Genomic DNA, 47423 nt, shown 5'->3' on the forward strand with positions numbered 1-47423 from the left:
GTAGTTCAGTTGGTTAGAATACCGGCCTGTCACGCCGGGGGTCGCGGGTTCGAGTCCCGTCCGCTCCGCCAACATTACGATAAGCCCTGCTAGTAATAGCAGGGCTTTTTCGTCTCTGCGATTTGAAGAAATTAAGATGAAAGCCTCTGCACTTCTTATGGAAAGAATGCAGAGGCTTTTTTCTTGTCTGAAATTGATACGATATTGAGATTTTCACCTTTAATAAGTTCACTATTCTAGGCTGCTAGCCTTATTTTGCGGACTTAGTGTTCACTTTTTCTCGATTTAGTTAAGCCTATTACCATTAAAGTGCTCCAAGCTTCTTCGATTTACTTCTTTAGGCTACAATAGTTGTTTTCCCCTAAATGATATCCAAATGCCAACCAGCCCACTTTATTCCCTTCAAGACTTTAATACTTTCGCTTTAGCCCATGGCTGTCAGCAATTAGTTCATGCTACGACATCAAATGTGTTGGTTGATACTTGCTGCAAACTTTATCAAGCGCAGCAACCTATGCTTATTTTAGGTGGCGGTAGTAATATTATTTTATGTGAAGATTTTCAAGGGACTGTGGTATTAGTCGAAACTAAAGGGATTGATATTACGGACGATGAGAATTATCACTATCTGAGTGTAGCGGCTGGAGAGAATTGGCATGATCTTGTTAGTTTTTGCTTAAGAAATAGATTCAGTGGTCTAGAAAATCTAGCGTTGATCCCGGGGACTGTTGGCGCTGCTCCGATTCAGAATATTGGTGCATACGGCGTCGAATTAAACGATTTTTGTGATTGGGTTGAGTACGTTGATTTGCGTGATGGCCACTTGGTACGTTTAGCTGCCAATGCTTGTGATTTCGGTTATCGAGACTCTATCTTTAAGAAAGAGTTGTTAGGTAAGGCGGTGATCACCAAGGTTGGTTTTAAGCTACCAAAGCGTTGGGTTCCACGATTAGATTATGGCCCTCTTAGATCGTTTAAAGCTGAACAAGTCACTGCTCAGCAAGTGTTTGATAGCATTTGTGAAACTCGTCGAGAAAAATTACCTGATCCAGCGGAGTTTGGCAATGCGGGGAGCTTCTTTAAAAACCCGATAATCGATAAGGCTGACTTTGATCGGCTTGTCGGCGTATTTCCAGATATCGTCGGCTATCCTCACGGCGATGAACAAGTAAAAGTGGCTGCTGGTTGGCTTATTGATAAATCGGGTTTAAAGGGACGCCAACTTGGTGGTGCTGCTGTGCACCAGAACCAGGCATTAGTGTTAATAAATAAACATAATGCGACCAGTGAAGATGTACTTTCGTTGGCGAGATTGATTGTTGAGAAAATTGAAGCACAATTTGGTATTAGGCTTGATCCTGAACCTCGAATGATCACTGCCAATGGTGAAAGGAGTTTATAGATGGCTGAGCAATGGAGTCGAAAACGCGAGATACTATCTGAATTGGCCGCAGGGTCATTTGTATCTGGAGAGGCTTTGGCCTCTCTTTTAGGGGTTTCTCGTACCGCTGTAAGTAACCATATTGCTGGACTGGAAGAGTATGGCGTTGATATTTACAGTGTCAAAGGCAAGGGCTACCGCTTAAACGGACCTATATCGTTAGTTGATGAAGTGAAGCTAAAGCAACAAATTAGCAATCGTTGCTTTTATTTTGACGAAATCCCCAGTACTAACGCTTTTATTTTAAAACACGCAGAAGACTTAGTTTCGGGCGATATCTGTGTTGCTGAATATCAATCGGCAGGGCGAGGTCGACGTGGTCGTGTTTGGGTTTCGCCTTATGGTTGTCACTTGTATTTCTCTATGTATTGGCAATTTCCGCAAGGAATGGCGCAAGCGATGGGGTTAAGCCTAGTTGTGGCATGCTCGATTGTTACCGTACTTGAAAAGCTTGGCATTAAAGATGTTGGGGTAAAGTGGCCTAACGATATCTACCTTGAAAGTAAAAAACTCGCTGGCGTGTTGATTGAGATGAGTGGTCATACAGATAGTGAGTGCAATTTAGTCATAGGTATCGGCTTGAATATGGCCATGGGTGAGCAACATGCAGCACTGATTGATCAGCCTTGGAGTGATTTAACCGGTCAAGCAAGTCTGCCAGATAAAACGGCTTTGTTAGCTCTGCTGCAGAAGCAATTACAGCAAGATCTTAATCTATTTCAACAGTCTGGACTCACACCGTTTCAAGATCGTTGGCGCGAAGCTGATCTCTTTCAAGGAAAGTCGGTAAAGTTACTGATGGGCCAAGATGAGATTTATGGTGTCTGTATGGGGGTCGATGAGCAAGGGGCTGTTGTCTTAGAAACAGAGTCGGGATTGCAAAGCTATATTGGTGGTGAGATTAGCCTGCGTAAAGCAGACTAATCAGTATTAGCTTTTATACATAGCAGGTTCTCTATTTACGCAATAGGACTTGATCCATCATATGATCAGGTCCTTTTTGTAAGATAAGGTGTGCTCTTTCGCGCGTAGGCAATATATTTAGAGTGAGGTTAGGGCCGTTAATTGAGTCCCAAATGTTTGAAGCTGTCGCGGTTGCTTCAGAGTCATCGAGCTTTGAGTAATGATGGAAGTAAGAATCTTCACTACTGAACGCCCCGGTTCTGAACTGTAAAAAACGGTCGACATACCACTCTTTTAGTAACGCCTCATGGGCATCGACATAGATCGAGAAATCGACAAAGTCAGAAACAAATGGACGCTGGGTATCAACAGGTGAGTCTTGGCCAGTTTGCAAAACATTGAGTCCTTCAATGATTAAAATATCTGGCTGTCTGATCCATTGTTTTTCATCTTGAATGCGGTCATAGGTAATATGTGAGTATATCGGTGCACTGACTGCCGACTCACCAGCCTTAATCGCTGAAATAAACTCAACTAAGGCTTTCATATCGTAACTTTCTGGAAAACCTTTTCGCTGTAATAGGCCACGTCGCTTAAGCTCTGCTAACGGATACAAAAAGCCATCAGTGGTAATTAAATCGACTTTTGGATGCTCAGGCCAATGGCTGAGCAGTGCTTGTAGAATACGGGCTGTAGTGCTCTTACCAACAGCTACGCTGCCTGCGATACTGATAATATAGGGGCGTTTAGGCGGTACATGTCCGAGGAACTCATTTAACGCCAAACCTCTTTGCTGCTTTGCGCCAACATTTAAATTTAATAGACGACTCAGCGGCAGATAAATATCGGTGACTTCAGATAAGGATATTTTTTCATTAATACCACGTAAATCTGCCAAATCATTTTCACTGAGTGTTAATGGCACAGACTCTCTCAGTCCTGCCCACTGTAGGCGCTGAAAAGCGAGATAAAGAGCGTTGTGAATTTGGTTTGGTTGCGACATTGCGAAGTTCTCCGTTCAGGAGGGCACAGTACACTATGAATTTATTATGAACAACTGCAATGAGAACTGCGATGCTGGCTTTAAGTACTAATTTGATTTAATTGCTTCAAAAGTATACTTGAAAGTAGCGTTAAGCATAAAAAAACGCCATTTAACTCACTTTTTTAATAATATTTCACTTTTGCTATTGCACTTAGGCTCACATTTCCATAATATCCGCTACCGAAATGACACGCCGGCATAGCTCAGTTGGTAGAGCAACTGACTTGTAATCAGTAGGTCCCGAGTTCGACTCTTGGTGCCGGCACCATTTCTCTGGAGGGGTTCCCGAGTGGCCAAAGGGATCAGACTGTAAATCTGACGGCTCAGCCTTCGAAGGTTCGAATCCTTCTCCCTCCACCATATTCTAGGTAGTTAGGTAACCTGAAGTAGGTTCCGCGGATGTCGTATAATGGTATTACTCCAGCCTTCCAAGCTGATAACGCGGGTTCGATTCCCGCCATCCGCTCCAAAATCTTGCTGATAATACTTAATCAGTAGAAAGCACTCGGTCTCGAGTGCTTTTTCCCGTTTAAGACTACCTATCAGCTCCTCCCTGCTTCTCACCATTCTGATTATCTTACTAACTTATTCGATGACATTTTAATGCATCGGATTTTTTGCTATATGCAGTTTCATCACCAAAATACTTGGATTGGGGCAATACCATGGCTAAAGAAAAATTTGAACGCGTAAAACCACACGTAAACGTTGGTACCATTGGACACGTTGACCATGGTAAAACTACTCTAACTGCCGCTATCTCTTCTGTGTTAACGAAGACTTACGGTGGTACTGCACGTGATTTCGCACAGATCGATAACGCTCCAGAAGAGCGTGAGCGCGGTATTACAATTAATACTTCTCACATCGAATATGACACTCCATCACGTCACTACGCACACGTAGACTGTCCAGGTCACGCGGATTATGTTAAAAACATGATCACTGGTGCTGCACAGATGGACGGCGCGATTCTAGTAGTTGCTTCTACAGATGGTCCAATGCCACAAACACGTGAGCACATCCTGCTTTCACGTCAGGTTGGCGTTCCATTCATCATCGTATTCATGAACAAGTGTGACATGGTTGATGACGAAGAGCTTCTAGAGCTAGTAGAAATGGAAGTTCGTGAACTTCTATCTGAGTACGACTTCCCAGGTGATGACTTACCAGTTATCCAGGGTTCTGCTCTTAAAGCTCTTGAAGGCGAGCCAGAGTGGGAAGCTAAGATCCTTGAACTAGCTGAAGCTCTAGACACATACATCCCTGAGCCAGAGCGTGCTATCGATGGTGCATTCATTCTTCCAATTGAAGATGTTTTCTCAATCGCTGGTCGTGGTACTGTTGTTACTGGTCGTGTAGAGCGCGGTATCATCAAAGTTGGTGAAGAAGTAGAAATCGTTGGTATCAAAGATACAACTAAGTCTACTTGTACTGGTGTTGAAATGTTCCGTAAGCTTCTTGACGAAGGTCGTGCTGGCGAGAACTGTGGTGTTCTTCTACGTGGTATCAAGCGTGAAGACGTTGAACGTGGTCAAGTATTGGCTGCACCTGGTTCAATCACTCCACATACTACTTTCAAGTCAGAAATCTATGTTCTGTCTAAAGAAGAAGGCGGACGTCACACTCCATTCTTCAAAGGCTACCGTCCACAGTTCTACTTCCGTACAACTGACGTAACCGGTACTATCGAATTGCCAGAAGGCGTAGAGATGGTAATGCCTGGTGACAACGTAGCTATGACAGTAACTCTAATCTGCCCAATCGCGATGGACGAAGGTTTACGCTTCGCAATCCGTGAAGGTGGCCGTACAGTTGGTGCTGGTGTTGTAGCTGAGATCGTTGCTTAATTAGCAATCGTCTTAACTCGATACTGAAAAAGGCAGCTTAGGCTGCCTTTTTTGTTTTATTGTATTTAGGTTTAATTTGTTAGTGAAGCTGGGCTATGTATTCTTGCCAAATAAGTGGAATAAGAATACAATCTATGACCGATTTTTGACTCGTTGAGTATACTTAACTAAGTATGTTGGACAGTCGCCAGTTCGGATAGCGAGTCTGACTGAATTTTTCACTGAGCAAAATGCTATTTATAGTGTCACTTGACTCAGAACGTAGTGAGTAACGGAATTAACCGATGACAACAAATACTGAAAGCCAGGGTAACTCTCTGGATATCGTAAAGTGGGGCCTAGTCGTAATCTTGTTGGCTGCTGCAATTATTGGCAATCAATATTTTAATGAAGCAAGTGTTGTAGTGCGCGCCCTAGGTGTCGTCGTGACTTTTGCTATCGCTGGTTTCATCGCGTTGCAAACAGAAAAAGGCAAGCAAGCTTTAACTTTTGCTCGTGAATCACAGATTGAAGTTCGTAAAGTGGTTTGGCCTACGCGTCAAGAAGCACTCAATACAACTTTCATTGTATTAGCTGCAACAGCCGTTTTAGGTTTAATCCTTTGGGGCCTAGATGCAGTATTGCTTAGAATTGTTAATTTTATTACAGGCGTATAGGCATTAAGTATGACTGAAGCTACTGAAGCTAAAAAAAGATGGTATGTAATTCAAGCGTTTTCCGGTTATGAAGGCCGTGTGTGTAAAACGTTGCTTGAGCATATCAGAATGCACGAAATGGAAGCTTACTTTGGTGAGGTTTTAGTACCGACTGAAGAAGTGGTAGAAATGCGTGCAGGCCAACGTCGTAAAAGCGAACGTAAGTTTTTCCCTGGCTATGTATTAGTTCAGATGGAAATGAATGATGAAAGCTGGCACTTGGTGAAAAGTATCCCTCGTGTAATGGGCTTCATCGGTGGTACGTCTGATCGTCCTGCCCCAATTTCTGATAAAGAAGCTGATGCAATTCTTCAGCGTCTGCAAGAAACTACTGAGTCTCCAACGCATCGCGTTATGTTTGAGCCAGGTGAAGTTGTTCGTGTTACTGACGGACCTTTTGCTGACTTTAACGGTACGGTTGAAGAAGTGGATTATGAGAAGAACCGCGTTAAGGTTTCTGTGATGATCTTCGGTCGTTCAACACCAGTAGAACTTGATTTTAGTCAGATTGAAAAAAGCTGATTAAATAAAGCACAAATACTGTTTGGAAATGGGAGCGAATTTATATATAATTCGCTCCCATATTTTTCGGGGAGCTGTTCAGCATAGTGCTGATAGCGTTTGTACCCAAACTTGAGGAAATGTCTCATGGCAAAGAAAGTTGATGGTTACATCAAACTGCAAGTCGCAGCCGGTGCTGCAAACCCGTCGCCACCAGTAGGCCCAGCATTGGGTCAGAAAGGTGTTAACATCATGGAATTCTGTAAAGCATTCAACGCTCGTACTGAAAAGTTCGAGAAAGGTATGCCAATTCCTGTAGTTATCACTGTTTACTCTGATCGCTCTTTCACTTTCGAAACTAAGACTCCACCTGCGTCTTTCCTACTGCTTAAAGCAGCTGGTCTGAAATCAGGTTCTGGCCGTCCTAACACTGAAAAAGTGGGAACTATCAAGCGTAGCGCTGTCCAGGAAATTGCTGAGACTAAAGCCGCTGATATGACTGGTGCTGATATTGAAGCGATGACTCGCTCAATTGAAGGTACTGCGCGTTCAATGGGTTTGGTAGTAGAGGATTAAGATTATGGCAAAGCTAACTAAACGCGCTCGTCTAATTCGCGAGAAAGTTGAAGCGACTAAAAGCTACGACATCAATGAAGCTGTTGCACTACTTAAAGAACTAGCTACTGCTAAGTTCCTTGAAAGTGTTGACGTTGCGGTTAACCTTGGTGTTGATCCACGTAAATCTGATCAAAACGTTCGTGGCGCTACTGTGCTACCACACGGTACTGGTCGTGACGTACGTGTTGCTGTGTTCACTCAAGGTGCTAACGCTGAAGCTGCTACAGCAGCTGGTGCTGAGCTTGTTGGTATGGACGAGCTTGCTGCACAGATTAAAGCTGGCGAAATGAACTTCGACGTAGTTATCGCATCTCCAGATGCAATGCGCGTTGTTGGTCAGTTAGGTCAAATCTTAGGCCCACGCGGTCTAATGCCTAACCCAAAAACTGGTACTGTAACGCCAAACGTTGCTGAAGCAGTTAAGAACGCAAAAGCGGGTCAAGTACGCTACCGTAACGATAAGAACGGTATCATCCACACTACTATCGGTAAAGTGGACTTTGAACCAGCTCAACTTAAAGAAAACTTAGAAGCACTACTTGGCGCACTTAAAAAAGCCAAGCCAGCTGCAGCTAAAGGCGTTTTCATTAAGAAAGTAAGCATCTCTACCACTATGGGTGCAGGTGTTGCGGTTGACCAGGGTACTCTGGAAGACGCAAAGTAAATTTACAAAGCTCGCGCATTAGTCTATAATGCGCGCACTTTGTAGGGTTGAGGCTGAGAGTTAACCTTTTAGGTTGATTATTAGTCTCCGTCCAAGACCGTAGGTGTTGCTCAAGTAGTTAACTTAATTTCCTGCGTAGACGGTGTCGGACCCCAGATAGATTTTTGTCTGCTGGAATTTTTCGCGCCGTAAGTCGCTAAGTATCTATGATATTTAGCATGGTAATTGCTAGGGAATTTCCCTAGATAGAATCCAGGAGTATACCAATGGCGTTAGGACTCGAAGACAAAAAAGCGATTGTTGCTGAAGTCAACGAAGCTGCCAAAGGTGCTTTATCTGCAGTTGTAGCCGATTCACGTGGCGTAACTGTAGCTAATATGACCGGACTTCGTAAAGCAGCTCGTGAAGCTGGAGTGTACATTCGTGTTGTACGTAACACTCTTGTTAAGCGCGCTGTAGCTGGTACTGATTTTGAGTGCCTAAGCGATACGTTTACTGGTCCTACTTTGATTGCATTCTCTTCTGAGCACCCAGGTGCAGCTGCGCGTCTTCTTAAAGATTTCGCTAAAGCGCAAGAGAATTTTGAAATCAAAGCAGCAGCCTTTGAAGGGGAATTAATCCCTGCAGAAAATATTGATCGTTTAGCAAAACTACCAACTTACGAAGAAGCACTAGCTCAGTTCATGATGACTCTAAAAGAAGCATCTGCTGGCAAGTTCGTTCGTACATTGGCCGCTCTACGCGATCAGAAAGAAGCTGCTTAATTTTAAGCCGCTTTAATTTAAAATTGAATTCAGTACAATTAGGAAACTTTTGTTATGTCTATCACTAAAGACCAAATCTTAGAAGCCCTTGCAGCAATGTCTGTAATGGAAGTTGTTGAACTAATCGAAGCAATGGAAGAGAAGTTCGGCGTATCTGCAGCTGCTGCTGTTGTTTCTGGTGGTGGCGATGCTGCTGCTGCTGAAGAGAAAACAGAATTCGACGTAATTCTTACTTCTCACGGCGACAACAAAGTTGCAGTAATTAAAGCTCTTCGCGCTGCTACAGGTCTTGGCCTGAAAGAAGCTAAAGGCATGGCTGAAGCTGCTCCAGTAGCAGTTAAAGAAGCTATCTCTAAAGAAGAAGCTGATGCTCTTAAAGCTGATCTAGAAGCGGCTGGTGCTGCAGTAGAGATCAAGTAAGTTATACTATAACTTACAACCACCCGAGTAATCGGGCGGAGGCTGGCGGTTTTTTAACCGTCGGCCTTTTTTGCGCTGTAAGCGCAGGCGATTTTTTTTTCACCGTTTATCGCCAGATTTCGCAGTTCCTAGCAGAGATTACTGGTTGGGTTCTTGCTTTCAACGGTGATGGGCAAACGCGCTGTTTCGACATTTTAAGTCGTTTCAGTCTTGGTCACATCTCGCAATCAGAGGAAACCCATGGTTTACTCCTATTCTGAAAAGAAGCGTATTCGCAAAGACTTTGGTAAGCGTCCACGTGTTTTGGATATCCCTTACCTTTTGTCAATCCAGTTGGACTCTTTTAAGAAGTTCACCGATCAAGATCCTACAGGTGAGCGTGGCTTTGAAGCTGCCTTCCGTAGCGTTTTTCCCATCAAGAGCTTTTCTGGTAATTCTGAGCTGCAATATGTCAGTTATAAGCTAGGCGAGCCAGTTTTTGATGTGAAAGAGTGTCAAATTCGCGGTGTTACATACGCAGCTCCATTGCGCGTTAAGTTACGCATGGTTCTGTATGACCGTGAAGCAGCACCTGGCACAGTAAAAGACATTAAAGAACAAGAAGTTTACATGGGTGATATACCCATGATGACTGACAACGGTACCTTTGTAATTAATGGTACTGAGCGTGTAATCGTATCTCAGCTACATCGTAGCCCAGGCGTATTCTTTGATCATGACCGTGGTAAAACCCACTCTTCAGGTAAGGTGCTGTATAACGCACGTATTATTCCTTACCGTGGTTCTTGGTTAGATTTTGAATTCGATCCGAAAGATGCATTGTTTGTTCGTATTGACCGTCGTCGTAAGTTGGCGGCATCGATCATTCTGCGCGCTTTAGATTATTCAACTCAAGATATTCTTGACCTGTTCTTCGATCGCGTAAACTTTAAGATCAAGAAAGATTCACTAGTAATGGATCTTGTTGCTGACCGTCTACGTGGCGAAACTGCAAGTTATGATATTAAAGACGCTGAAGGCACTGTTCTTGTTGAGAAGGGTCGTCGCATTACTGCACGCCATATTCGTCAACTTGAAAAGTCAAATACTACCGAGCTTGAAGTACCAGTTGAGTACATCTCTGGTAAGATTTCTGGTCAAGATTATATCGATCCAGATACAGGCGAAGTATTGGTTTCAGCTAACGCTGAGATCAGCCTAGAAGATCTTGCTAAGTTATCTATGGCTGGCATCAAAGAGATCAGTACACTGTATATCAACGAACTTGATAACGGTGCATACATCTCTGACACGCTACGTATCGATTCAACAACTAACCGCCTAGAAGCGCTAGTTGAAATCTATCGTATGATGCGTCCTGGTGAGCCACCAACCAAAGATGCAGCAGAAGCACTATTTAACAATTTATTCTTCAGTGAAGAACGTTATGATCTATCTAAAGTAGGTCGTATGAAGTTCAACCGTCGTCTAAGCATTGATGACGATGAAGGTACGGGTATTCTTTCTAAAGAAGATATCGTTGCCGTAATGAAGAACATTATTGCTATTCGCAACGGTTTTGACGAAGTCGATGATATCGATCACTTGGGTAACCGTCGTATCCGTAGTGTTGGCGAAATGGCTGAAAACCAGTTCCGTGTTGGTCTTGTTCGTGTTGAACGTGCCGTACGTGAGCGTTTAAGCCTTGGCGATCTAAATGAGCTAATGCCTCAAGATTTGATCAATGCTAAGCCAATCTCTGCAGCTGTTAAAGAATTCTTTGGCTCTTCACAGCTTTCACAGTTTATGGACCAAAACAACCCATTGTCAGAAGTAACGCATAAGCGTCGTATTTCTGCTCTAGGTCCAGGTGGTCTAACTCGTGAACGTGCTGGTTTCGAAGTTCGAGACGTACACCCGACTCACTACGGTCGTCTATGTCCAATCGAAACGCCTGAAGGTCCAAACATTGGTTTGATCAACTCGTTGTCAACCTTTGCGCGTACTAACAACTATGGTTTCCTTGAAACACCTTACCGCAAGGTTATCGATGGTGTGGTTACTGATGAAGTAGATTACTTATCAGCAATCGAAGAAGGCCGTTACGTTATTGCACAGGCTATCGTTCAGTTAGATGAGAACGGTCGTATGATGGATGAGCTTATTGCTTGTCGTCATAAAGGTGATTCTACCTTTATGGGCGCAGCTGACATCCAGTATATGGACGTTTCACCACAACAGATTATTTCTGTTGCGGCATCGCTAATTCCGTTCCTAGAACACGATGATGCTAACCGTGCATTGATGGGTGCGAACATGCAACGTCAGGCCGTTCCAACACTACGTGCTGATAAGCCGTTAGTTGGTACAGGTATTGAGCGTACACTTGCTGTTGACTCTGGCGTGGTTGTTGCTGCTAAACGTGGTGGTTATGTTGACTACGTTGATGCAAGCCGTATCGTTGTTAAAGTTAACGAATCTGAGTTAACTCCAGGCGAAGCGGGCATCGATATTTACAACTTGACTAAATACACGCGTTCTAACCAGAACACATGTATTAACCAACGTCCTTGTTGTTCAGTCGGTGACCCAATTGTTCGTGGCGACGTACTTGCTGATGGCCCATCTACCGATTTAGGTGATTTGGCACTTGGTCAGAACATGCGTATCGCGTTCATGCCTTGGAACGGTTACAACTTCGAAGATTCGATCTTAATCTCTGAGCGTGTAGCTCAGGAAGACCGTTTCACGACTATCCACATTCAAGAGCTTTCGTGTATTGCTCGTGATACTAAGTTGGGTAGCGAAGAGATCACTGCTGATATTCCAAACGTTGGTGAGTCTGCGCTTTCTAAGCTAGATGAATCAGGTATCGTTTATATCGGTGCAGAAGTGAAGGGTGGCGACATCCTAGTTGGTAAAGTAACACCTAAAGGTGAAACTCAGCTGACTCCAGAAGAGAAGCTCCTCCGAGCAATCTTCGGCGAAAAAGCATCTGACGTTAAAGACAGCTCACTACGCGTACCTAATTCTGTTAAAGGTACTATCATCGACGTACAAGTATTTACTCGTGACGGCGTTGAGAAAGACAAGCGTGCTGTAGAAATCGAAGAGATGCATATCGCTCAGGCGAAGAAGGATTTGACTGAAGAGTTCCAAATTCTTGAAGAAGGTGTTCTTGGTCGTGCTCGCAACCTATTACTAGGTGCTGGTTTCGATGAAGCCCATCTTGCAGCAATTCCACGCTCACAATTGTTGGTTCAAACCATCGATGACGAAGCGAAGCAAACTGAGCTAGAACAACTAGCTGAGCAAGCGGAAGAGCTGAAAGCAGATTTCGATAAGAAGTTTGAAATCAAGCGTCGTAAGATCACTCAAGGTGATGACTTAGCGCCTGGCGTACTAAAAATTGTTAAGGTTTACTTAGCCGTTAAACGTACTATCCAGCCTGGTGATAAGATGGCGGGTCGTCATGGTAACAAGGGTGTAATCTCTAAGATTTGTCCTGTTGAAGATATGCCATACGACGAAAAAGGTAACCCAGTTGATATCGTTTTGAATCCACTAGGTGTACCTTCACGTATGAACATCGGTCAGGTACTTGAAGTTCATATGGGCGCAGCAGCAAAAGGCATCGGTAATCGTATTACTGAAATGCTTGAAGAGCAGCGCGAACTGGCAGAACTTCGCGGATACATCAAGCAGGTTTATGAACTAGGTGACGAAGTAATTCAAAAAGTCGACATCGATTCATTTACTGATGATGAAATCTTGCGTCTTGCTAAAAACCTTAAAGGCGGTGTTCCAATTGCTACACCTGCGTTTGATGGCGCCAAAGAGAAAGAGATCAAGCAGATGCTTGAGCTTGCAGGCCTGCCAAAATCTGGTCAGTTAACACTGATTGATGGTCGTACAGGTAACGAATTTGAGCGTAAGGTAACCGTTGGTTACATGTATATGCTTAAGCTTAACCACTTGGTTGACGATAAGATGCACGCCCGTTCTACCGGTTCGTACAGTCTTGTTACTCAGCAACCATTGGGTGGTAAAGCACAGTTCGGTGGTCAGCGTTTCGGTGAGATGGAAGTATGGGCACTTGAAGCTTACGGTGCTGCATATACCCTTCAGGAAATGCTAACTGTTAAGTCGGATGATGTGAACGGTCGTACTCAGATGTATAAGAACATCGTCGACGGTAACCATCAGATGCAACCAGGTATGCCTGAATCTTTCAACGTATTGTTGAAAGAGATCCGTTCACTTGGTATCAACATTGAGTTAGATACTAAGTAAAACAGGTTACCGCCTCTATTTGGCAAAATCGGTGCTCTGTATATGCAGGGCACCTGATTTAACTCCTTCAGGAGAGAAACGTGAAAGATTTATTAAAGTTTCTAAAACAGCAAAGTAAGACTGAGGAATTTGAAGGTATCAAGATCGGCCTAGCGTCGCCTGATCTGATCCGTTCTTGGTCATTTGGTGAAGTTAAGAAGCCAGAAACCATTAACTACCGTACATTCAAGCCTGAGCGTGAAGGTTTGTTCTGTGCGCGTATTTTTGGTCCTGTAAAAGATTATGAATGTTTATGCGGTAAGTATAAGCGTCTTAAGCACCGTGGTGTGATCTGTGAAAAGTGTGGCGTTGAAGTTACACAGACTAAAGTACGTCGTGAACGTATGGGTCACATCGATCTTGCTAGCCCTGTTGCGCACATTTGGTTCTTGAAGTCTCTTCCGTCACGTATCGGTTTGATGCTAGACATGACTCTTCGTGATATCGAACGTGTACTTTACTTCGAATCTTTCGTAGTAATCGAGCCTGGCATGACCAGTCTTGAACGTGGTCAAATGCTAACAGAAGAAAACTATCTGGATGCATTGGAAGAGTACGGCGATGAATTCGACGCCAAGATGGGTGCTGAAGCAGTTCTAGAATTGCTACGTGCTATCGATCTTGAGAAAGAAATTGAAATGATGCGCGAAGAATTGCCATCTATCAATTCTGAAACTCGTCGTAAGAAGGTCACTAAGCGTCTTAAGCTTATTGAGGCATTCTTCACTTCTGGCAACAAGCCTGAGTGGATGATCCTTAAAGTGTTACCGGTTCTGCCACCAGATCTACGTCCTCTAGTTCCACTAGATGGCGGACGTTTTGCTACGTCTGATTTGAACGACCTTTACCGTCGTGTAATCAACCGTAACAACCGTCTAAAGCGTCTGTTAGACCTAGCTGCTCCAGATATCATCGTACGTAACGAAAAGCGTATGTTGCAAGAATCTGTTGATGCGCTATTAGATAACGGCCGTCGTGGTCGTGCTATTACAGGTTCTAACAAGCGTCCGCTTAAATCTTTGGCTGATATGATCAAAGGTAAGCAAGGTCGTTTCCGTCAGAACTTGCTAGGTAAGCGTGTTGACTATTCTGGTCGTTCGGTAATTACCGTAGGTCCAACTTTACGTCTACACCAGTGTGGTCTTCCTAAGAAGATGGCACTTGAGTTATTTAAGCCATTCATCTATGGCAAGCTAGAAGGTCGTGGCCTAGCTACAACTATTAAAGCTGCAAAGAAGATGGTTGAGCGCGAAGTTCCAGAAGTTTGGGACGTACTAGATGACGTGATCCGCGAACACCCAGTGATGCTTAACCGTGCACCAACACTGCACAGACTAGGTATCCAGGCGTTTGAGCCAGTACTAATCGAAGGTAAAGCGATTCAGCTTCACCCATTGGTTTGTGCGGCATACAACGCCGACTTCGACGGTGACCAAATGGCTGTTCACGTGCCACTAACGCTTGAAGCGCAGTTAGAAGCACGTTCACTAATGATGTCGACCAACAACATCTTGTCACCAGCAAACGGTGAGCCGGTGATTACACCATCTCAAGACGTTGTATTGGGTCTTTACTACACGAGCCGTGAGCGAATTAACGGCAAGGGTGAAGGCATGGCATTTGCTGATGTGGCTGAAGTTGAAAAAGCTTACCGCACCGGTGTTGCAGAGCTACACGCTCGCGTTAAGGTACGTATTACCGAGACTGCGACCACTGAAGCTGGCGAAAAAGTGAAGACACGTCGTATCGTAGATACAACGGTTGGTCGTGCATTGCTTTCAACGATCCTGCCTAAAGGTCTTTCTTATGATTTGGTTAACCAAAACATGGGTAAGAAGCAGATCTCTAAGCTATTGAACACTTGTTACCGTCAACTAGGTCTTAAAGATACCGTTATCTTTGCTGACCAATTGATGTATACCGGTTTCCATTATGCAACTGTGTCAGGTGCCTCTGTAGGTATCGACGATATGGTTATTCCTGATGAGAAATACACCTTAGTTGCTGATGCTGAAGCGGAAGTTCTTGAAATTCAAGAGCAGTTCCAATCTGGTCTAGTAACTGCTGGTGAGCGTTACAACAAAGTAATTGATATCTGGGCAAGTGCCAACGAGAAAGTTTCTAAAGCGATGATGGCTAACCTGTCTACAGAGACAGTGATTAACCGTGATGGCGTTGAGGAACAGCAAGAATCGTTTAACAGCATCTATATGATGGCTGACTCGGGCGCTCGTGGTAGTGCTGCACAGATCCGTCAGTTGGCGGGTATGCGTGGTCTGATGGCTAAACCAGATGGTTCAATCATCGAGACTCCAATTACCGCTAACTTCCGTGAAGGTCTAAACGTATCTCAGTACTTTATTTCTACTCACGGTGCGCGTAAAGGTCTTGCGGATACGGCATTGAAGACAGCTAACTCTGGTTACCTAACTCGTCGTCTAGTTGACGTTGCTCAAGATTTAGTTGTAATTGAAGATGACTGTGGCACGTTTGAAGGTCTAACTATGAAACCGCTGATTGAAGGTGGTGATGTAGTTGAGCCGTTACGTGAACGTGTTCTTGGTCGTGTTGTTGCACAAGATGTGTTGAAGCCTGGTACTGAACAAGTACTTGTACCGCGCAACACGCTTCTTGACGAAGCATGGTGTGACATCATCGAAGAGAATTCTATCGATGAAATGATTGTTCGCTCAGTGATTAGCTGTGATACAGACTTCGGCGTTTGTAAGTTCTGTTACGGTCGTGATTTGGCTCGTGGTCATATCATTAACCAAGGCGAAGCGATTGGTGTTGTTGCTGCTCAGTCAATTGGTGAGCCAGGAACACAGCTTACGATGCGTACTTTCCACATCGGTGGTGCGGCATCACGAGCTTCTGCAGAGAACAATGTTCAAGTTAAGAACTCTGGTACGCTTAAGTTACACAACGCTAAGTTTGTAACTAACAGCAACGGCAAATTGGTAATTGTTTCTCGTTCTTCTGAACTTGCAATTATTGATGAGCTTGGCCGTGAGAAAGAACGTTATAAGGTTCCTTACGGTACAGTTCTTGAGAAATTGGAAGATGATGGTGTTGCTGCTGGCGAAATTATCGCTAAGTGGGATCCGCATACTCACCCAATTATCACTGAAGTGGCGGGTAGTATTAAGTTCGTAGATATGATTGAAGGTGTCACTATGACACGTCAAACAGACGAACTAACGGGTCTATCTTCAATCGTAGTGCTTGAAGTTGGTCAACGTCCAACAGCTGGTAAAGAGATGCGTCCGATGATCCGTCTAGTTGCTGCTGATGGTAGCGATTTGATGATCCCCGGTACTGAAGTACCAGCGCAATACTTCTTGCCTGGACAAGCGATTGTTAACCTTGACGATAACGCACCAATTAACGTTGGTGATGCATTAGCACGTATTCCTCAAGAATCTTCAAAGACTCGCGATATTACCGGTGGTCTACCACGCGTTGCGGACTTATTTGAAGCGCGTAAGCCAAAAGAGCCTGCTATTCTTGCTGAAGTATCGGGAACTATCTCGTTCGGTAAAGAAACCAAAGGTAAGCGTCGTCTAGTTATCACCCCAGCTGATGGTGGTGAGCACTATGAAGAGATGATCCCTAAGTGGCGTAACCTTAACGTGTTCGAAGGTGAAAAAGTTGAACGCGGTGAAGTTATTGCTGATGGTGCAGAAGCAGCTCACGACATTCTACGTCTACGTGGTATCCACAATGTGGCTAACTACATCGTGAATGAAGTACAGGACGTTTACCGTCTACAGGGCGTTAAGATCAACGATAAGCACATTGAGGTGATCATTCGCCAGATGCTGCGTAAGTGTGAGATCGTAGACGCTGGTGATAGTGAATTCCTACCGGGTGAACAGGCGGAAGTTTCTCGCGTTAAGATCGCCAACCGCGAACTTGAAGCGCAGGGTAAGCAGCCAGCAACATTCGAGCGTGAACTTCTTGGTATTACCAAGGCGTCACTAGCAACAGAATCGTTCATCTCTGCAGCATCGTTCCAGGAGACCACTCGTGTTCTTACTGAAGCGGCTGTTGGTGGTAAGAGCGATAAGTTACGTGGTCTAAAAGAGAACGTAATTGTTGGTCGTCTAATCCCTGCTGGTACGGGTTACTCATACCACCAGAAGCGTGCTGAAGCTGCAGTTAAACCTGCGGCTTCTGAAGCGCCAGCGATTAGCGCAAGTGAAGCTGAGCAGAATCTTGCTGATCTACTTAATCTAGCTGGTAGCAACGATTAATCGGTGCTGAAAAGTAAATAGATTGTAAAAAAGGCGCGTTTAGCGCCTTTTTTTTACTTTAAATCGGTTAAAAGTTGTCTATTTCTTGACAGATACTCCATACACTTCTAAAATTTCGCGTCCCACACCTGTGGGATATAGATTTTTCACACCTTACTGTTGATTTAGTCAACTGATTCGGAGCTATACATGGCAACTGTAAACCAGTTGGTACGTAAGCCTCGCGCACCGAAAGTCGATAAGACTAACGTTCCTGCGCTAGCTGCGTGTCCACAAAAGCGTGGTGTTTGTACTCGCGTATATACAACAACACCTAAAAAACCTAACTCTGCACTACGTAAAGTAGCTCGTGTGCGTCTAACTAACGGTTTCGAAGTTACTTCGTACATCGGCGGTGAAGGCCACAACCTGCAGGAACACAGCGTAATTCTAATCCGTGGCGGTCGTGTAAAAGACTTACCGGGTGTGCGTTACCACACTGTACGCGGCGCATTAGACTGTGCTGGTGTAAGTGAACGTCGTCAAGGTCGTTCTAAGTACGGTGCTAAGCGTCCTAAGTCTTAACGTTTTCCGTTAAGTAAGGCCAAGCTAGTTTTTATTGAGATTCCAGTTTTGGGGTCCCTGAAGCATACGGAGAAATTGTTATGCCAAGACGTCGCGTTGTAGGACAACGTAAAATCCTACCAGATCCAAAGTTCAAAAGTGAGTTGCTGGCTAAGTTCATCAACGTCATTATGCAGGACGGCAAAAAGTCGACTGCAGAAAAAATTATCTACAAGGCACTAGATACTGCGTCTGAAAAGAAAGGCGAAGATCATTTAGTAATCCTTGAAGCAGCCCTGGACAACGTACGTCCATCAGTCGAGGTTAAATCTCGTCGTGTTGGTGGTTCTACTTACCAGGTACCATGTGAAGTTCGTCCAGTGCGTCGTAACGCACTAGCGATGCGCTGGTTGGTTGAAGCTGCACGTAAGCGTGGTGAAAAATCTATGGCTTTACGTCTAGCAGGTGAAATGTTAGACGCATCTGAAAACAAAGGTACTGCTGTTAAGAAGCGCGAAGACGTGCATCGTATGGCAGAAGCAAACAAAGCGTTTGCTCATTACCGCTGGTAATATCTTGGCGTGGGTTATACCCCACGCCTTACTTGCATTGCTAACACTCAGATTAAGCTAAGAGGGTATAAATCGTGGCTCGTACAACTCCAATTGAGCGCTACCGTAATATCGGTATCTGTGCTCATGTTGATGCTGGTAAAACCACTACAACTGAACGTGTTCTGTTCTACACTGGCTTATCTCATAAGATCGGTGAAGTTCATGATGGCTGTGCCACTATGGATTGGATGGAACAAGAGCAGGAACGTGGTATTACCATCACCTCAGCCGCAACGACTACTTTCTGGCGCGGAATGGATGCGCAGTTCACTGAGCACCGCATAAACATCATCGACACTCCGGGTCACGTTGACTTCACTATTGAAGTAGAGCGTTCTTTGAGAGTACTTGATGGTGCTGTGGTTGTTTTTTGTGGCTCATCAGGGGTAGAACCTCAATCTGAGACTGTTTGGCGACAAGCTGATAAGTATCATGTGCCGCGCTTAGTGTTCGTCAATAAGATGGACCGCGCAGGTGCAAACTTTGATAGCGTAGTCGACCAGATCCGTAATCGCCTTGGTGCGACTTGTGTACCGATTCAAATGAATATTGGTGCGGAAGAGGATTTTAACGGTGTTATCGATTTGATCAAAATGAAAGCGATTAACTGGTCTGAAGAAGATCAGGGAATGACTTTCTCTTATGAAGCTATCCCAGAGCATTTAGCCGAGAAAGCAGCAGAAATGCGCGAGTATTTGGTTGAGAGTGCAGCTGAAGCGACAGAAGAATTGATGGAAAAGTACCTAGAAGATGGGGAACTTTCAGAAGATGAGATCAAAAAGGCACTACGTATACGCACCTTAAACAATGAAATCGTATTGGCAACCTGTGGTTCTGCATTTAAGAACAAGGGTGTACAAGCGGTTCTTGATGCTGTGGTAGATTTTCTGCCATCGCCTGTCGAAGTTCCCGCAATTAAGGGGATTGATGACAATGAAGAAGAGACTTGTCGTCAAGCTGACGATAATGCTCCATTTGCGGCGTTAGCATTTAAGATTGCAACAGACCCATTCGTGGGTACCTTAACCTTTATTCGTGTTTATTCAGGCGTATTGGAGTCAGGTGCTGGCGTTTATAACTCTGTTAAGCAAAAGCGTGAACGTATTGGTCGTATGGTGCAAATGCACGCTAATGATCGTCAAGAGATTAAAGAAGTGCGCGCTGGCGACATCGCAGCTCTTATTGGTCTTAAAGACGTGACTACTGGCGATACATTGTGCGATATCGATCACAAAGTAATTCTAGAGCGCATGGAGTTTCCTGAGCCTGTAATTACTATCGCTGTTGAACCAAGAACCAAGGCAGACCAGGACAAGATGGGGATGGCATTGCAAAAACTTGCAATGGAAGATCCGTCATTCCGTGTTGAGACTGATGAAGAATCGGGACAAACACTGATCTCTGGTATGGGTGAGCTACACTTAGACATCATCGTAGACCGTATGCGTCGCGAGTTCGGTGTTGAATGTAATGTAGGTAAACCACAAGTTGCATATCGTGAGACTATCCGCAAAACAGTGGAAGTCGAAGGTAAATTCGTACGTCAATCTGGTGGTCGAGGTCAATTCGGTCACGTTTGGTTGAAACTAGAGCCTCAAGAAGAAGGTTTTGGTTACGAATTCGTCAACGACATTGTTGGTGGTGTGGTTCCTAAGGAATACATCCCAGCAGTTGATAAGGGTATTCAAGAGCAGATGAAGAGCGGCGTATTAGCTGGCTTCCCTGTTCTCGACATAAAGGTTACTTTGTATGACGGTTCATATCATGATGTGGACTCGAACGAAATGGCCTTTAAAGTCGCTGGTTCAATGGGCTTTAAAAAGGGTGCGCTTGAAGCAGACCCTGCCTTACTTGAACCTTGCATGAAAGTTGAAGTTACAACACCTGAAGATTATATGGGTGATGTGGTCGGAGACTTGAACCGTCGTCGTGGCCTTATTGAAGGTATGGATGATGGCATTGCAGGTGTTAAACTTGTGCATGCAACAGTACCGTTATCTGAAATGTTCGGTTATGCAACCGACTTGCGCTCTGCTAGTCAGGGACGTGCCTCATACTCTATGGAGTTTTTGAAGTACTCTGATGCACCGCAAAATGTTACTAAAGCAATAATAGAGGCCAGAGGCTAAACTGTCTCACTCTATTGTTGATATACTTAATTGCTATTGCTCGGTTTTAAGCCGAGCATTTTCTGAAAAGAAAGGAATATATCGTGGCTAAAGAAAAATTTGAACGCGTAAAACCGCATGTTAACGTTGGTACTATCGGACACGTTGACCATGGTAAAACTACTCTAACTGCTGCTATCTCTTCTGTGTTAACGAAGACTTACGGTGGTACTGCACGTGATTTCGCACAGATCGATAACGCTCCAGAAGAGCGTGAGCGCGGTATTACAATTAATACTTCTCACATCGAATATGATACTCCAGCACGTCACTACGCACACGTAGATTGTCCTGGTCACGCCGATTATGTTAAAAACATGATCACTGGTGCTGCACAGATGGACGGCGCAATCCTAGTAGTTGCTTCTACAGATGGTCCAATGCCACAAACTCGTGAGCACATCCTGCTTTCACGTCAGGTTGGCGTACCATTCATCATCGTATTCATGAACAAGTGTGACATGGTTGATGACGAAGAGCTTCTAGAGCTAGTAGAAATGGAAGTTCGTGAACTTCTAACTGAATATGACTTCCCAGGTGATGACTTACCAGTTATCCAAGGTTCTGCGCTTAAAGCCCTTGAAGGCGAGCCAGAGTGGGAAGCTAAGATCCTTGAGCTTGCAGAAGCACTAGATACTTATATTCCTGAGCCAGAGCGTGCTATCGATGGTGCATTCATTCTTCCAATCGAAGATGTTTTCTCAATCGCTGGTCGTGGTACTGTTGTTACTGGTCGTGTAGAGCGCGGTATCATCAAAGTTGGTGAAGAAGTAGAAATCGTTGGTATCAAAGATACAACTAAGTCTACTTGTACTGGTGTTGAAATGTTCCGTAAGCTTCTTGACGAAGGTCGTGCCGGCGAGAACTGTGGTGTTCTTCTACGTGGTATCAAGCGTGAAGACGTTGAACGTGGTCAAGTATTGGCTGCACCTGGTTCAATCACTCCACACACTACTTTCAAGTCAGAAATCTATGTTCTGTCTAAAGAAGAAGGCGGACGTCACACTCCATTCTTCAAAGGCTACCGTCCACAGTTCTACTTCCGTACAACTGACGTAACCGGTACTATCGAATTGCCAGAAGGCGTAGAGATGGTAATGCCTGGTGACAACGTAGCTATGACAGTAACTCTTATTGCTCCAATCGCGATGGACGAAGGTTTACGCTTCGCAATCCGTGAAGGTGGCCGTACAGTTGGTGCTGGTGTTGTAGCTGAGATCGTTGCTTAATTAGCAATCGTCTTAACTCGATACTGAAAAAGGCAGCTTAGGCTGCCTTTTTTGTTGCCTGAAGAAAAGTGAGGGCAGGGCTAGCATTCCAGATCTGACTGTGTATAATGACGCCACTTTGTTGAAATGAGTCAATTTGACGGTATTTCAAACAACGGGCTTGATCTCAGCGATGAAATCAGTATAATAGCCCCTCGCCTTAACCATTAGGCGATTTAAATTGGTCTGCCTTCGGGTTTGACGTAAAAAAAACAGCGACTCCGATTGTGAGTCGAACGGTTAAATCATCTCACTCTGCTTTTTCTATAAGGAAAATTGCTAGAGGGTGATTTTTTTGTGTACATTTTAGGAGCTCTGGTCAATGCAGAACCAAAGAATCCGTATCCGCTTAAAAGGATTTGATCATCGTTTGATTGATCAGTCTACTGCGGAAATCGTTGAAACTGCTAAGCGTACCGGCGCGCAGGTTCGTGGTCCAATTCCACTACCAACGCGTAAAGAACGTTATACCATTTTGACTTCTCCACACGTTAATAAAGATGCACGTGATCAGTACGAACTACGTACTCACAAGCGTCTTGTTGACATCGTTGAGCCGACTGAAAAGACTGTAGACGCACTTATGCGTTTAGATCTTGCGGCTGGTGTTGACGTTCAGATTAGCTTGGGTTAATTGAGATCCTTAGAAGAGGTTTGAGAGATGGCTATCGGTCTTATCGGTCGTAAAGTAGGTATGACTCGCATCTTCAATGAAGATGGCGCGTCGGTACCTGTAACAGTAATTGAAATTGCTGCTAACCGCGTAACCCAAGTGAGAACTTTGGATACAGATGGTTACCGTGCACTTCAAGTTACTACTGGTACCAAAAAAGCTAATCGCATCACTAAACCAGAAGCAGGTCACTTTGCTAAGGCAGGCGTTGAAGCCGGTCGTGGTTTATGGGAAATGCGTTTGGCAGATGGTGAAGGCGAGGGCATCGAAGTTGGTGCTGAGCTTAATGTAGATATCTTCGCTGACATAGCGAAAGTTGATGTTACTGGTCAATCTAAGGGTAAGGGCTTCCAAGGCGGTATTAAGCGCTGGAACTTCGCTACTCAAGATGCAACACATGGTAACTCACTGGCACATAGAGCTAACGGTTCTATTGGTCAAAACCAAACACCTGGTCGCGTTTTCAAAGGTAAGAAAATGTCTGGCCACATGGGTGCAGAGCGTGTTACGACACAGAATCTAGAAGTAATTCGTGTAGATGCTGAACGTAACCTGCTTTTGGTTAAGGGTGCAGTTCCAGGCGCTACTAATGGCGACCTGATCATCAAACCAGCTGTTAAAGCTTAAGGTCTGAGGAGATAGTAATGGAATTGGTATTGAAAGACGCACAGAGTGCTCTTGAAGTTTCCGAAGCTACCTTTGGCCGTGACTTTAATGAAGCACTGGTTCATCAGGTAGTTGTAGCTTACGCTGCAAACGCGCGTCAGGGCACTCGTGCTCAAAAGACTCGCGCAGAAGTAACTGGCTCTGGCAAGAAGCCATGGCGCCAAAAAGGTACTGGCCGCGCACGTGCTGGTACTGTTAAAGGCCCAATCTGGCGTGGCGGTGGCGTAACATTCGCTGCTAAAACACAAGATCACAGCCAAAAAGTTAACAAAAAGATGTACCGCGGAGCGCTGAAAAGCATTTTCTCTGAATTGGTACGTCAAGACCGTCTTATCGTTGTTGAGTCATTTGGCGTTGAAGCTCCTAAAACTAAAGAGCTAAAAGCTAAACTGAACGAAATGCAACTTGAAGACGTGTTGATTGTTACTCCAGAAGTTGACGAGAACTTGTTCTTAGCTGCTCGTAACTTGTACAAAGTTGACGTACGTGATGTTGCTGGTATTGATCCAGTTAGCCTTATCGCATTCAACAAAGTACTCGTAACCGCTGAAGCTATTAAGCAAATCGAGGAGATGCTGGGATGATAAGCGAAGAACGTTTGTTAAAAGTTATTCTTGCTCCACACATCTCTGAAAAGAGCACTGTGAATGCAGAGAAGAACAATACAGTTGTTTTCCGTGTAGCTATCGATGCAACTAAAGCTGAAGTTAAAGCTGCAGTAGCACAGCTATTCGAAGTTGAAGTCGATTCAGTTCGCACTTTGGTTAACAAAGGTAAAACTAAACGCACCGGCGCCCGTGTTGGCCGTCGTAGCGATTGGAAAAAAGCCTATGTTACTCTAGCTGAAGGTGCTGACATCGATTTCGTCGGCGGCGCTGAATAAGGCAAAGGAGAATTATCATGGCAGTTATTAAGTGTAAGCCAACCTCTCCAGGTCGTCGCCACTTAGTTAAAGTGGTGAACAGCGATTTGCATAAAGGTAAACCTTTTGCAGGCCTGTTGGCGAAAAAATCAAAAAGTGGTGGCCGTAATAATACGGGTCGTATCACTGTCCGTCACATTGGTGGTGGTCATAAGCAACATTATCGTCTAATCGACTTTAAGCGTAACAAAGACGGTATCCCTGCGAAGGTTGAGCGTTTGGAATATGATCCAAACCGTACAGCTAACATCGCTTTGGTACTATACGCTGATGGTGAGCGTCGTTATATTCTTGCTGCTAAAGGCATGAAAGCTGGTGATAAGATCCAGTCAGGTATCGATGCAGAGATCAAGAGCGGTAACGCACTGCCTCTACGCAATATCCCAGTGGGTAGCGTAGTACACGCAGTAGAAATGAAGCCTGCTAAAGGTGCTCAAATCGCGCGTTCAGCTGGTGCTTATGTACAAGTTATTGCTCGTGATGGCGCATACGCCACTCTACGTCTTCGCTCTGGCGAAATGCGTAAAGTGCCGGTTGATTGCCGCGCGACATTGGGTGAAGTTGGTAATGCCGAGCATATGCTACGCCAGTTAGGTAAAGCAGGTGCTAAACGCTGGAGAGGCGTACGCCCAACAGTTCGTGGTGTTGCAATGAACCCAGTAGATCACCCACATGGTGGTGGTGAAGGCCGTACTTCTGGTGGCCGTCACCCTGTATCACCTTGGGGTCAGCCTACTAAGGGTTATAAGACTCGTAGTAATAAACGCACCGACAAGTACATTGTACGTCGTCGCAATAAAAAGTAAGAGGATTCGCCATGCCACGTTCTCTCAAGAAAGGTCCATTCATTGACCTACACTTGCTGAAGAAGGTAGAGAAAGCGATGGAAGCGGGAGATAAAAAGCCAATTAAAACTTGGTCTCGTCGCTCTATGATCATTCCTAACATGATTGGAATGACCATCGCTGTCCATAATGGTCGTCAGCACGTACCTGTGTTCGTAACTGACGAAATGATCGGCCACAAGCTTGGTGAATTTTCACCAACTCGCACTTATCGCGGCCATGCTGCAGATAAGAAAGCGAAGAAGCGTTAATACGGGAGACATAAGATGGAAGTTTTAGCTAAACATCGTTTTGCCCGTACGTCGCCTCAAAAGTGTCGTTTGGTTGCAGATCAAATCCGTGGACTGCCTGTTGCTAAGGCTCTCGAAATTCTAACTTTCAGCCCTAAGAAAGCTGCAGTACTTGTTAAAAAAGTACTGGACTCTGCTATCGCCAATGCTGAGCACAATGAAGGTGCTGACATTGACGAATTAAGAGTTGGAGCGATTATGATCGATGAAGGTCCAACTATGAAACGTATCATGCCACGTGCCAAAGGCCGTGCTGATCGTATAATCAAGCGTACCAGCCACATTACTGTGGTTGTATCAGATCGCTAGGAGTTAGCAATGGGACAGAAAGTACATCCTAATGGTATCCGTCTGGGTATCACTAAGCCTTGGATCTCGACCTGGTACGCTGACAAGTCAGACTATGCCAATAACTTGAGCAGTGACTGGGAAGTGCGTAAGTTTCTTGAAAAGAAACTTAAGCAAGCATCAGTTTCTAAGATTGTTATCGAGCGTCCAGCAAAGAGTGTTCGCGTTACTATTCACACTGCCCGTCCAGGTGTTGTGATTGGTAAGAAAGGCGAAGACGTTGAGAAGCTACGCAACGCAGTTGCAAAGCTGACTGGTATTCCAGCTCAAATCAACATCGCTGAGATCCGTAAGCCTGAGCTAGATGCTAAGCTTGTTGCCGATGGCATCGCTTCGCAGCTAGAGCGTCGTGTTATGTTCCGTCGTGCTATGAAGCGCGCAGTTCAAAACGCAATGCGTCTTGGTGCTAAGGGTATCAAAGTTGAAGTGAGTGGCCGTCTAGGCGGCGCTGAGATTGCGCGTTCAGAGTGGTATCGTGAAGGTCGTGTACCTTTGCATACACTGCGTGCTGATATCGACTATTCTACTTCTGAGAGTCACACTCAATACGGTGTGATTGGCGTTAAAGTTTGGGTCTTCAAAGGCGAAGTTCTAGACGGCGTTCTACCTCAGCACGAAGAGCCGAAACAGCAGCCGAAGCGTAAGCCTCGCGGTAAATAGGAGAGCTGGCAATGCTGCAACCAAAAAGAATGAAGTTTCGCAAAATGTTCAAGGGCCGTAACCGCGGTCTAGCGAACGGCACTGAAGTTAGCTTCGGTGAATTCGGTTTGAAAGCTGTTGGACGTGGTCGTCTAACTGCTCGTCAAATTGAAGCTGCGCGTCGTGCTATGACACGTCACATTAAACGTCAAGGTCAGATCTGGATTCGCGTATTCCCTGACAAGCCAATTACCTCTAAGCCTCTTGAAGTGCGTATGGGTAAAGGTAAGGGTAACGTTGAATATTGGGTTTGCCAGATTCAACCTGGTAAGGTTCTTTACGAGATGAATGGTGTATCTGAGGAGTTAGCTCGTGAAGCTTTCACCCTAGCTGCTGCTAAACTACCTCTGAAGACTACCTTCGTAACTAAGACGGTGATGTAATGAAAGCGAGCGAACTAACAGAAAAGAGCGTTGAAGAATTGAACGCTGAACTGCTTGGTCTGCTGCGTGAGCAGTTTAATCTGCGTATGCAACACGCCACTGGTCAGTTGACTCAGACTCATCAGCTTAAAATCGTGCGTCGCAACATTGCGCGCGTTAAGACCATTATTACTTCTAAGGCGGGTGCATAATGTCTGATACTATCCGTACTTTGCAAGGTCGAGTACTTAGCGACAAGATGGACAAGTCTATCACTGTAGCTATTGAACGTAAGGTAAAACACCCTTTATACGGTAAGTTTATCAAGCGTACTACTAAGATCCATGCACATGACGAACAAAATCAGTGTAATGCTGGCGATGTCGTGACTATTCGCGAATGTCGTCCGCTGTCTAAGACTAAGTCTTGGACTCTGGTTGAAGTAATAAGAAAAGCTTAATTTTATTAAGCACTTAAACGAACGGCTCCTAAAGTTGGGGCCGTTTTTATTATTAGTACTATCTATTCCTATTTTTAGGTGTTACACTTGCGCGCCAATTTTGACTAAATTAAAGTCAGAATTAGGGTAAAATGTAGCCCCTTTGTGGGATTGTGAAGTAACGATAGCGGAGCACTTAAAATGATCCAAATGCAATCGACTCTAGAAGTCGCCTGTAATAGCGGCGCTCGTAGAGTTCAGTGTATTAAGGTCTTGGGTGGCTCTCATCGTCGTTATGCCGGTATCGGCGACGTCATCAAGGTTTCTGTTAAAGAAGCTATTCCTCGCGGTAAAGCGAAGAAAGGTGATGTATATAACGCGGTGGTAGTCCGTACTAAGAAAGGCGTACGTCGTCCAGACGGTTCTGTCATTCGCTTCGATCGGAACGCAGCGGTATTGCTTAACGCAAACCTTGCACCGATTGGTACTCGTATCTTTGGACCTGTGACACGTGAGCTGCGTACTGAGCAGTTTATGAAGATTGTGTCATTGGCACCAGAAGTACTGTAAGGAGCTTCAAAATGGCAGCTAAAATACGTCGTCAAGACGAAGTAATTGTACTAGCAGGTAAAGACCAGGGTAAACGCGGTAAGGTTTCTCAGGTTCTTCCAACTGGTAAATTAATTGTAGAAGGTCTTAACCTTGTCAAGAAACACCAAAAGCCAAACCCACAATTGGGCGTAGCTGGCGGTATTGTTGAGCAAGAAGCACCGATACAAGCATCAAACGTAGCGATTTTCAACTCTGCCACTGGCAAAGCTGATCGCGTTGGTTTCCGATTTGAAGACGGCAAAAAAGTTCGTTTCTTTAAGTCGAACAGTGAACTCGTTAAGTAATTTGGAGTAAACGATGGCGAAACTGCATGATAAATACAAAGAGACTGTTAGTCCTGAACTTGTAACCAAGTTTGGTTTTACCAGTGTCATGCAAGTCCCTCGGATTGAAAAGATCACCCTTAATATGGGTGTTGGCGAAGCAGTAGCAGATAAGAAAGTTATGGAGCATGCGCTTCGTGACATGACTGCTATCGCTGGTCAGAAGCCAGTAGTGACTGTAGCTCGTAAGTCAGTTGCTGGTTTTAAAATCCGTGAAGGCTACCCAATTGGCTGTAAGGTTACACTGCGCGGTGAGCGTATGTGGGAATTCTTAGAGCGTTTAGTTGATATCGCGATCCCTCGTATTCGTGACTTCCGTGGTTTGAGCGCTAAGTCGTTCGATGGCCGTGGTAACTATGCGATGGGCGTACGTGAGCAAATCATCTTCCCAGAGATCCAATACGATAAAATCGATAAGATCCGCGGTATGGATATTGTAATCACTACTTCTGCGACGAATGATGAAGAAGGCCGAGCTTTGCTCGAAGGCTTTAACTTCCCATTCAAGAAATAAGGGTAGCGTAATGGCAAAAAGTTCAATGAAAGCACGTGAAGCAAAACGTGCACAGCTCGTAGCAAAGTTCGCTGAAAAGCGCGCTGCACTTAAAGCTATCATTAGCAGTCCAGCAACATCTGATGATGATCGTTGGGATGCAGTACTTAAGTTACAAGCTCTACCACGTGACTCTAGCGCGGCGCGTCAGCGCAATCGCTGTAGTCAAACTGGTCGCCCACATGGTTTCCTGCGTAAATTCGGCCTTAGCCGTATTAAATTACGTGAAGCAACTATGCGCGGTGAAGTTCCTGGTCTACGCAAGGCCAGCTGGTAAGCACTTGTCACGGAGTAAGCTAATATGAGCATGCAAGATCCTATTGCGGATATGTTAACACGTATTCGTAACGGCCAAGCTGCTAAACACGTATCTGTGAAGATGCCTTCTGCTAAGCTTAAAATCGCTATCGCGAAAATGCTTAAAGAAGAAGGTTATATCACTGACTACGCCGTAGCAGATGAAGCCAAGCCTGAATTGGAAATCACTTTAAAGTATTTCCAAGGTCAGCCAGTCGTTGAGACTATCCAGCGCGTTAGCCGTCCTGGTCTTCGTATTTACAAAGGTAAAAACGAACTTCCAAAGGTTATGGGCGGACTGGGTGTCGCTATTGTGTCCACTTCTCAAGGTTTGATGACTGATCGTACTGCCCGCCAAAATGGCATGGGCGGGGAAGTTATCTGCTACGTAGCATAAGGAGCTAGCAATGTCTCGTGTCGCAAAAGCACCAGTCGCTATCCCTGCAGGCGTAGAAGTGACTTTAAACGAACAAACTATCACCGTAAAAGGTACTAAAGGTAGTTTGACTCGAGTTATTAACTCTGACGTTTCTGTTGTTGTTGAAGACAATGAAATCAAGTGTTCACCAGTTGAAAGCGCTAAAACCGCTGCTCAAGCTGGTACAGCTCGTGCATTAATCAACAACATGGTTGTTGGTGTTACTGACGGTTTCGTTAAGAAGCTACAGTTAGTTGGTGTTGGTTACCGTGCAAAACTTGCCGGTAAAGATATCGATTTGACTCTAGGTTTTTCACATCCTTTGGTTCACAAACTTCCTGACGGCGTAACAGCTGAATGTCCATCACAAACTGAAATCGTACTTTCTGGTACTGATAAGCAGTTGATCGGACAAGTAGCAGCTGAGATTCGCGGTTACCGTCCACCAGAGCCTTACAAAGGTAAAGGTGTTCGCTATGCTGACGAACAAGTACGCCGTAAAGAGGCTAAGAAGAAGTAAGGTAATACGATATGGATAAGAAAACATCTCGCTTACGCCGCGCTCTACGTGCCCGTAAGAAGATCCAAGAGCTGGGCGTTAATCGTCTGGTTGTACATCGTACACCACGTCACACTTACGCTCAGGTCATTAGCCCTGAAAACGTAGTGTTGGCGGCAGCTTCTACTGCTGAAAAAGCAGTAACCGAGCAGCTAAAGTACACAGGTAACGTAGATGCAGCTAAAGTAGTGGGTAAAACCGTTGCTGAGCGCGCTATCGAAAAAGGCGTAGCTGTAGTTGCATTCGATCGTTCCGGCTTCAAGTATCACGGACGCGTTGCTGCATTAGCAGACGCTGCTCGTGAAGCTGGCCTCAAGTTCTAAGGAATGATGAAAAATGGCTAAATTTGAAGCTCAACAGCAAAAAGACGATCTGCAAGAGAAATTAGTTGCAGTAAATCGTGTTTCTAAAGTAGTTAAAGGCGGACGTATCTTTAGCTTCACTGCACTAACTGTAGTGGGTGATGGTAACGGTAAAGTCGGTTATGGCTATGGTAAAGCGCGTGAAGTACCAGCAGCAATTCAGAAAGCAATGGAAAAGGCTCGCCGTAACATTGTAAACGTTGAATTGAACAATGGTACTTTGCACCACCCTGTAAAGGGTCGTCACACTGGTTCACGTGTTTACATGCAACCAGCCTCTGACGGTACCGGTATTATTGCCGGTGGCGCAATGCGTGCCGTATTGGAAGTAGCAGGCGTTCATAACGTTCTGTCAAAAGCATACGGTTCTACTAACCCGATTAACATCGTTCGCGCTACTGTCGATGCGTTGGTGAATATGAAATCACCTTCACAAATCGCAGCTAAGCGTGGCCTGAATGTTACTGAAATTCGAGGTTAATGCACCATGGCTACTAAAACACTTAAAGTAACTCAGACTAAAAGTTCAATCGGCCGCTTACCAAAGCACCGTGCAACTTTGACAGGTCTTGGTCTACGCCGCATTAATCACACTGTTGAACTAGAAGATACTCCTTCAGTTCGCGGTATGATTAACAAGGTTTACTACATGGTTTCGGTGGAGGAAGTATAAGATGCGTCTAAATACTCTATCACCTGCTGCAGGTGCTAAGTCAGCAGCTAAGCGTGTAGGTCGCGGTATCGGTTCAGGCACTGGTAAAACTTGTGGCCGTGGTCACAAAGGCCAGAAGTCTCGTTCTGGTGGCGGCGTTCGCGTCGGTTTCGAGGGTGGTCAAATGCCACTTAAGATTCGTTTGCCTAAGTTTGGTTTTACCTCGCGTAAAGCGTTGGTATCTGCCGAAATTCGCATTAGCGAGTTGGCTAAAGTTAACGGTGATGTTATCGACCTAAATGCGCTGAAAGATGCGAATCTAGTTACTCGCAACATACAGTTTGCTAAAATCGTTCTTTCAGGTACCATTGAGCGCCCTGTGACCGTTAAAGGTCTGAAGGTAACCCAAGGTGCACGTGCAGCTATTGAAGCTGCCGGTGGCAAGATCGAGGAATAATACGTCGATGGCAAAACCAGGACTTGATTTAAAAAGCGCGAAAGGCGGTTTATCAGAATTGAAAACCCGTCTCCTGTTCGTGATTGGTGCAATTATCGTCTTTAGAGCCGGTTCGTTTGTACCAATTCCTGGTATTGACGCTGCTGTATTAGCAGAGCTGTTTAATCAGCAAAAGGGGACCATCCTAGGCATGTTTAACATGTTCTCTGGTGGTGCCCTTGAACGTGCCTCTATCTTCGCATTAGGTATCATGCCGTATATTTCGGCATCGATCATAATGCAGTTGTTGACTGTGGTTCATCCTGCACTTGCTGAATTGAAAAAAGAAGGCGAGTCGGGAAGAAAGAAAATCAGTCAATATACTCGATACGGCACATTGGTCCTGGGTACGTTCCAGGCAATCGGTATCGCAACAGGTCTACCAAACTTGGTTCCAGGGTTAGTTGTTAACCTAGGATTCAGTTTCTACTTCGTTGCTGTAGTGAGCTTAGTGACAGGAACAATGTTCCTAATGTGGCTAGGTGAGCAAATTACCGAAAGAGGCATAGGTAACGGTATCTCGATTCTTATTTTCGCAGGTATTGTTGCTGGTCTGCCATCTGCTATCGGCCAAACAGCCGAGCAGGCGCGTCAAGGCGACTTGAATGTACTAGTATTGTTGTTGCTAGCAGTGATTGTTTTCGCTGTTACTTATTTTGTGGTTTTCGTTGAGCGTGGACAACGTCGTATCGTTGTTAACTATGCAAAGCGTCAGCAGGGCCGTAAGGTTTTTGCAGCGCAGAGCACTCACTTACCGCTTAAGATTAATATGGCTGGTGTCATCCCGCCTATTTTTGCGTCCAGCATCATTTTGTTCCCAGGCACACTGGCTCAGTGGTTTGGTCAAAATGAGTCCATGTCATGGTTAAGTGATTTTTCACTGGCTGTGTCACCAGGACAACCGCTGTACTCATTATTATATGCAACAGCGATTATTTTCTTCTGTTTCTTCTATACTGCGTTGGTATTTAACCCTCGCGAAACAGCAGATAACTTGAAGAAGAGTGGTGCGTTTATTCCCGGGATTCGTCCTGGAGAACAGACTTCGCGTTATATTGATAAAGTTATGACCCGCCTAACATTAGCTGGCGCGTTATATATAACCTTTATCTGCTTAATTCCGGAGTTCATGTTAATTGCGTGGAAAGTACAGTTCTATTTTGGCGGTACTTCACTACTAATTATGGTAGTCGTAATCATGGACTTCATGGCTCAGGTTCAGACGCATATGATGTCTCATCAGTATGAGTCTGTAATGAAGAAGGCTAACTTGGTAAACAAAGCGAATTTAGATCGCTTTGGTCGCTAAGATAGCAATCTCGGAGTGATGAAATGAAAGTTCGAGCTTCCGTGAAGAAGATCTGCCGTAACTGCAAGATCGTAAAGCGTAGTGGCGTTGTACGTGTGATTTGTGTTGAACCTAAACACAAACAGCGTCAAGGCTAAACAAAAATTGACCAGCCCAGTCCGGGCTGGTCAAAATATTATTTGCTAAATTGTCGTCTGTCGAGTATCCTACCGGGCTTTTCACAGATGACCTTTAACTTAAGGAGTGCATAGTGGCCCGTATCGCTGGCATTAACATTCCTGATCAAAAGCATACAGTCATTGCATTGACTGCTATCTACGGCATCGGTCGTACTCGCGCACAAGCTATTTGCGCGGCTACTTCTATTGCTGAAGATGCTAAGATCAAGGAATTGAGCGAAGCTCAAATTGATACTCTACGCGAAGAAGTTGCCAACTACATTGTAGAAGGTGATTTACGTCGTGAAGTTTCCATGAACATCAAGCGTCTTATGGACCTTGGTTGTTACCGTGGCCTTCGCCATCGTCGTAGCCTTCCCCTTCGTGGGCAACGTACTAAGACCAATGCGCGTACGCGTAAAGGTCCACGTAAACCAATCAGAAAGTAACGGGGTAATCCAGAATGGCTAAAGTTCCGTCACGTTCTCCGCGTAAGCGTGTACGTAAACAGGTTGCTGATGGTATGGCGCATATCCATGCGTCTTTCAACAACACAATTATTACCATTACAGATCGTCAAGGTAACGCACTATCTTGGGCAACTTCTGGTGGTTCAGGTTTCCGTGGTTCACGTAAATCTACCCCATTTGCTGCACAGGTTGCTGCTGAGCGTGCAGGTACTGCTGCTCAGGACTACGGTGTTAAAAACCTAGAAGTTTTTGTGAAGGGTCCAGGTCCAGGACGCGAATCAGCGATTCGTGCACTAAACTCGGTTGGTTATAAGATTACTAACATTACCGATGTGACGCCTATCCCTCATAATGGTTGTCGTCCTCCTAAGAAACGTCGCGTTTAATTCGTCGTTTTTAATAGGATAGTTGGAGAAAGAACATGGCAAGATACTTGGGTCCAAAGCTCAAGCTCAGCCGCAGAGAAGGTACAGACCTTTTCCTAAAAAGCGGCGTGAGAGCAATCGATTCGAAGTGTAAGCTTGAAACTGCACCTGGACAACACGGCGCTCGTAAGACCCGTCTGTCTGAGTATGGTGTTCAGCTACGCGAGAAACAAAAAGTTCGTCGTATTTATGGTGTGCTAGAAAAGCAATTCCGTAACTACTACAAAGATGCTGCACGTACTAAAGGTAACACTGGTGAAAACCTACTTACTCTTTTAGAAACCCGTCTAGATAACGTTGTTTATCGCATGGGCTTTGGTGCAACACGCGCTGAATCACGTCAGCTAGTTAGCCATAAGTCAATTATGGTTAATGGTAGCGTCGTTAACATTCCATCATTCAAAGTGTCTGCGAATGATGTAGTGAGCGTTCGTGAAAAGTCTCGCACTCAAGCTCGTATTAAAGCGGCTTTAGAAGTGTCGGCTCAACGCGAAAAGCCAACATGGGTTGAAGTTGACAACACTAAGATGGAAGGTGCTTTCAAGCGCATTCCTGAGCGTAGTGATTTGTCTGCGGAAATTAACGAACAGCTGATCGTCGAACTTTACTCTAAGTAAGGTTAAAACAAAAGAGAGGACACAATGCAGGGTTCTGTTACAGAATTTCTTAAACCGCGTCTCGTTGATATCGAGCAGGTTAATCCAACACGTGCCAGGGTTACACTGGAGCCGCTTGAGCGTGGTTTTGGTCACACTCTAGGTAACGCGTTGCGTCGTATCCTATTGTCGTCTATGCCAGGCTGCGCGGTTACCGAAGTAGAGATTGATGGTGTACTGCATGAATACAGTAGCAAGGAAGGCGTGCAAGAGGATATCCTTGAGATACTACTAAACCTTAAAGGTTTGGCAGTAGTTATCGAAGGGAAAGACGAAGCTATGCTTACGCTAAGTAAGTCAGGCGCAGGCCCTGTTACTGCAGCAGATATCACGCATGATGGTGATGTTACTATCATGAATCCTGACCATGTTATCTGTCATTTGACAGGTAATAATGACGTCAGCATGCGTATCCGCGTAGAGCGTGGTCGTGGTTATGTACCGGCTTCTGCCCGTGCACAAACCGAAGACGATGATCGCCCTATCGGCCGTTTGTTGGTTGATTCTTCGTTCTCACCTGTTGCTCGCATTGCATACAATGTAGAAGCAGCTCGTGTTGAGCAGCGTACAGACTTAGACAAACTCGTTATTGATATGACCACAAATGGTACTATCGATCCTGAGGAAGCTATCCGTCGCTCTGCAACAATTCTTGCTGAACAGCTTGATGCGTTTGTTGAGTTACGTGATGTGACTGAGACTGCACCAGTAGAAGAGAAGCCGGAGTTCGATCCGATATTGTTGCGTCCTGTCGACGATTTAGAGCTAACTGTACGTTCAGCCAACTGTTTGAAGGCTGAAGCGATTCATTACATCGGCGATCTGGTACAACGCACTGAAGTTGAGCTGCTTAAGACTCCTAACTTAGGTAAGAAATCTCTTACTGAAATTAAGGATGTTTTAGCGTCTCGCGGACTGTCGTTAGGTATGCGTCTGGAAAACTGGCCTCCAGCTAGTTTAGCAGACGACCTTTAAGTCCAGATTAGTACAGATATAGGTAATAAGGATTAGGTCATGCGCCATCGTAAGAGTGGTCGTCAACTAAACCGTAACAGCAGTCATCGTCAAGCTATGTTCCGTAACATGGCTTGCTCAATAGTTCGTCACGAAGTGATTAAAACTACTGTAGCTAAAGCGAAAGAACTGCGTCGCGTAGTTGAACCTCTAATAACACTTGCTAAGAGTGATAGCGTTGCAAACCGCCGTTTGGCATTTGCTCGTACTCGCGACGCTGAAGTCGTTGGTAAGTTATTTACTGAATTGGGTCCACGTTTCCAGGAACGTCCTGGTGGATATACCCGTATTCTTAAGTGCGGTCTACGTACTGGTGATAAAGCGCCTATGGCGTATATTGAACTAGTAGGTCGTCCTGAAGCAGCTGAAGCTGTTGAAGACACTGCAGAGTAAATAAGTCTTAGTTTTAAAAGGCCGAACAATAGTTCGGCCTTTTTTATGCCTGAAATAAATTAATTTAATATGCTTCCCCTCTTTAGAAACCGCTCGATACTCATTAAGTATAAACATGCGATGATTCAGAGTGGGTCTAATGCTTCTGTAAAAATGATATTGATGGCTCCATGTTTCAGCCATCTTCGGTAACGGTTCCAGCTAGACTTTACCTGCTCCATCCCTCCTGTATATTTTACCTGCTATACCTATATAGCCGTTCAATACTGAGATTCGTAGAGTGTGAATTCAATATATCGGAAAGATGCTTATTTAATGTCAGTACGATGCAAGGTCATGCTGCTCGCAACCAGCTAAGATCATAGTTGGCCTGTTATACCAATCAGTATAAAGATTTGGTCGCTCAGCAAGAGTTTAGCGGCACTGAGACAAGGTCATTAAATGCTCATCGGTAACTGCTCCTGCGTTACTCTACCTCCTATATCCATATAGTCGTGCAGTAATGACATTCACCACATCTGACCTTCAGGGATGGAGGAAATGTCTTATGTATGTCGGGAACATACAAGACCATGTGGTTTGCAACGAGTGAAGAGCATAGTAATTCTACGTTTAAGCTCGTTAATACAGTATCAGAGCCGCTAAAACTCGCTATTCTGGCGCGTTTTTGGCTGCCTACTTCTGCGTTGAACAACTTCACAACGGAGTAACCATTCTTTCAGTTATTCGCCTTGAATTAGTTTGCCAAAAAACGTTCTGAGTAGATCAACTTCTTATACTGATTGGTATTAACGCAGCATTCGCGGCGTTAGCCTTGTTCAAAGTTGAAGTGCAGTACGGAGTATTTATGGCTGCTTACTTCAGTGTTGAATGATGTTTCAAGGGGGCAACAGTCCCATCATGTATTTGACTAGACATAATTTGCCTAAAATACTCTGGTAGAGCGCTTTATTATAGTGATTATAATTATCTCAGGAAGTTTTCAGTTAGCTAACGCCATGAGCCAAGATGTTAGCGATATCCACAGGCTAGTCGTTGCTGATTTGACTGCAATGCTAAGAACATGGAGTATGAATACTCAACGAGAAACGTAAACAGTGTTATCCGCAATATCAATTGATATAAGCAGGTGTTCTACTTAAAGTTAGTTCCCGGCATAATTAAGTAACTATCTGACTGTTCGGACGCATTATTTTTAGGTCACTTAACGCTGAATGGGGACATAACAACAGTAGAAGCAGATCTTTGATGTGAACCCTATTTAATCGTACTCGATATGCCAAGGTGCTCGTTCGCTTTGTGAAGCGTAATGGTAGGACTGCATATGTGTGTTTTTCGGATGCCTTCCTATTGTGCATCTTCCTTTCGAGGGCTATAAAGCTTACTTCAAACCCAATCTCTTCAACCCAAACTTAATCTCAAGCTCAAGCTCAAGCATAACCTGACGCTGCCTCTATTCTTGAGCTCATTTAATACCTCTTTGATACTATTAGTTAGATTTGTAGGAATATCTATTTTTTTGGTTGGTTTCTAGATGTTATTTCTGGCCGTTTTTGATTATGTTGTACTAAGTAGGCCTATATCAGCCTATATCAGCCTTATCAATACGTTTAGACGATAAATAGCTGCAATGCTGCCCAAAGGTGTCACGGTTGTATAGTGCGTGATAGAGAGCGTTACTGGCGTCCGGATAGCCTAGTGGTTGAACCTTATCTATTTTGATAGATACAAAAAAGCCTTCATGACGAAGGCTTTTTGATTAAGATGATAACGAGCTAGGCTTAGTAACCGCCAGTTTTTTGCTCTTGGTTATAATCCAGTTTCTCATGAGTTTGACCCATGGCTTCGGCAACTTCTGGTGGCATGTAGTTTTCATCATGCTTAGCCAGAACTTCAGTCGCTTGTAACACGCCCGGTGCAGCAAGTACGCCCTGCGCCACAATGCCTTGTCCCTCACGGAATAGATCTGGTAATAGGTCGTCATAAGTTACGATGATTTCACCACCTGCAGCGTCATGTACAGCAAACTCTACATGCAAACTCTCAGGGTCACGTACCATAGAGCCAACGGTTACCATACCGCCGACACGAATACGTTGACCAATCTCAGGCATAACCCCAGTATCTTTCTTACCTTGTACAATTTCAGTGGGTGTAAAGAAAAGGTTCAAGTTTGAATTCAGCGCATATAAAAGCAAAGAAGCGATTGCTGCTACACCGACAATTAGGGCTACAGCAAGGGTAAGGCGTTTTTTACGTCTAGGATTCACTATTTAATACTCCGAGTTTCTTTAAGGCGATCTTCGCGTTGGATCTTTTTTGCGATTTCAACTAATACCTTACGTTTCTGTCTAACACTAAGGACAACCAGGGTACCTAGTGAAAGAAAAGTTACACCATAAGCCAACCATACATAAAAAGCATAGCCGCCCATGTTGAAAAATTCACTAATTGAGTCGAACTGCATTATTTGACCCCTTCTGCTTTAGCAAGTTCACGCACCCATGGACGCATTCCATTTCGTGCTAAAATTTCTGATCTAAATCTCACTAATGTAATCGCACCGATCATTAATCCGAAGCCTGCGATGTTAATCAATAACGGGTATAGCATTTCTGTTGGCATCGTAGATTTTTCTGTGATGCGTATAGTTGAAGGCTGATGTAGTGAGCTCCACCAATCAACAGAGTACTTGATGATTGGAATGTTAATAACACCTACGATTGCTAAGATCCCAGCGGCTCTTGCTGCAAGCACTTTATCTTCAAAAGATGCATATAAAGAGATCACACCCAAGTATAAAAACAACAAGACTAGTTCAGAGGTTAGTCGTGCATCCCATACCCACCAAGTGCCCCACATCGGCTTACCCCACGTTGCCCCCGTAATCAGTGCAATAAAGGTAATCACCGCACCAATAGGTGCAATCGCAGCGGCGGCCCAATCAGCAGATTTTATTTGCCACACTAGACCAATGAATGATGAAGTCGCCATTGCCATGTAAGCGGCCATTGACATCGACGCTGCAGGTACATGGATAAAGATGATTCTATAGCTGTCACCTTGCTGATAATCGGTTGGAGCAAATGCTAAGCCCCATACTGTACCAATACCGATAAAAGAGATGGCAAGCATGGCAAACCAAGGTAGTAGGGTGCCTGAGAGTTTGTAGGCGCGTTCAGGATCCGCGTATGGATGTAACCATTTCCACATTTTAGTTAGTACTCACTCGTAAGGATGCACCAATTGCAAAAGGTGCTAACGTTAATGAACCGACCAGCATTGCGCCAATAATAGCGAGCTGACCATCATAGGGTAAATTCATACCAGCAGCATCAATCGCGCTGGTAGCAAAAATTAAAACAGGAATATATAAAGGCAATATCAATAGGCTTAATAACACGCCGCCTTTACGTAAACCTACAGTTAGAGCTACACCAATGGCTCCCAGTAAACTTAATACCGGTGTACCGAGGGCTAGTGTCGCAATCAATGCGCCATAGCTATTACCGTCTAGATGCAGTAACACTGCTAATAAAGGTGCAACTAAAATTAAAGGTACACCTGTTAATATCCAATGCGCCAGTACTTTAGCCAATACCATCAAAGGTAAAGGTTGAGGACTCAGTAGCATTTGCTCCAAGCTACCATCAGCGTAATCCGCCTTAAATAAACGTTCGAGCGATAGCATTGATGCTAATAGTGCCGCAACCCAAATAATGCCAGGTGCAACGCGTGTTAATACTTGAGGCTCGGGTCCGATGCCAAGTGGGAACAGGGTAACCACTAGGACAAAAAACAGTAGCGGATTGAAAATATCACCGCGATGTCTTATAGCTATCTGCAGATCCCGCTTTAACAGCGTGTTAAACGCTTTGGTATAACTGATACCTTTCTTCATTGCCAAACCTTATACAAAGCGATAATCGAGACGAATTTTACGAAGAATATCATCACCAATCACACCCATATCTTGGTGTGTGGTCAATATTACGCATCCCCCCCGTTTTGCATGGGCTAAAAACAGGTGTTCGAGTTCTTCAACGCCTTTCTTATCGATAGCGGTAAAAGGCTCATCAAGTAGCCATATCTTACAGTTGGTATGCCATAGTCTAGCGAGTGCTGTTCGTCTATGTTGACCTGCTGATAAATGACCTGCGAGCGCTTCTTCAAAACCTGACAGATTGACTTTAGATAGAATTTCACGAGTATCGAATTCATCATACCCACTAATTCTTAAATTGAAGTTAAGATTTTCTTCGGCTGTTAACTCACTTTTAACACCAGCAAGGTGGCCAAGATACAATAACTCATCATTGTACTCGTCACGACAGCGGTTTATGTCTTCACCCTTAAAGTTGATTTGCCCGGCATAGGGGCGAGATAAACCGGCGATAATCCGCAAAAGACTTGTTTTGCCAGCACCGTTAGGACCTTCGATTTGAACGATCTCACCTTCAGAAATATCGAAGCTAAGTTCATCAAATAGAATACGTTCTTCTCTGATGCAGGTTAAGTTATTAGCTGATACCAGTGTTGTTGCTTTTGATTTTTCTACCACTGAGCCCTCTATATCAAGCTGTATGAAAACACAAGAGATACTAACACATACACTTTCAAGCGTTTAGTCTTGCTTGTTGCTAAGTGTCAGCAATTTGATGTAGTTCGAATATTATGTATTTTCTATGAACTTTTTAAACATTTGCTAATATATTAACCTTTTTGAGAGTTATGTCTTGCGAAAACCCCATTGTCGCGATTAATATCACAAAAAGATGCCATTTGTTGAACTTTGTAGTAACCTAGCCGAGATTTAAGAAGTCTGCCGAATTTTATGAGGGCAGCGTGAGCTTTGTTAGAATTTGCATTAGGAACGTATAAAATGAAAAAATTATTAGCACTGACTGCAGCTGCAGCTTTGACTCTGTCTACAAGCGCTTTTGCCCAAGATGGTAAGGCTGTATATGACAAGGCATGTCAAGTATGTCACAGCATGGGTGTTGCTGGCGCGCCAAAGTCACATGACGCAGCGGCATGGGAGCCACGCCTAGCTAAAGGCATGCCAGCTCTAGTATCTTCTGTTAAGTCAGGCCTAAATGCTATGCCACCAGGCGGCATGTGTACTGATTGCTCTGATGAAGATTACACGAAAGCAATCGAGTACATGTCTAAGTAACTTTTAGTTAGACATTAAAAAAAGCCGGCATTAGCCGGTTTTTTTGTACCTGTTATTTGGTCTGCCATGTTGTTAGGCCGGGCTATTAAGATGTTTTATACCAATTAGTATAAAGATTTGGTCGCTCAGCGAGAGTTTAGCGGCACTGAGACAAGGTCATCAAATGCTCCTCGGTAACTGCTCCTGCGTTACTCTACCTCCTATATCCATATAGTCGTGCATTAATGACATTCACCACATCTGACCTCCAGGGATAGAGGAAATGTCTTATGTATGTCGGGAACATACAAGACCATGTGGTTTGCAACGAGTGAAGCGCATAGTTGAACTAGGTTAAGCTCCCTCTTGTTCCATAAGAGTCACAGTATCAGAGCCGCTAAACCTCGCCATTCTGGAGCGTTTTTGGCTGCCTACTTCTGCGTTCAACAACTTCACAAGGGAGCAACCATTCATTCAGTTATTCGCCTTGAATTAATTTACCAAAAAACGTTCTGAGTAGATCAACTTCTTATACAGATTGGTATTAGCCATGCATAGTGAGGTGTAACTTCCTTTATCTTGAGGCTCTGAATTGGCAGGCAAGGTATCCGTTTATATATTATCTAATGACTTTGGTGAACAATTTATAGAGTGGGATTTATTTGGGGTTTACGCGTAAGAACCATTCATTAGCTTGAATGAAGAATGTTTATACAAAATACCTGTCGTTAATGGAGCGGGTTTAACCTGACTATTTTGATGATGCTTAAGCTGAAAGGGGAGGCATCATCATCGGTACAATTTCCTGCCTCATAATATAGACATAAAAAAACCGGCTAATGCCGGTTTTCTCATTGGTAATTAGGATTTACTGTACTTGAGTATCTAGTACGAGTTGGCCAGTTTCACCGACTTTAACCATGGCTAGTGTGCCCTGGATATCACCAGTTTGCGCTCTAACGCTGCCATGTTTAGAAAGTACTGCAATGACTTCAACTGCTTTTGCGTCACTCAACTTAACGTTACCGCCCATATTGGTGCTGTCGTCTAGCGTGATGGTTACCGGTAGAGACTCAGCAGAAACTTTAGTCGCTGCAAGTGGAACCTTTGGACCTTCAGTTGAGCGAGCGAAGATGAATAACATATCAGTGCTAGACACTTTAGCTTGTAGTTCTGGAGAGATGGAGACTTCAACAGTAACAGTTTTAGCGGTTGCATCAGACTTTACATTCTTGTGAGCGTCATCATTTGGCATAACGCCTTCAGAGTTCATTCGCATTTTTGCGCTATCGATAGCGTTCATGATTGCACCACGATCTACGTCGCTGCGGTCGCTATCTAGGATTAGCTGCCATGCGTTAATCGCTTTTTGATAATCAGCTGTGAAGAATGAATCCATACCAACAAGTAATAATGTTGATGGGTCTTCAGCATCAAGTGCTAAAGCCTGATCAACGAGCGCTTGCACTGCTGGGGTCATCTGCTGGTTTGAACGGTAATAAAGCGCAGTGGCTTTAGGACCAAGCAGTTCAGCATGGACGCCGACAAGATCCATCGTCTTATCGAATGCTTTAATTGCATCATCGTAACGATTTGCAGAGATATAAGCGTGGCCTAGGCCAAACCATAATTGACTATTCTCTGGTTCAGCTTGTACTTGCGCTTCCATCATCTCTACACGCTGAGACATGATCTGCTCGGTTGTCTGGCCAGAATGTGGATCATTTGCAGTCATTGGTTGGTCTAGGTTTTTGTATGCACCCAAAGTTGAGTACATGTAACCACAAATACCAATAATAACTGCAGACATGACTGAAGGCCAAAGAATACTTTTTGGCTTAAGGTTGTTAACGAGTGATTCATCGTTACCTTGTTTCATATCTTGAAGTAAGCTGATTTCGAGCTCTTTCTTTAGTGCGTCAAACTCAGGTTGATCGAGTCGCTCATCTTCAAGTTCTTTCTCTAATGTTGAAAGGCGTTCATTGAATAATTCAAGGTTGGTATCTTTACGAACACCCGCTTCTTCAGCTCTCAGCATACGCTGCTGGCGGAAGTGTGGGAACCAAATTAGCGCTAAGCTAACCAACAGGAATGAGGCTATTAAAATCCAGAATGTGGTCATTATGTCTATTTCACTTTCGTTTGCGAAAAAGCGGATTCACCGCTGAACTAGGGATAAGATTATACGTAAAGATTATTCATTGAACAGTAATATAACCTTAAAAGGTCATAGTTGAGTACTTGTTCACAAATTGATTCTATTTGTAAATCTTATTGAAACTTACGGGAACTTTGTCTGTCAGACCTTAAAATTCCGCTAAATATGCTCGGTTTACAGTGGAATGTGATCTGCAATTGTTTATGTGTGTTTGTTAATAAGATAGGGGAAGAATGCGACAAGTCACCCATATTTGTACGAAATAGGCAGACATTAACAATAGCAAATACTAAACTGAGCTAAAATTTGTACCTTTTAATAGTGTTAACTACTAACACGTATGTAATGATTAAGCGATAGCTTAACAATACATGATTTAGGACTGAGGAAAACCCATGATCCCAGAATTAGGACACTTTTCGCTGATTATCGGCCTGGCATTTGCCATGCTGTTAGCCATCGTTCCTTTAGTAGGTGTAGCTCGTAAAGACCAGTACCTAGTGCGCTATGCTTGGCCACTAAGTTACGGTATGTTCTTCTTTATTCTCTTCTCCGTTATTGCGCTTGGCTATAGCTTTGCCGTCGATGACTTCTCTGTTGCTTATGTAGCACATCACTCGAACTCTGAATTGCCAATCTTCTTTAAGATTGCTGCAGTATGGGGTGGCCATGAAGGTTCTTTGCTATTTTGGGTATTCTCACTAGCAGCTTGGGCCGCGGCAGTTGCACTATTTAGTAAAGGTTTAGAAGAAGTCTTTACTGCACGTGTTCTTGCTGTTCTAGCGATGATCTTAATCGGCTTTACGCTGTTTATGTTGCTAACGTCTAGCCCGTTTGAGCGCTTATTCCCTATTCCTATGGAAGGCCGTGACCTTAACCCAATGTTGCAAGACGTTGGATTGATTTTCCATCCTCCAATGCTTTATCTAGGTTATGTAGGTTTCTCTGTTAGCTTTGCTTTCGCAATAGCAGCATTGATGAGTGGCCGTCTTGATTCTGCTTGGGCTCGTTGGAGCCGTCCATGGACGCTAGCTGCTTGGGTATTCCTGACTGGCGGTATCTCATTGGGTTCTTGGTGGGCTTATTATGAGCTTGGCTGGGGTGGTTGGTGGTTCTGGGATCCAGTTGAGAACGCATCTTTCATGCCTTGGTTGATTGGTACAGCTCTACTTCACTCACTTATCGTAACTGAGAAGCGTGGCGCATTCCGTAACTGGACTGTATTGCTTTCAATCTTTGCATTCTCTTTAAGTTTACTGGGTACCTTCATTGTTCGTTCTGGTGTATTGACTTCAGTTCACTCGTTCGCGGCTGATCCAAGCCGAGGTATGTTCATTCTCTTATTGTTAGGTTTAGCTATTGGTGGTTCACTAACCTTATTCGCCTTTAGAGCGAGTGAGATGAGTAGCCCAGCCCGCTTTGAGCTTAAATCTAAAGAAACGATGCTATTAATCTGTAACCTATTGCTGACAGTTGCTTGCGGTACGGTATTACTTGGTACGTTATATCCACTGCTAATCGATGCATTAGGCATGGGTAAGATTTCTGTAGGCCCTCCATACTTCAACGCAGTATTTGTTCCTATCGTTCTAGTATTATTTGCCTTTATGGGAATTGGCCCGAATATTCGTTGGAAGAAGTCGAAAACGGGTGAACTTAAGCGTCAGATTATTGTTCCAGCAATGATTGCCACAGTGGTTGGTCTAGCTGCACCTTTCTTGGCTGACGGTGAATTTAATATCTGGGTGGTATTCGGTATTGGTATTGCTGTATGGGTCATGTTGATGACATTCCGTGCCGCATACAACATCGTTAAGACTAAAGATGGTTCTATAGACATGACACGACTAGGTCGTAGTCAGTTAGGGATGATCATCGCTCACCTCGGTATTGCGGTATCAGTAGTAGGTGCCACTATGGTATCTAATTACTCAATAGAGAAGAGTGTACGTATGGGGCCTGGTATCTCTCAGGAGCTTGCGGGATACACATTCAACTATATTGAAACTAAGAATGTAGTAGGTCCTAATTACACTGCGCAGCAAGGTCAGATTGAAGTCTATCAAGGTGATGAATACGTCACATTGCTAAGACCGGATCGTCGCCAATATAATGTGCGCACTATGGATATGACTGAAGCTGGTATTGACTGGGGATTATTCCGCGACCTTTATGTGACGATGGGTGACCCAATTAGTCGTACCGAGTTTGCTGTACGTCTAAACTATAAGCCATTTGTTCGCTGGATTTGGTTTGGTTCTATCTTCATGATGGTTGGTGGTTTCTTCGCAGCTTCTGATAAGCGTTACCGTGTTAAGGCAACTAGTGCAGAAAAGAAAGCTGCTAAAGATGCCGATAAGTTAGCAACCGCTTAATTGGTATAGGGTAAGTATGAAAAAGCTAGTTTTATTTATTCCACTTGTCGTGTTTTTAGGTATGGGAGTGTTCCTTTATAAGGGGCTCTTCCTTAACCCACAAAAACTTGACTCAGCTTTAGAAGGAAAGCCGATCCCGGCTTTCCAGTTAGAAGTGTTAGAGTCTGGTGACACAGTTAGTAATGAAACACTGAAAGGTAAAGTTGGCTTACTTAATGTATGGGCAACTTGGTGCCCATCATGTAAGTATGAGCATCCTTTCTTGATGACTTTAGCGCGTAAGAATATTTTGCCTATCTACGGTATCAACTACCGTGATGATCGTCCTCTCGCTATCCGTGAGCTGAGTCGTGAAGGTAACCCATACGCTATCAACATCTATGATCATGATGGACGTTTAGGCTTAGATCTTGGTGTGTACGGTGCACCAGAAAGCTTCTTGGTCGACCATAAAGGTATTATTCGATACCGTTACGCAGGTCCAATTGATCGTAATGTCTGGAAGGAAACACTTTATCCAATGGTTCAACAGCTCCAGGCTGAAGCTGTGAAGGATGGTGCATCGTGATTAAATCATTAATGAAAGGCTTTACAGCTTTAGTGCTTTTGTTAAGCATGGCGTCACTCGCTAATGCCACACCAGTAGACACATATGAATTTAAGTCTGTTGCTAACCAAAAGCGCGCGTTAAGTCTTGCCCATTCTTTACGTTGTCCTCAGTGTCAAAACCAAAACCTAATCGATTCTAACTCTCCTGTTGCTCAAGACTTACGTCTTGAAGTTTATCAGATGGTCGATGAGGGTAAGGGGGATGATGAAATTGTTGAGTTTATGACGAGCCGTTACGGTGAATTCGTGCTTTATAAGCCAAGAATGGAAGCGAAAACATACGCGCTTTGGCTAGGACCGTTAGCGCTACTGTTATTTGGTGGCTTGATTGGATTCTTCTTCATTCGTAAGCAACGTATAGCAGAAGTAAACAATCAAGACTTAAGCACTGAAGATCAGCAAGAGCTCGATCGTCTATTAAAGAGAGATGCTAAATGAGATTGTCTATAGTGGGCCTGCTTGCAGCAACTATGTTGTTTGCTGTTGGCGCGCAAGCTTATCCAGGTATGGAGAAGCAAGCTGAAAGACAAGTTCAGTCAAGTGTCGATCTTATTAGTGTCTTACCTCAGCCATTTCCGATCGAAGCTGTACCTTTTAAAGACAGTAAAGGTAACGCCGTAGACTTTAGCCAGTATAAAGGCAAAGTTATCATGGTAAACATGTGGGCCACTTGGTGTCCTCCATGTGTTAGAGAGTTGCCGGCGATCAGTCGGTTCTCTGCCAAGATCGGATCGGATGATTTTGAAGTATTGCCAGTTTCAATCGATCTAGAAGGAAATAAGCAAGTTGAGCCATTTCTTAAATCGTTAGGAATGGAAGGCTTCAACACCTATTATGATAAAGAGCAAAAGCTAGGGCATGTATTTCCTTTGGAAACGATCCCAGCGACCTTTATCCTCAATAGGGAGGGGCAGTTAATTGCTTTTGTTCGTACTTTTGTCGATTGGGATGATGATAAGGCAGCGGCACTTATTAAGGGTTTCTTAGATCAACCTCTGCAACAAGTTAAAGCAGATTGACCCCAAGCACTCATAATCGTTAAAAAAAGGGGCTTTTAGCCCCTTTTTTGTACGTATCGTTTGTTAACTATGCATTTGATTCGATTATTCTAATTTAATTGAAAA

General features: G+C 44.3%; 55 protein-coding genes and 3 tRNA genes. 51 read left to right on the plus strand and 7 right to left on the minus strand.

The window, feature by feature from the left end:
• Positions 1–376 precede the first annotated feature (376 nt).
• A complete protein-coding gene (murB, locus tag ACVBIK_RS15265; protein ID WP_447164529.1) occupies positions 377–1402 on the plus strand; it encodes a UDP-N-acetylmuramate dehydrogenase in 1026 nt (341 codons plus the stop codon).
• Complete coding sequence (gene birA / locus ACVBIK_RS15270) at positions 1403–2365, plus strand: bifunctional biotin--[acetyl-CoA-carboxylase] ligase/biotin operon repressor BirA (RefSeq protein ID WP_447162233.1); 963 nt, start codon at positions 1403–1405, stop codon at positions 2363–2365. It begins immediately after the preceding gene.
• Positions 2366–2396: 31 nt separating this feature from the next.
• On the opposite strand, the gene coaA is transcribed toward birA, so the two are convergent.
• The gene (gene coaA / locus ACVBIK_RS15275; RefSeq protein WP_447162234.1) at positions 2397–3347 is read right to left on the minus strand and encodes a type I pantothenate kinase; all 951 of its coding nucleotides are present in this window, start codon (positions 3345–3347) and stop codon (positions 2397–2399) included.
• A 234-nt stretch (positions 3348–3581) separates the two neighbouring features.
• Between coaA and ACVBIK_RS15280 the strand changes: the two genes are divergently transcribed.
• The 44 genes from ACVBIK_RS15280 to rplQ all read left to right on the plus strand — a co-directional run bounded on the left by ACVBIK_RS15280 (position 3582) and on the right by rplQ (position 36002).
• Positions 3582–3657 (plus strand) — tRNA-Thr (locus tag ACVBIK_RS15280).
• A 7-nt stretch (positions 3658–3664) separates the two neighbouring features.
• Positions 3665–3749, plus strand: a tRNA-Tyr gene (locus ACVBIK_RS15285).
• Between the two features lie 35 nt (positions 3750–3784).
• Positions 3785–3858 (plus strand) — tRNA-Gly (locus ACVBIK_RS15290).
• Positions 3859–4054: 196 nt separating this feature from the next.
• Positions 4055–5239 carry an elongation factor Tu gene (tuf, locus tag ACVBIK_RS15295; protein WP_447162235.1) on the plus strand — a complete coding sequence of 395 codons (1185 nt, stop codon included), beginning with the start codon at positions 4055–4057 and terminating at the stop codon, positions 5237–5239.
• Positions 5240–5523: 284 nt separating this feature from the next.
• The gene (gene secE / locus ACVBIK_RS15300; RefSeq protein WP_447162236.1) at positions 5524–5895 is read left to right on the plus strand and encodes a preprotein translocase subunit SecE; all 372 of its coding nucleotides are present in this window, start codon (positions 5524–5526) and stop codon (positions 5893–5895) included.
• Positions 5896–5904: 9 nt separating this feature from the next.
• Positions 5905–6456 (plus strand): transcription termination/antitermination protein NusG, encoded by a 552-nt coding sequence (nusG, locus tag ACVBIK_RS15305; protein ID WP_012279191.1) that lies wholly within the window; start codon positions 5905–5907, stop codon positions 6454–6456.
• A gap of 126 nt (positions 6457–6582) precedes the next feature.
• Complete coding sequence (gene rplK, locus ACVBIK_RS15310; RefSeq protein ID WP_012153448.1) at positions 6583–7011, plus strand: 50S ribosomal protein L11; 429 nt, start codon at positions 6583–6585, stop codon at positions 7009–7011.
• Between the two features lie 4 nt (positions 7012–7015).
• On the plus strand, positions 7016–7717 hold the full coding sequence (gene rplA, locus ACVBIK_RS15315) for a 50S ribosomal protein L1 (protein WP_447162237.1): 702 nt from the start codon (positions 7016–7018) through the stop codon (positions 7715–7717).
• A gap of 266 nt (positions 7718–7983) precedes the next feature.
• Positions 7984–8481 carry a 50S ribosomal protein L10 gene (gene rplJ / locus ACVBIK_RS15320; RefSeq protein WP_447162238.1) on the plus strand — a complete coding sequence of 166 codons (498 nt, stop codon included), beginning with the start codon at positions 7984–7986 and terminating at the stop codon, positions 8479–8481.
• 54 nt (positions 8482–8535) lie between these two features.
• Positions 8536–8901 carry a 50S ribosomal protein L7/L12 gene (gene rplL, locus ACVBIK_RS15325; RefSeq protein ID WP_447162239.1) on the plus strand — a complete coding sequence of 122 codons (366 nt, stop codon included), beginning with the start codon at positions 8536–8538 and terminating at the stop codon, positions 8899–8901.
• 240 nt (positions 8902–9141) lie between these two features.
• On the plus strand, positions 9142–13173 hold the full coding sequence (rpoB, locus tag ACVBIK_RS15330) for a DNA-directed RNA polymerase subunit beta (RefSeq protein WP_447162240.1): 4032 nt from the start codon (positions 9142–9144) through the stop codon (positions 13171–13173).
• A gap of 80 nt (positions 13174–13253) precedes the next feature.
• Positions 13254–17468, plus strand: a complete 4215-nt coding sequence (gene rpoC / locus ACVBIK_RS15335) for a DNA-directed RNA polymerase subunit beta' (RefSeq protein WP_447162241.1) — start codon at positions 13254–13256, stop codon at positions 17466–17468.
• Between the two features lie 189 nt (positions 17469–17657).
• Positions 17658–18032: a 30S ribosomal protein S12 gene (gene rpsL, locus ACVBIK_RS15340; protein ID WP_012153454.1), complete on the plus strand. Its 375-nt coding sequence runs from the start codon at positions 17658–17660 to the stop codon at positions 18030–18032.
• An 80-nt stretch (positions 18033–18112) separates the two neighbouring features.
• Positions 18113–18583 carry a 30S ribosomal protein S7 gene (gene rpsG, locus ACVBIK_RS15345; protein WP_012153455.1) on the plus strand — a complete coding sequence of 157 codons (471 nt, stop codon included), beginning with the start codon at positions 18113–18115 and terminating at the stop codon, positions 18581–18583.
• Between the two features lie 74 nt (positions 18584–18657).
• Positions 18658–20754 (plus strand): elongation factor G, encoded by a 2097-nt coding sequence (gene fusA / locus ACVBIK_RS15350; RefSeq protein ID WP_447162242.1) that lies wholly within the window; start codon positions 18658–18660, stop codon positions 20752–20754.
• Between the two features lie 83 nt (positions 20755–20837).
• Positions 20838–22022 (plus strand): elongation factor Tu, encoded by a 1185-nt coding sequence (gene tuf / locus ACVBIK_RS15355; protein ID WP_447170043.1) that lies wholly within the window; start codon positions 20838–20840, stop codon positions 22020–22022.
• A 361-nt stretch (positions 22023–22383) separates the two neighbouring features.
• Positions 22384–22695 carry a 30S ribosomal protein S10 gene (rpsJ, locus tag ACVBIK_RS15360; protein WP_005503530.1) on the plus strand — a complete coding sequence of 104 codons (312 nt, stop codon included), beginning with the start codon at positions 22384–22386 and terminating at the stop codon, positions 22693–22695.
• 27 nt (positions 22696–22722) lie between these two features.
• Entirely contained in the window at positions 22723–23361 is a 639-nt protein-coding gene (rplC, locus tag ACVBIK_RS15365; RefSeq protein WP_012153457.1) for a 50S ribosomal protein L3, read from the plus strand.
• A gap of 17 nt (positions 23362–23378) precedes the next feature.
• Positions 23379–23984: a 50S ribosomal protein L4 gene (rplD, locus tag ACVBIK_RS15370; protein ID WP_012153458.1), complete on the plus strand. Its 606-nt coding sequence runs from the start codon at positions 23379–23381 to the stop codon at positions 23982–23984.
• Positions 23981–24283, plus strand: coding sequence for a 50S ribosomal protein L23 (gene rplW, locus ACVBIK_RS15375; protein ID WP_012153459.1), 303 nt, complete (start codon positions 23981–23983; stop codon positions 24281–24283). The genes rplD and rplW overlap by 4 nt, the downstream gene beginning before the upstream one ends.
• A gap of 17 nt (positions 24284–24300) precedes the next feature.
• Positions 24301–25128: a 50S ribosomal protein L2 gene (gene rplB / locus ACVBIK_RS15380; RefSeq protein WP_012153460.1), complete on the plus strand. Its 828-nt coding sequence runs from the start codon at positions 24301–24303 to the stop codon at positions 25126–25128.
• 11 nt (positions 25129–25139) lie between these two features.
• On the plus strand, positions 25140–25418 hold the full coding sequence (rpsS, locus tag ACVBIK_RS15385) for a 30S ribosomal protein S19 (RefSeq protein WP_011863970.1): 279 nt from the start codon (positions 25140–25142) through the stop codon (positions 25416–25418).
• 15 nt (positions 25419–25433) lie between these two features.
• Positions 25434–25766, plus strand: coding sequence for a 50S ribosomal protein L22 (gene rplV / locus ACVBIK_RS15390; protein ID WP_012144645.1), 333 nt, complete (start codon positions 25434–25436; stop codon positions 25764–25766).
• 9 nt (positions 25767–25775) lie between these two features.
• Positions 25776–26465, plus strand: a complete 690-nt coding sequence (gene rpsC / locus ACVBIK_RS15395) for a 30S ribosomal protein S3 (protein WP_012153461.1) — start codon at positions 25776–25778, stop codon at positions 26463–26465.
• An 11-nt stretch (positions 26466–26476) separates the two neighbouring features.
• A complete protein-coding gene (gene rplP, locus ACVBIK_RS15400) occupies positions 26477–26887 on the plus strand; it encodes a 50S ribosomal protein L16 (protein WP_012279176.1) in 411 nt (136 codons plus the stop codon).
• A complete protein-coding gene (gene rpmC, locus ACVBIK_RS15405; RefSeq protein WP_012144642.1) occupies positions 26887–27078 on the plus strand; it encodes a 50S ribosomal protein L29 in 192 nt (63 codons plus the stop codon). The genes rplP and rpmC overlap by 1 nt, the downstream gene beginning before the upstream one ends.
• On the plus strand, positions 27078–27326 hold the full coding sequence (gene rpsQ / locus ACVBIK_RS15410) for a 30S ribosomal protein S17 (protein WP_447162244.1): 249 nt from the start codon (positions 27078–27080) through the stop codon (positions 27324–27326). The genes rpmC and rpsQ overlap by 1 nt, the downstream gene beginning before the upstream one ends.
• Before the next feature lie 180 nt (positions 27327–27506).
• The gene (rplN, locus tag ACVBIK_RS15415; protein ID WP_011863976.1) at positions 27507–27875 is read left to right on the plus strand and encodes a 50S ribosomal protein L14; all 369 of its coding nucleotides are present in this window, start codon (positions 27507–27509) and stop codon (positions 27873–27875) included.
• 11 nt (positions 27876–27886) lie between these two features.
• The gene (gene rplX / locus ACVBIK_RS15420; RefSeq protein WP_012279173.1) at positions 27887–28201 is read left to right on the plus strand and encodes a 50S ribosomal protein L24; all 315 of its coding nucleotides are present in this window, start codon (positions 27887–27889) and stop codon (positions 28199–28201) included.
• A gap of 13 nt (positions 28202–28214) precedes the next feature.
• Complete coding sequence (gene rplE / locus ACVBIK_RS15425; protein ID WP_447162245.1) at positions 28215–28754, plus strand: 50S ribosomal protein L5; 540 nt, start codon at positions 28215–28217, stop codon at positions 28752–28754.
• Between the two features lie 10 nt (positions 28755–28764).
• Entirely contained in the window at positions 28765–29070 is a 306-nt protein-coding gene (gene rpsN / locus ACVBIK_RS15430) for a 30S ribosomal protein S14 (protein ID WP_447162246.1), read from the plus strand.
• A 24-nt stretch (positions 29071–29094) separates the two neighbouring features.
• Entirely contained in the window at positions 29095–29487 is a 393-nt protein-coding gene (gene rpsH, locus ACVBIK_RS15435) for a 30S ribosomal protein S8 (protein WP_012153468.1), read from the plus strand.
• A gap of 10 nt (positions 29488–29497) precedes the next feature.
• On the plus strand, positions 29498–30028 hold the full coding sequence (gene rplF / locus ACVBIK_RS15440) for a 50S ribosomal protein L6 (protein WP_012153469.1): 531 nt from the start codon (positions 29498–29500) through the stop codon (positions 30026–30028).
• An 11-nt stretch (positions 30029–30039) separates the two neighbouring features.
• Positions 30040–30390, plus strand: coding sequence for a 50S ribosomal protein L18 (gene rplR, locus ACVBIK_RS15445; protein ID WP_012153470.1), 351 nt, complete (start codon positions 30040–30042; stop codon positions 30388–30390).
• Between the two features lie 13 nt (positions 30391–30403).
• Entirely contained in the window at positions 30404–30910 is a 507-nt protein-coding gene (rpsE, locus tag ACVBIK_RS15450; protein ID WP_012153471.1) for a 30S ribosomal protein S5, read from the plus strand.
• Positions 30911–30916: 6 nt separating this feature from the next.
• Positions 30917–31102 carry a 50S ribosomal protein L30 gene (gene rpmD, locus ACVBIK_RS15455; protein WP_020912153.1) on the plus strand — a complete coding sequence of 62 codons (186 nt, stop codon included), beginning with the start codon at positions 30917–30919 and terminating at the stop codon, positions 31100–31102.
• A 1-nt stretch (position 31103) separates the two neighbouring features.
• Positions 31104–31538 (plus strand): 50S ribosomal protein L15, encoded by a 435-nt coding sequence (gene rplO / locus ACVBIK_RS15460; RefSeq protein ID WP_012153473.1) that lies wholly within the window; start codon positions 31104–31106, stop codon positions 31536–31538.
• A gap of 7 nt (positions 31539–31545) precedes the next feature.
• Entirely contained in the window at positions 31546–32886 is a 1341-nt protein-coding gene (gene secY, locus ACVBIK_RS15465; protein WP_012153474.1) for a preprotein translocase subunit SecY, read from the plus strand.
• Between the two features lie 23 nt (positions 32887–32909).
• Positions 32910–33023 carry a 50S ribosomal protein L36 gene (gene rpmJ / locus ACVBIK_RS15470; protein WP_006083579.1) on the plus strand — a complete coding sequence of 38 codons (114 nt, stop codon included), beginning with the start codon at positions 32910–32912 and terminating at the stop codon, positions 33021–33023.
• 113 nt (positions 33024–33136) lie between these two features.
• Entirely contained in the window at positions 33137–33493 is a 357-nt protein-coding gene (gene rpsM / locus ACVBIK_RS15475) for a 30S ribosomal protein S13 (RefSeq protein WP_012153475.1), read from the plus strand.
• Positions 33494–33507: 14 nt separating this feature from the next.
• Positions 33508–33900 carry a 30S ribosomal protein S11 gene (gene rpsK, locus ACVBIK_RS15480; RefSeq protein ID WP_012153476.1) on the plus strand — a complete coding sequence of 131 codons (393 nt, stop codon included), beginning with the start codon at positions 33508–33510 and terminating at the stop codon, positions 33898–33900.
• A 35-nt stretch (positions 33901–33935) separates the two neighbouring features.
• Entirely contained in the window at positions 33936–34556 is a 621-nt protein-coding gene (gene rpsD, locus ACVBIK_RS15485; RefSeq protein WP_012153477.1) for a 30S ribosomal protein S4, read from the plus strand.
• Between the two features lie 24 nt (positions 34557–34580).
• Positions 34581–35570: a DNA-directed RNA polymerase subunit alpha gene (locus ACVBIK_RS15490; RefSeq protein ID WP_012279167.1), complete on the plus strand. Its 990-nt coding sequence runs from the start codon at positions 34581–34583 to the stop codon at positions 35568–35570.
• Between the two features lie 39 nt (positions 35571–35609).
• Entirely contained in the window at positions 35610–36002 is a 393-nt protein-coding gene (gene rplQ, locus ACVBIK_RS15495; RefSeq protein WP_012153479.1) for a 50S ribosomal protein L17, read from the plus strand.
• A gap of 1781 nt (positions 36003–37783) precedes the next feature.
• On the opposite strand, the gene ccmE is transcribed toward rplQ, so the two are convergent.
• The 5 genes from ccmE to ccmA are packed head-to-tail and all read right to left on the minus strand — an operon-like array spanning position 37784 to position 40563.
• On the minus strand, positions 37784–38272 hold the full coding sequence (gene ccmE, locus ACVBIK_RS15500) for a cytochrome c maturation protein CcmE (RefSeq protein WP_447170044.1): 489 nt from the start codon (positions 38270–38272) through the stop codon (positions 37784–37786).
• Positions 38272–38469, minus strand: a complete 198-nt coding sequence (ccmD, locus tag ACVBIK_RS15505; protein ID WP_447162248.1) for a heme exporter protein CcmD — start codon at positions 38467–38469, stop codon at positions 38272–38274. Before ccmD ends, ccmE begins: the two co-directional genes overlap by 1 nt.
• Positions 38469–39215: a heme ABC transporter permease CcmC gene (ccmC, locus tag ACVBIK_RS15510; protein WP_447162249.1), complete on the minus strand. Its 747-nt coding sequence runs from the start codon at positions 39213–39215 to the stop codon at positions 38469–38471. Before ccmC ends, ccmD begins: the two co-directional genes overlap by 1 nt.
• A 1-nt stretch (position 39216) precedes the next feature.
• On the minus strand, positions 39217–39903 hold the full coding sequence (ccmB, locus tag ACVBIK_RS15515; RefSeq protein ID WP_447162250.1) for a heme exporter protein CcmB: 687 nt from the start codon (positions 39901–39903) through the stop codon (positions 39217–39219).
• 9 nt (positions 39904–39912) lie between these two features.
• On the minus strand, positions 39913–40563 hold the full coding sequence (ccmA, locus tag ACVBIK_RS15520) for a cytochrome c biogenesis heme-transporting ATPase CcmA (RefSeq protein ID WP_447162251.1): 651 nt from the start codon (positions 40561–40563) through the stop codon (positions 39913–39915).
• A gap of 321 nt (positions 40564–40884) precedes the next feature.
• Here ccmA and ACVBIK_RS15525 point away from each other — a divergent pair, with 321 nt between their 5' ends.
• Positions 40885–41178, plus strand: a complete 294-nt coding sequence (locus ACVBIK_RS15525; RefSeq protein WP_447162252.1) for a c-type cytochrome — start codon at positions 40885–40887, stop codon at positions 41176–41178.
• Positions 41179–42025: 847 nt separating this feature from the next.
• On the opposite strand, the gene ccmI is transcribed toward ACVBIK_RS15525, so the two are convergent.
• Positions 42026–43279 carry a c-type cytochrome biogenesis protein CcmI gene (gene ccmI, locus ACVBIK_RS15530; protein WP_447164526.1) on the minus strand — a complete coding sequence of 418 codons (1254 nt, stop codon included), beginning with the start codon at positions 43277–43279 and terminating at the stop codon, positions 42026–42028.
• A gap of 431 nt (positions 43280–43710) precedes the next feature.
• Here ccmI and ACVBIK_RS15535 point away from each other — a divergent pair, with 431 nt between their 5' ends.
• The 4 genes from ACVBIK_RS15535 to ACVBIK_RS15550 are packed head-to-tail and all read left to right on the plus strand — an operon-like array spanning position 43711 to position 47318.
• Positions 43711–45690 (plus strand): heme lyase CcmF/NrfE family subunit, encoded by a 1980-nt coding sequence (locus tag ACVBIK_RS15535; protein ID WP_447170045.1) that lies wholly within the window; start codon positions 43711–43713, stop codon positions 45688–45690.
• 16 nt (positions 45691–45706) lie between these two features.
• Complete coding sequence (locus ACVBIK_RS15540) at positions 45707–46258, plus strand: DsbE family thiol:disulfide interchange protein (protein WP_447162255.1); 552 nt, start codon at positions 45707–45709, stop codon at positions 46256–46258.
• An 11-nt stretch (positions 46259–46269) separates the two neighbouring features.
• Positions 46270–46737: a heme lyase NrfEFG subunit NrfF gene (gene nrfF, locus ACVBIK_RS15545; RefSeq protein ID WP_447162257.1), complete on the plus strand. Its 468-nt coding sequence runs from the start codon at positions 46270–46272 to the stop codon at positions 46735–46737.
• Positions 46734–47318, plus strand: coding sequence for a TlpA disulfide reductase family protein (locus ACVBIK_RS15550; protein WP_447162256.1), 585 nt, complete (start codon positions 46734–46736; stop codon positions 47316–47318). Before nrfF ends, ACVBIK_RS15550 begins: the two co-directional genes overlap by 4 nt.
• Positions 47319–47423 lie beyond the last annotated feature (105 nt).

This window comes from Shewanella sp. 125m-1 (assembly GCF_052977065.1).

What these genes read in the sequence shown, in the direction of transcription:
- murB (WP_447164529.1), top strand. Translation starts at nt 377, where the DNA reads ATGCCAACCAGCCCACTTTATTCCCTTCAAGACTTTAATACTTTCGCT.
- birA (WP_447162233.1), top strand. Translation starts at nt 1,403, where the DNA reads ATGGCTGAGCAATGGAGTCGAAAACGCGAGATACTATCTGAATTGGCC.
- coaA (WP_447162234.1), bottom strand. Translation starts at nt 3,347, where the DNA reads ATGTCGCAACCAAACCAAATTCACAACGCTCTTTATCTCGCTTTTCAG.
- tuf (WP_447162235.1), top strand. Translation starts at nt 4,055, where the DNA reads ATGGCTAAAGAAAAATTTGAACGCGTAAAACCACACGTAAACGTTGGT.
- secE (WP_447162236.1), top strand. Translation starts at nt 5,524, where the DNA reads ATGACAACAAATACTGAAAGCCAGGGTAACTCTCTGGATATCGTAAAG.
- nusG (WP_012279191.1), top strand. Translation starts at nt 5,905, where the DNA reads ATGACTGAAGCTACTGAAGCTAAAAAAAGATGGTATGTAATTCAAGCG.
- rplK (WP_012153448.1), top strand. Translation starts at nt 6,583, where the DNA reads ATGGCAAAGAAAGTTGATGGTTACATCAAACTGCAAGTCGCAGCCGGT.
- rplA (WP_447162237.1), top strand. Translation starts at nt 7,016, where the DNA reads ATGGCAAAGCTAACTAAACGCGCTCGTCTAATTCGCGAGAAAGTTGAA.
- rplJ (WP_447162238.1), top strand. Translation starts at nt 7,984, where the DNA reads ATGGCGTTAGGACTCGAAGACAAAAAAGCGATTGTTGCTGAAGTCAAC.
- rplL (WP_447162239.1), top strand. Translation starts at nt 8,536, where the DNA reads ATGTCTATCACTAAAGACCAAATCTTAGAAGCCCTTGCAGCAATGTCT.
- rpoB (WP_447162240.1), top strand. Translation starts at nt 9,142, where the DNA reads ATGGTTTACTCCTATTCTGAAAAGAAGCGTATTCGCAAAGACTTTGGT.
- rpsL (WP_012153454.1), top strand. Translation starts at nt 17,658, where the DNA reads ATGGCAACTGTAAACCAGTTGGTACGTAAGCCTCGCGCACCGAAAGTC.
- rpsG (WP_012153455.1), top strand. Translation starts at nt 18,113, where the DNA reads ATGCCAAGACGTCGCGTTGTAGGACAACGTAAAATCCTACCAGATCCA.
- rpsJ (WP_005503530.1), top strand. Translation starts at nt 22,384, where the DNA reads ATGCAGAACCAAAGAATCCGTATCCGCTTAAAAGGATTTGATCATCGT.
- rplC (WP_012153457.1), top strand. Translation starts at nt 22,723, where the DNA reads ATGGCTATCGGTCTTATCGGTCGTAAAGTAGGTATGACTCGCATCTTC.
- rplD (WP_012153458.1), top strand. Translation starts at nt 23,379, where the DNA reads ATGGAATTGGTATTGAAAGACGCACAGAGTGCTCTTGAAGTTTCCGAA.
- rplW (WP_012153459.1), top strand. Translation starts at nt 23,981, where the DNA reads ATGATAAGCGAAGAACGTTTGTTAAAAGTTATTCTTGCTCCACACATC.
- rplB (WP_012153460.1), top strand. Translation starts at nt 24,301, where the DNA reads ATGGCAGTTATTAAGTGTAAGCCAACCTCTCCAGGTCGTCGCCACTTA.
- rpsS (WP_011863970.1), top strand. Translation starts at nt 25,140, where the DNA reads ATGCCACGTTCTCTCAAGAAAGGTCCATTCATTGACCTACACTTGCTG.
- rplV (WP_012144645.1), top strand. Translation starts at nt 25,434, where the DNA reads ATGGAAGTTTTAGCTAAACATCGTTTTGCCCGTACGTCGCCTCAAAAG.
- rpsC (WP_012153461.1), top strand. Translation starts at nt 25,776, where the DNA reads ATGGGACAGAAAGTACATCCTAATGGTATCCGTCTGGGTATCACTAAG.
- rplP (WP_012279176.1), top strand. Translation starts at nt 26,477, where the DNA reads ATGCTGCAACCAAAAAGAATGAAGTTTCGCAAAATGTTCAAGGGCCGT.
- rpmC (WP_012144642.1), top strand. Translation starts at nt 26,887, where the DNA reads ATGAAAGCGAGCGAACTAACAGAAAAGAGCGTTGAAGAATTGAACGCT.
- rpsQ (WP_447162244.1), top strand. Translation starts at nt 27,078, where the DNA reads ATGTCTGATACTATCCGTACTTTGCAAGGTCGAGTACTTAGCGACAAG.
- rplN (WP_011863976.1), top strand. Translation starts at nt 27,507, where the DNA reads ATGATCCAAATGCAATCGACTCTAGAAGTCGCCTGTAATAGCGGCGCT.
- rplX (WP_012279173.1), top strand. Translation starts at nt 27,887, where the DNA reads ATGGCAGCTAAAATACGTCGTCAAGACGAAGTAATTGTACTAGCAGGT.
- rplE (WP_447162245.1), top strand. Translation starts at nt 28,215, where the DNA reads ATGGCGAAACTGCATGATAAATACAAAGAGACTGTTAGTCCTGAACTT.
- rpsN (WP_447162246.1), top strand. Translation starts at nt 28,765, where the DNA reads ATGGCAAAAAGTTCAATGAAAGCACGTGAAGCAAAACGTGCACAGCTC.
- rpsH (WP_012153468.1), top strand. Translation starts at nt 29,095, where the DNA reads ATGAGCATGCAAGATCCTATTGCGGATATGTTAACACGTATTCGTAAC.
- rplF (WP_012153469.1), top strand. Translation starts at nt 29,498, where the DNA reads ATGTCTCGTGTCGCAAAAGCACCAGTCGCTATCCCTGCAGGCGTAGAA.
- rplR (WP_012153470.1), top strand. Translation starts at nt 30,040, where the DNA reads ATGGATAAGAAAACATCTCGCTTACGCCGCGCTCTACGTGCCCGTAAG.
- rpsE (WP_012153471.1), top strand. Translation starts at nt 30,404, where the DNA reads ATGGCTAAATTTGAAGCTCAACAGCAAAAAGACGATCTGCAAGAGAAA.
- rpmD (WP_020912153.1), top strand. Translation starts at nt 30,917, where the DNA reads ATGGCTACTAAAACACTTAAAGTAACTCAGACTAAAAGTTCAATCGGC.
- rplO (WP_012153473.1), top strand. Translation starts at nt 31,104, where the DNA reads ATGCGTCTAAATACTCTATCACCTGCTGCAGGTGCTAAGTCAGCAGCT.
- secY (WP_012153474.1), top strand. Translation starts at nt 31,546, where the DNA reads ATGGCAAAACCAGGACTTGATTTAAAAAGCGCGAAAGGCGGTTTATCA.
- rpmJ (WP_006083579.1), top strand. Translation starts at nt 32,910, where the DNA reads ATGAAAGTTCGAGCTTCCGTGAAGAAGATCTGCCGTAACTGCAAGATC.
- rpsK (WP_012153476.1), top strand. Translation starts at nt 33,508, where the DNA reads ATGGCTAAAGTTCCGTCACGTTCTCCGCGTAAGCGTGTACGTAAACAG.
- rpsD (WP_012153477.1), top strand. Translation starts at nt 33,936, where the DNA reads ATGGCAAGATACTTGGGTCCAAAGCTCAAGCTCAGCCGCAGAGAAGGT.
- ACVBIK_RS15490 (WP_012279167.1), top strand. Translation starts at nt 34,581, where the DNA reads ATGCAGGGTTCTGTTACAGAATTTCTTAAACCGCGTCTCGTTGATATC.
- rplQ (WP_012153479.1), top strand. Translation starts at nt 35,610, where the DNA reads ATGCGCCATCGTAAGAGTGGTCGTCAACTAAACCGTAACAGCAGTCAT.
- ccmD (WP_447162248.1), bottom strand. Translation starts at nt 38,469, where the DNA reads ATGCAGTTCGACTCAATTAGTGAATTTTTCAACATGGGCGGCTATGCT.
- ccmC (WP_447162249.1), bottom strand. Translation starts at nt 39,215, where the DNA reads ATGTGGAAATGGTTACATCCATACGCGGATCCTGAACGCGCCTACAAA.
- ccmB (WP_447162250.1), bottom strand. Translation starts at nt 39,903, where the DNA reads ATGAAGAAAGGTATCAGTTATACCAAAGCGTTTAACACGCTGTTAAAG.
- ACVBIK_RS15525 (WP_447162252.1), top strand. Translation starts at nt 40,885, where the DNA reads ATGAAAAAATTATTAGCACTGACTGCAGCTGCAGCTTTGACTCTGTCT.
- ccmI (WP_447164526.1), bottom strand. Translation starts at nt 43,279, where the DNA reads ATGACCACATTCTGGATTTTAATAGCCTCATTCCTGTTGGTTAGCTTA.
- ACVBIK_RS15535 (WP_447170045.1), top strand. Translation starts at nt 43,711, where the DNA reads ATGATCCCAGAATTAGGACACTTTTCGCTGATTATCGGCCTGGCATTT.
- ACVBIK_RS15540 (WP_447162255.1), top strand. Translation starts at nt 45,707, where the DNA reads ATGAAAAAGCTAGTTTTATTTATTCCACTTGTCGTGTTTTTAGGTATG.
- nrfF (WP_447162257.1), top strand. Translation starts at nt 46,270, where the DNA reads ATGAAAGGCTTTACAGCTTTAGTGCTTTTGTTAAGCATGGCGTCACTC.
- ACVBIK_RS15550 (WP_447162256.1), top strand. Translation starts at nt 46,734, where the DNA reads ATGAGATTGTCTATAGTGGGCCTGCTTGCAGCAACTATGTTGTTTGCT.